Genomic DNA, 56,865 nt, shown 5'->3' with positions numbered 1-56,865 from the left:
CCGTCGTCGTCGACACGCGGGAGCAGGAGCCCTACACCTTCGAATCCGGTTGCACGGAGGTCGTCCGCCGCGCCCTCCCCGCCGGGGATTACTCCATCGAAGGGCATGAGGATTCCGTGGCGGTGGAGCGAAAGACTCTCGAGGATTTCGTCTCCACCGTCATCCGATCCCGCAAGCGGTTCACCAGGGAGCTGCGCCGTCTCTGCGAGTACGACGCCGCGTGCGTCGTGGTGGAAGCGGATCTCCGGGACATCCTCGGAGGCCGCTACCGCTCCGGAGCGCATCCCAACGCCGTCCTGGGAGCTCTGCTTTCCATCGTCGTCGACTTCGGCATCCCGGTGTTTTTCTGCTCCGACCGGCAGGCCGCCTGCCGGTTCGTGGAGGAATTTCTACACAGGTATCACCGGAAGGTATCGAGACGATGCGAACAAGATCAAACAACCAATCCGTAACCGTCCGCGGCCGCATCGAGACGGTCTTCTACGCCGGGCCGCGGTTCTCCGCAGGCCGTCTCACGACGGCAGACGGCGACGAGGTTCAGTTCGCCGGTCGGCTCTTCGCCCGTGAGAACGAACCGGTCGTGTTGAACGGCCGCTGGGTGACCCACCCGAAATACGGCCGACAATTCGAGGTCGAGGGCATGGAATACGACCTCGATCTGGACGCCGACGGTCTCGCCAACTACCTGGCCAACCACCCGGAGATGAAAGGCATCGGCCCGGCCAAGGCCCGCTTGATCGCCGAACGCTTCGGTCACGATTTCGACCGGATCATCACCGACGAACCCGGACAAATCGCCGAGGCGGCAAGGCTGCCGCTGGATGCCGTACAGAAGCTCCGCACGGAGTGGCTCAAGACGCGGGAGACCAACAAGGCGATCACCTGGCTGGCCGCTTTCGATCTCACCCATCACCAGGTGACGAGCCTGGTCAAAAAGTTCGGCAACGACGTGCTGGGACTGCTCAAGGCAGATCCGTACATCATCGTGCGCGAGGTCCGCGGCTTCGGCTTCAAGCGCGTGGACAAGATCGCGCGGAAGATGGGCACCGCCAAAGACGACCCCGCGCGCATCCGGGCCGGCGTCCTCCACTGCGTGAACGAATCACTGGACCAAGGCGACTGCTGGATCGAGTTCGAGGAGCTGGTCGATCAAGCCAACGTACTGCTGGTCATGGACGTTCTCGACAGCCGGGACCGCATCGAGCAGGCGCTCGACCGGCTCATCGACGAGAATCTCTTGGTCTGCGTCTCCCACGGCGGGAGGTTCCTCGTCGCCAAGCCCGAAATCCGCGCGATGGAGGAGTACCTGGCAAAGGTCTTCCGGAACGGCGGAGCGCCCAACCCGCACTTCCCCGACCGAGACCGCCTGCCCGACATGGTCGCAGAAACCGCGCCGCAGCTCAACGCGGGCCAGCGGCAGGCCGCCGTCACAGCACTTCGTCATTCGATTTCGCTCATCTCCGGCGGAGCGGGCAGCGGCAAGACCTTCACCGTATCCGCCATCACCGGTGTTTACGAGGAACAGGGACTGCGCGTCGTCCTGGCCGCGCCCACAGGCAAGGCCGCCAAGCGTCTCGAACAGGTCGTCGGCCATCCGGCGGGTACGATCCACCGGCTGCTCGGTTTCAACGGCAAAGACTATGCCCGGGGACCGGACGATCCCATCGACGCCGATGTGATCATCGTCGACGAGGTCTCGATGGTGGATGTGCCCCTGGCTTGGCACCTCTTTCAGAGCATCGATCTCGAGCGGTCCGCCGTGGTGCTGGTTGGAGACCACAACCAACTGCCTCCCGTCGGACCGGGCAATCTGTTGCGGGACCTGGTCCAGTCGCGGATGGTCCCCACGGTGCTCCTCGACCAGGTGGTTCGGCAGGCCGGTATCCTGAAGGAGAACAGCATCGCCGTCTTGAACGGCGAGGTCCGCAAGACGAGCGACGCCGAACCCTCCGGCCGCCGCGCCTGGTACGTCGTGGATCAGTTCACCGATCAATGGGACGCGCAGCGGTTCGTACTGGACCTCTTCGAAAATGTGCTCGTGGAACGCCTCGGGTTCGACCTGTTGACCGATGTCCAGCTTCTGACCCCGACCCACAAGGGCCCGCTGGGCACACGCGAACTCAACTGTGAGCTGCAGCGTCTGGTGCAGCGCAGACTCTGGAATGTCGAAGCGCCCCCGACGCCCCCCAGTCGCCGGCCCAAGTTTCTCGCGCATGACAAGGTCATCCAGACCCGGAACAACTACGAGATCGGCGTCATGAACGGCGCGATGGGCGTGGTTCTCCACGTCGGCCGCGACGGCTCTCTGAGCCTGGACTTCGACGGCATCCCGGTGGAGATCGAGGCCGGTTCGCCCAACCTGCAGGACATCCAACTCGCCTATGCCCTGACGATCCACAAGGCCCAGGGCTCCGAGTTTCCATGCGCCGTGGTGGTGGTCCACAAGGCCCACTCCTTCATGCACCACCGGAACCTTCTCTACACCGGCGTCACGCGGGCCAGACAGACGACGGTCCTCGTCGGGGACCGCTGGGGCATCTCGAACTGCGCCAGAAAGAGGAAACAGGACGACCGCCGAACGTTCCTCTCCATCTTGCTGGATGCAGGTCGCCTTGAGGAATCCCGTGTCCCCGCGACGACCGGTCAGTAGCGAATGGACATTCTTGGAGCGGAGCACGCATGGCATTCGAACGTCAGGACAACGTGAGGGAGTATTACCGGCGGATCACCGAGGTCGACATCGGTGCGGTCGCGCGGGAGTTGCTCGGCGCTCACGTCCTGCATGAATCCGACCGCCTGCTCCAATGCGACTGCCCGAACCACAGCAGCCAATCGCACCGTTCCCTCCATGTCATGCTCGACAAGCAGGGTTGGTATTGTTTCGGCTGCGGCGTGGGCGGCGACGTGCTCCAGCTCGTGGAGTTCATCCAGTCGGGCCGGGTGACGCGGGGCCGGTCCGGCCCCATGCCGGAGAGCCATCAGCATGCCCGCGATTTCCTCGCGGCCAAGGTGGGCCTGCCGTCTTTGGCCAAGCACGGACTCTCGCCGGAGGAACTTGCCGAAGCTGAGGCGGAGCGCCTGGTCGAACTGCGGGTCCACGATGTGCTGACAGCCCTGGCGGAACACTACCACGGGCGGCTCAAGGAAAACCCCGAGGTGCTCGAATGGCTTCGGTCCAAGTACGGCCTGTCCATGGAGACGGTCGACAGGCTCCTCATCGGCTATGCGGACAACGACGGCGACGAGGGAATCGTCCGAAAGTTGACCTGCAAGGAACGCGGTTTCTCCCCGCGGGATTTGGCGGCATCCGGCGCGTTCCGTCCCACCAACCAAGACGGACTCGATCCGTTCTTCGACCGGCGCGTCGTGTTTCCCTACTGGAGCCGCGGCCACGTTGTTTTCATGATCGGACGCAAGACACCCTGGACGCCTGACAAACCATGGGAACAAGGAAAATACAAGAAGCTCCCGGTCCACGACGAAAACACCCGCAAGCACATCGCCCCGTGCATCGACAACAGCCACCTTTACAACGAGGACTGCCTGCTCGCCGATCCGGAACGGTTGATCATCACCGAGGGCGTGACCGACTGCATCTCGCTCATGGAACATGGCTTCCCGGCCGTGTCGCCGGTGACCGTCCGTATCCGCGAAGCGGATTGGGACCGGCTGCTGCCGCGCCTTCGCAACGTGAAGACGGTCTACGTCTGCCAGGACAACGAGATCTCCCAGGCCGGGTTGAACGGCGCGCTCAAGACGGCAGCGGTCCTTTCCGAGCACCGCATACAGACCCGGCTCGCGGTTCTCCCCCTGGACGAAAGACGCGAGAACGCCCGCCGGGAATTGCGGGAGCGGTTCGGTCTCGACGCCGCGGTGGGAGCCCGCGAACTGACCAAGCGCCTCGACGGCCGGTCCAAGGAGGAAATCCGCGAGGCCGAGCGACTGCTCTCCGAAGCCAAGATCGATGTCAACGACTACTTCGTAGCCGGTCACTCCGCCCAAGACTTCGAAGAGTTGCTGGCAAAGGCCGAGACGCCCTTGGAGTTCGGCATCTCCCATCTGCCGACCGACGTCTCGGAGGAGGAGCGCAACCGGCTGCTCGAACCGATCCTGCGCGAAGCCGCACACCTCTCCCCGCTGGAGCAGAACCGCCATCTGAAACTCATTCAGGAGCGGTTCGGCAAGACGGGACTCTCGCTGGCCACGTTGCGCGAGCAAGTGCGGGCGGTGCAGAAAGAGCAGAGGTCTAAGGCCAGGCAGGAACGGAAGCGGGAAAAGCGATCATCGGATGCATCTCCCGGATCGTGCCGGGCGCGAATCGAGGAAGTCCTGCTTGCGACCGAAGAAGAACGCGGCTCGCCCGACTTCACCCTCGCAGCCGAAGCCGCCTACGAATGGTTCGCCGCCCACGGGGCCCGGTTCTTCCGCACGCCCCAGGGCGAGCCGTTCATGTTCTTCGAGGACACGATCCTGTGGATGGACACGCCCGACCGGGGCCGTAAGCGGCTCTACGCATCGCTCATGTACAAGCACACCGGGATGGTGCAGACCACCGGCGGCGGCCGCACGTTTTACGAGGTGCTGTCAAACCTGGCGGTGGAGCGCGGACAGGTGCGGGAGCATTTTTCCTGGCTTCACACGGACGTGGCCAGGGAAACGGTCTACTTCAACCTGAACAACACCGACCACGAGATCGCCAAGATCACTCCGGAGGGAGTCGAAATCCTCAAGAACGGCGGCAACGCGGACGGGGTCATCCTGGACGGTTCGCGGAAGATGGCACCGATCCGGTTCCTTCCCGAGGCCGAACCCGCGGAAGCCGACCGGCTCCTGGTGGAGCTGTTGCTCGACAATCTCACCTGCGCGCCGGGGGATCGGGTGCTGATCCTCTCGTGGCTTTCTTGCTTCCTCCTGATCGATTTCGCAGGCACGAGGCCCATGACCCGGTTCGAAGGGCCAGCGGGATCGGGCAAGACCACCGCGAGCAAGTTGATTTCGGCCCTGCTCTACGGCGAGCCCCAGCAGAAGAAGAGCACCGACGCGGCCAACTACACCGACGGCTCGCAGAACCCGCTCATCGTCCTCGACAACATCGAGGTCAAGCAGATGACCGAGGACCTGACGACCTTCATCCTGACCAGCATAACCGGTATCGCCAAGGAAAAGCGCAAGAGCGGCACGGACACCGAAACGGTCATCGAACGGACCAAGTGTCTGCTCAACACGACCGGCATCGAACCCCTGGGAGGGGAACTCGCGGAAATCCTGTCCCGCTCGTTCATCATCCGCTTCGACATGGACGAGCAGGCGAGCGATTGTTTCCTCGAAGCGAAAATTCTGGCTGCGCTCCGGGAGCACCGTGATCTGATCGTCTCTTCCCTGATGAAACGCACGAGCCACCTGCTGGCCATGCTCCGGGCCGGCGCTCAAGAGAAGGTGATGCGGCTCCTGCACCGGAGCCTCGGAAACCACAGCAAGCGGCGATGCAACGACTACCTGAGTCTCATGTACCTGATGATGCTCGCCGGGGAGCGGCAGGAAGTGATCGACCGGGCGCTGGAGGAACTCCATCCGCAGTTCGTGAGCCGGATCGCCACGCTCAACAGCGTCAGCCTCGAGACCGCCCGCGAGTCCAATCCCATCGCCACCTGCCTGGCGGCGCTCTTCAAGGCCTACCGGCACGCACTCGAGGCGGACCGGGAGAGCACCGCATTGAACGTCGCCAAGACCAACAAGGCGGCCTTCCTCGAACGCTACCAGCTCGATTTCCGGAGCGAGACGACCGTTGAGGGCGCTCTGGCCCGCGATCTGTTCGTGGCCGTCAAACGGCTGTCCAAGGATTTCGGTCTGTCCTTCAGCATGAACTCGGTGCAGCAGTTCGCCCAGCGGTTCTCGAACGACCTGGACACCATCCGCCAGGCCGGGTTCGAGATCGTCGTCAACCGATCGGAACATTCCATCCGGCGCACCGCCACCTACGACATCACCTACCTCGTCTGATCCTTTCCCCTGACGATGCTCTCCTGTGCGAAGGGTACCCTTCGCAAACCGCGAAGGACCTTCGCACCCGTAAACATCGTCATATCAAGCTGTTGCGGCGACACTGCGAAGGTGCGAAGGGTTTCAGGGGTTCACCCCCCTTACTCAGGAAAAAATATCGCGTGCCGTGACCCCGTGTCTCCCGACGGACCACCGGTTGTTTTTTCGGTCCGCGCGGGAGTGACACCCTCTACATCCTTCGCACCTTCGCATTCTTTATTCATATCTACCAGCAATATCAATCATCTACAGCACCGCGAAGGCTCCTGCGAAGGTTCGAACCGCATTCATCGACCTTCGCACCTTCGCATCCCGACGGCAGGGACCCCGCTCCGGTAGGTATCCCATGAAACGGAAACCACCCGATTGGAGCAGGGAACGTGAGCCTTCTCGAACTCATGATGCAACAGACCGCCGGAGGATCGGCCCCGGTCGATACGAGCAACCCGTCGGTCGATGTCTCCAAGCCGGAGACATCGGAACCGGCTGAGCGCAACGGTCCGCAGGAAACCGCCGATTCCGACGGCACCGCCCTCTATGCGGCCACGAATCTGGACTCCTGGGAAACCGACAAACCTCGATACTTCGCGCGGGACGTGGGCATGGACGGCATCTGCTATCGCCGTCTGGACCCGGAATACTACGCCTGGCTCCGGCACAAGATGGCGCTGGCCAAAAAGGCGCTGGAGGCAGGACGACTCGATTCCGCCGCCTTCGACGGATTGCGAACCCGCTTCAACGACATCCATGCATGGGCTGTCGCACGTTTCGGTGAGAACGAGCTTCTCGCCGCCGTTCGGAGTCTCGATCCCAAGGCATATCCTCCGCCGGCGATTGACCAGGCCGCCCAGAGCCGTCCCGCTTGTGCCGCACCCGTCTCTCCGGTTGCATGTCCCCCTGCGCCGGATATTGAGCAATACCTTTACCCCAAGGACGGGGAGTGGCGTTTTACGGAGAAGATCCCGCAATCGGCCATCGACAAGGTCGATGCCATCCGCGACCAGGCGCTCTCCCTCGGCTGGTCCGAGGCGCGGCTCTATCAGAACCGGGGACGGTTCCGCTTCCCCTGCGGCGAAGACTACGGTCTCGTCTGTTTCGTCGATGCCAACGAACGCATCGGCCAAGTGACCCGGCAGTACATCGAGATCGTCGGCCCGCCACCGCGGGAGAACCGTCTTCGTTTTCACAACCCCGACGTGGATCAACCATGGCTCAAGAGAACGAATCCGGAAACATGAAACGGCCCTACGCCAATGCCAGGGACGTTCTGCCGTCCGAGGTGCTCGACACCGTCCGGCGGCATTTCACCGGTCTCCTCTGGGTGCCGAGCGACGTGGGCTTTTACGAGGAACGCCGCAAGCTCGTGCTGGCGCTCAAGGGACAAGGCGTGCCTACCCGCGAAATCGCCCGGTTGTCCGGCGTCACGTCGCGCCGGGTGCGCCAGATCGTGGCTCAGAGCCGCGAGGAATCCATCCCGACGCATCGCGATCCGCTCCGGTAGGTATCGAGGGGGTTTCCCCTGAAGAAAGAGGGCGAAATCCGCCTTCCGCCCCGAACCCCGAGATGCCGAAACGAAAAACGCGGTGACCATGGCAGACGACAAGGCCCAAGACAGGATCGGAAAACACGACGCGGGTCAGCTCAAACGCTGGCACCGGAACGCCGCGCCCGAGCAGGAAGTCCGGAAGACCGCCAAGGCGCGGACCGGCAGCGGCGCAGTCCCTGGCAACCAGAACAGCCTGCGCCACGGCATCTACGCCGACCGCTTTCTCTCCCCGGAGGAGCGACCCCTCTTCGAGGCCATCATCGGCCAGCTCTACCAGGACTTCGTGTTCAACAAGAGCTCGGACTTCATGCAGGTCGAGCTGGTGGCGGTCTACTTCCTCAAGCTTGGCCGGGCGCAGGAGTCCGGCGACTGGGACGCAGCCGAGCGGCTGGACCGGATGATCCGCTGCCACCTCAAGGACCTCAAGGCCACCAAGATCGCCCGTGAGGGTGAGGCCTCCCAGGGACCGGAGACGACGCCGGCTGAGTGGGCCACGGCTCTGCTTGAGAAGCTGGCGGAGTCGCAGAAGAAACCGGCCCGGAAAACGACCGCAAGAGGGAAAACACGGAAATGAGGTCGGATAACACCACCGCCCGCCATGCAGCGACCCGCGAAACACGCGGACTTTCGGCCATGCCCGGACTGGGAATGTCGGATAAGACGTGTTCTCTGACCTTCCGAGAACCTCGGTCGGCGGAAGGTTCTCTCTATCAATGCTTCCGCCCGGCTCCCGAAGGCTCCGATGCTGCCCGCATCATTGCCTGCGGATGTGTTCGGGGACGCGACTGTAGGCTGACTGTCTCTTGCCTCTGTCATTGCCTGTCCGAAGGCGGGAACGGGAAAGCGGCCCGGGTGGACCGCTTGGCTTCCATGGGCGGCGGCGGATCAGAGGCGCTCGAGGGCGTCCTCCAGCGCGCCGTCCACGAGGTGGGTGTAGACCTGGGTGGTCGACAGGTCCCGGTGACCGAGGGCCCGCTGGACCACCAGGATGTCCCCGGTCCGGCTGTAGAGGTGGGTGGCGAAGGTGTGCCGGAGCGCATGCGGACCGAGCTTCTTGTCGATGCCCGCGGCCTTGAGCCAATACTCGAGCCGCCTGGCCACCTGCCGCTCGCAGAGCCGCTCCCCGCGGTTGGAGAGGAACAGAGCCCGGCATTCGCCGTCGCCCCGGCGTCGGCGCTCGACCAGGTAACTCCGCAGGAGGGAGCGCAGAGTGGACTTTAGAAACTTCACTTGCGGGACGGAGCCCTTGGCGAGCACGCGGAGATGCTTGGCGTCGAGGTCCACGTCCTCGATGTCAAGGTCGACGAGTTCCTGCAGCCGGATGCCGGTCCCGAGGAAGACCTCGATGATGACGCGGTCCCGGATCGCCAGGGAGGATGCCCTGCCGCGAAGTTCCTTGAACAGACGGCGCTTCTCGGCCTCGGCCAGAAACTTGGGGGGAGTCCGGGGAAGCCTGCGAAGGGTCAACGACCCGGCCGGATTCTCCCGGACGATCCCGTTCCGCTCGGCCCAGGTGAAGAACGACCGGACGGCCGCCTTTAACCGGTGCATGGACGCCGGCGAGCGGACGCCGCCTCCGGCCGAGATCGTCACCTCCGGTGAGGTCAGCGCCTCGTCGATCATAGGGCTGGTCACCTCCTCCGGGACGATCCCCGGATGCCTCCGGAGGATCGCGTCTGACAAGTATGAGAGGTCGCGCAGGTACGCGCTGATGGTGTTCTCCGAGCGCCCTTCAGCCGCGAGCCTTCTGCCGAAGGCTTCCAAGGCGTCAATGAAACCGGGCCGCGCGCTGGAAGGCTCAGGACTGCTCAGCAGCCGGAGCCTCGATGGCGTCGTGTTTGTCATCGCGCTCTCCTCCTTTCTTGGCGCTGCGGCCCATGGGCGTGTCCTTGGGCAGGGGCAGCTTGTCGATGCGGCCGGTCTCCTTGGCCCAGATCAGAAACATGCGGAGCACCCGCTTGGTCTTTTCGACCGTGGGCGCGGAGCGCTCCCGCCCGTTGGGCAGCTTGAGCAACGCATCGGACTTGAAGAATTTTCCCACGTGCGGAATGAGGACGCTGGACAGCTTGCGCTCCGCACCGAAGAAGGCCTCGATCTGCTCGAAGTCCTTGCCGTAGGTGTAGAGCGTCCGCTCCTTCTTCCCCTGGGTCCGCAGGTGTTCCAGATAGGCCTGGGCGGCCTGATGCAGGGTCTCGTTCATGACTCGTTCTCCTTTCGTTCGTTGAGTTCAGGTTTCCCGGACCGGACGGTCCCGACGTCTAAAACTCGCATTCGGCACCTCCTCTCAAACGGCTCAAGTCCTTGTAAATCAAGGCTCTACGCACATTCACATACAGGCTTCGCGTGCGCCGGAAGTCAAGGCGTTCCATGCACATTCCAGAGAAACAATCAGGCCCCGGGCGGGCCGGGAGGGGAATCATGAGAAGACAGATCGCAATGATCCTGAAGGCGCTGTTGGCGGCGAGTCTGGCGGCATCCCTGCTGGGTTGCGCCGCTGCCAGGCCGCCTCAGCGGATTCAGGACGCCATACACACGGCGAACCGCTACATGCCGGAGTACGTGGCCGAGGCCAACAAGGCCCTGGCCGACGCGGAGCACCCGGACCGGGAGCGCCTGGCCGGCATCGGTGACCGCCTGGCCGGGGTATTGGACGCCCTGGACCGTTGGGCATCGGGGCAGGAAAAAACACCGGAGGAGGACAAGCAATGAAAGAAATCCTAGAACGGAACAGCGAGGCCGTCCGCGAGGCTGGACGGCAACTGGTCGAAATCGGCGCGGAGCTGGCTGCCGGGAAGATCGACGATGCCCTGGCCCGGCTCGATACCGCACGGCAGGCTTACCCCGAGTGGGAGGAGCTCGATCAAGCCGCGGCTGATATCGAAGGGGTGATCCGCGACCGCGAAGGGATGCTCGCCGTCCAGCACATTCTGGCCGAAATCGTCGGCACGGTCCTCGGGTCGGTCTTGAGGTCGAGGCTGCCCTGATGGCCCGGATATCCGCCAAGGAGCGCAAACTGGCGGAGACCCTGGCGGACCCGGTCCTCTGGGGACAGGGATACCTGCGCAACCGCGACGGGGGACAACGGGTCTACTGGCCGCACCAGGCGGAAGACCTGCTCTGCCCGGACAAGAATATCATCCACCTCGACGGGCGCGATGTGGGCAAGAGCGTCTGCATCACCACCGACGCCCTGCATTTCGCCTTCACCAACCGCGGCTGCCAGGGACTCGTCGCCGCGCCCCACCAAGGGCATCTCGACACGCTGATCGAGGAGATCGAGTTCCAGCTCGACGCCAACCCGGACCTCATGGTCAGTGTGGCTCTCACCAAATACGGCAAGCCCAAGATTCACCGCAAACCATACTTCCGGCTCGAATTCACCAACGGCGCGATCCTCTACTTCCGTCCCGCCGGGGCTTACGGCGACGCTTTCCGCTCACTGCATGTGGACCGGGTTTGGGTTGACGAAGGGGCTTGGCTCACCGAGCGGGCCTGGAAAGCGCTTCGCCAGTGCCTGAAGTCGGGCGGCAGACTGCGCATCTATTCGACGCCCAACGGGCTGCGTGACACGACCTATTACCGCTTGACCGGCTCAACCCAGTTCCGGGTGTTCCGCTGGCCTTCCTGGCTGAACCCGGCGTGGACCCAGGAGCGCGAGGCCGAGTTGCTGGAGTTCTACGGCGGGCGGGACAGCGCGGGCTGGCAGCACGAGGTGGCCGGCGAACACGGCAAGCCTTCCTACGGCGCGTTCAACATCGAGCACCTCAATCTCTGCCGACAGGATGTGGTCGAGTACCAGAAGGTCGTCGTCACCGGCGAGGAACTGCGCGGCTGCGCCACCGAGGAGGAATCCCATGACCGCCTGGAGATGCTGCTCAATCTCATGCCGCGGACCGGCGTCTTCTGGATCGGCGGAGACCTGGGCTACACCAACGACCCGACGGAGATCGTCGTGTTCCAGGAGATCGAACTGCCCGAGCGGAGGATCGTCAAGCTGATCCTGCGGGTCCGCATGGAGCACGTGGCTTATCCCCACATCGCCCAGACCATCGCACTCCTGGACAGGTACTACACCGCCGCAGGCATCGGCGTGGACAACGGTGGCAACGGGATGGCCGTCGTGCAGGAACTGCTTACCCTGGACAAGTACAAAGACCTGGCTCTTCAGGGGCGGCTGCGCGGTTATGACTTCGGGGGCATGACCACCTTGGCCGTGCGCGACGGCCACGAGGTCAGGAAGCGGACCAAGGAATTCATGACCAGTCTTATCGCCGGGGCGCTCCAGCGACGTCAGCTTGTGTTCCCCATCGAGGACCTGGAGATCGAGGACCAGTTCATCACCCACACCTACACGCTGCACGACGGACGCATCGTCTACTCAAAGGGCAACGACCACGTCATCGACGCCGTGCGCTGCGCCATGCTGGCCCGGGAGCAGTCAACCCTCAACCAAGTGGGCGAGGAGACGGTCTCTCTGGTACCGCTTACGACCGAGCCGGTCTTTATCTGAGGAAGGTCTGGAGCTTCGAGCCGGTCTCGTCGATATCGAGGACGGCGTAGCCCACATGAGCGTCTGGCAGGTTGATATGCGTCATCCGCCGATACCAGCGGGGCGCTTTGACGCCCCTTCCAAGGTCGATGGTATCTTCCGGAACCCGGCCGATGAATTCGAGTGTCTCGGCAACCCATGAAGCATCCGTTTTGGCGGTGTCCAGACACGATTCTCTTACGGCGTCGAAACCATCCCGAAGCCGTTTTTCCGCTTCCTCGACGGTGCTTACCGCGAACGCATTCCAGACCATGCTGGCGGGCGCTCCCATGTGTCCACTGACGGTGAAATCCGCCCTCGTCCTGGCACCGATAAGTTCCACGAAAGGCTCCTTTCCCGGGCTGACATGGGAAACGAAGATGCGCACCATGGCCGGGGCCGCATCCCTTTCGACGGTTTGTATCAAATCGGAGAACTGGGAAAGCGCGCTCCATATCTTCCCTCCGCCGCCTGCGATGGGCCGTTGCATCATCTTCGAGCCGGGAAGCACATTTCCACCGAGCCCGGAGATAAACGCCGGTCCGACCCGGTACCCACGCCGGTGATGCAGGATGTGGAGGTTTGTTACAGCGACATCGCCGTGGAAGAGCCGCTCGACGACCTCCTTGTCCTCGTGGTTTCCCCAGACGGCGTAAACGGGAACATGGAACGATTCGATCCCTTCGAGGAAAAATTGAAACGCGCCAAGCAAACGGTGCTCCCTCGCCGTTCTGATCATGTCCTTTCGGGAAAGCGCCAGGATTCGGTCCCGTTCGGTTCGCGGCAGATCGGAATGCGCGACGTGAAGACGAAGCTCCCGGTCCGAGAGGCGCTCGAAACTCCCTTCGTCGAAAAACCCGAAGTCCCCGGCGTGGATCACGGCATCGGCCCGGACCCGGTCGGTCAGTTCGTCGATCACCCCGAGCCTTCCGTGTGTGTCGCTGATCAGCAAGAATCTCATGCAGCTATTCCGTAGATTCCGGCAGTTCGAGGAGGAACCGCCATGCCGGGACCACTTCGATGGTCCCGCCGCCGGCCTCGATCCGCTCGTCCTCGTTCCGGGTCACGATGGTTCCGGTGGAGAGACCCAGTTCTGCCATCGCCTCACTCAAGGCCGCAGTCTCCCGTTTCCGCGTTTGCGGCTCCGCCAGAGACTCGCACACCTGGACCAGCATCCGCGGCCGGCCTCGCATCGGGACGATGAAATCGACCTCCCGGCCGGCCTTGGTCTTGTAATAGTAGATTTCCGGATGAAGACGCCGGAGCGCGGTGAACACGAGGTTCTCAAGGAGATGGCCGGAGTTGACCAGAATTCCCGACGACACCGAAATGACCAGTGCGTGATCGATGCAGTAGACCTTTTTCGGATTGGTGTTGCTACGCGCGAGGGACGGGTCGAATATGCGCACGGTGAACAGGAAATATGCGTCCTCGAACCATTCCAGGTAGTCCGACACCGCAGACTTCGGAGCCTTATGGCCCAGCGACTTGAGATAGCCCGTGAGACTGTTGACCGAGTAAAGCGAAGCGGTGTTGTCCACCAGCCAGTGCGCCAGATCGGTCACCGCCTTCGGGTGTGAAACGTCGTGGCGCTCGACCAAATCCCGAAACAGGATGGTGTGAAAGTATTCCTGGTGGGTCTTGATCCGCAGGTTCCGGCCAAGGCCAGCGACCTCGGGGAAGCCGCCGGCCTCCCAGTATTCCTCGAAGGCCTTTTGAACGAGGAGCCGCTTTTTCGTCGACAGCGCGCCCTCGCTCGCGATTCCTTTGTAGTCCAGGAATTCCCTGAACGAAAACGGAAACATCTCCCACGAAAGCGCCCGCCCGCGCATCTGCGTGGCGATCTCCTTCGACAGCATTCTGGCTGACGAACCGGTCAGATACACCTCGCATTTTTCCGTGCGCATCAAACGGTCGACGAAGGGCTCCCAACCGGGGGCTGCCTGAATCTCGTCGAAAAAGCAGTAGATCGTCTCGGTGTTTTTCTTCTCCGGGTAGATGGAGTAATAGGCCTCGGCGATCAGGCCGAGATTGTCCTGCCGCAGGTTGTGGAGGCGGTCGTCGAAAAAGTTCAGATACAGAATGTTCTGCCGGGGAACCCCACCGTCCAACAGCCGCTGGATAACCTGGAACATGTATGTCGACTTGCCGCTCCGCCGCACCCCGATGCAGACGGCGGCCTTGCCGTGGACCGCCTCGATACGCAAACGCCGGGGCACCCCGGTCTCCAGTCGGGTTTCCTGGAAATCCAGGATGATGGATTTGATCGTCTCTATCATAGGGTCACTCCTGGCCATGGTTCTTTCCGGTTTCTGCCTTGTCCGGGAATAAATATAGCCGGTTTTGTCTCTAAGTGTCAAGGGATATTTCCGGATACGGTCTGACCTCCCCAGCCCGAACAACCCGCCCACCGACGTTCCTTCCCCGCCTCCGGTAGATAACCCCAGGGGCGGGCTTTCCCCGCCACACGGCGCGAATGTCGCGCCCACAAGGGCAAGAAACCGAGAGGACCCCGGTGGAAACACGAAGCAACTCGACACCCGACAGCCCGGCATCCGGATCGGGCGCTGAGCCGACGCCGCTTTCAGCGGACGGTCTGGTGCTCGTTCCTCTGGCAGCCGCCGCGGCCTTGGACCCGTCCGTGTTCAGCAAGGTCAACGCCTCCGAAGCGATCCCGGCTTCCTGGGAGGACCGGGCGCGCAAGGCCTGGGAGTACTACCTCGAAGAACCGCTGGTGAAGAACTGCGTCAACTCCTGGCGCACCTTCGCCGTGGGCGAAGAAATCAAGATCGCGGGCGATGACGAGAAGGTGAAATGGGAGGCCGTGGATGTCGCCGACCGCCTGAGCGTCTCCGAGTTCGTTAAGGACATGATTCTCCAGCTTCTGGTCAAGGGCGACGCCGTCGGATTCAAACGCTACACCAAGGACGGCAAGGACTTGGAGGAACTGGTCTGCGTCAACCCGGTGTCGGTCAGGGTCAAGTACGCCCAAGGGCGGCTCGTCGAAGCCCGGCAGACGCCGGAAGACAATCCCGCCGCGGACGAGGGACTGGACCTTCCCGTGGAGCAGGTGCTCCATCTCAAGTGGGACGCGCCGGCCTTCTCGCCACGGGGCAACTCGCTCGTCCTTCCCGCGTTCCAGTCCATCGAACTCCTCCGCGACTACCGCCGGGCCGAACAGGCCATCGCCAAGCGCTGGGCCACGCCATTCAGGCTTCTCAAAGTCGGTGGCGCGTTCGGCCAGAAGATGGTCATGCCCGACCAGAAGATGCTCGAACAGGTCCGGGACATGGTCAACAAGATGGACCTCAAGAGCGGCTTGGTCGTCCCTTTCTACGTCACGGTCGAGACCCACGGCACCGAGGGGCAGGTCCTCAACGTCGAGGACAAGGTCAAGGAGGTGAAGGAGGACATCGTCGTGGCGCTAGGCCTCTCGCGGTCGCTGGTGACCGGGGACGGCCCGAACTTCGCCACGGCCTCGGTGAGCCTCCAGAAGATGCTGGTGATGATCCGGGAGATCAAGCAGGCCGCCCGGAGCATCCTGAACTGGATATTCAACGACTGGCTGGAGCTCAAAGGCTGGGAAGACAAGACGCTCCAGTTCCTGTTCAACGACCTCGATCCCTCGGACGCGGTCGATTTCAAGCGCCTGCTCATCGAGCTCTACGACCGCAAGCTCATCAGCCGTTCGAGCCTGCAACTGAAGATGGACCTCGATCCCGACATCGAGGCGGCCAACCGGGAGACCGAGAAGCGCTCGGTGGACATGCTCGACGAAAAGCAGATCAAGCCCATCGTCGATATGGTGACCGCCGGAATCATGGGCGTCGAGACGGCCCAGGAGATGCTCGGCCTCGATCCGGCGAAGAACCCGACGGGAAGTCGCGCCGAGGCATCGTGGGCCGGGCCGTTCGCCCGCGCAAGCATCGCCGCCGTCTGTGATGACTGTGTGCATTTCGACGGTGATCTCAACCACTGCCGGGTCCAACGAAACGAAACCACCTTCGACACCCCGGTCTGCCGCTTCTTCGACCTGAAGACCGCCGCGATGGAACGCGGCTCCGACCGGGAGAAGGAACCGACGTCCCGGCAGGTAGCGTGCCGGGAGTGCGGGGGATGATCGGTGCGCTTGCGGCCAAGCTTCCGCTCTCTCAAGCCGAGGCTATCCGCCTGGCCACGGAGAAGAGCGTCCACGCTCGCAATCTCTATACGGAGCAAACGGTCGCCGATCTGACCGCGATGCTTGCCGGGGCCGAGGAGGAGGTCCGCCGCGCTATCCTCCGCTACAAGAGTCTCGGCTCCCTCCCCGACAACAAGCTGGCCGCTCTCGAAGGTCTCAAGAAACTCCAAGCCGACATCCAGGAGACCACGAGCCGCCTGCACCGGGAGCAGACGCTGCTTTTCCGGAAGACGGCCAAAACATCCTTCCGCCAGGGCATCTACCGAGGCATCGACGAGTTCGCCGCGGCCCAGCTTCCCTTTTACCGCGACTTGACCCCGGAGGGCATCGACAAGCTCGCCACCCGAGTGTTCACCCTGGTGGATACCGATGCCCTCGATTTCATGACCAACTACAACCTGGTCCTGGCCGGCGACGTCAACCGCGAGCTGGCCGACGGCATCAAGCGGGTCGTGATGGGCGGCATCGCCACCGGCAAGGGCGTGGAGGACATCGTCCGCGACCTCGGGCGCGTGGTGAAAGACCCGGAGTCCTTCCGCTACGCCGGTTCCAAGGTGTTCACCAAGGCCCAGTACCGCATGGAGGTGATTGCCCGCACTGAGGTCCTGCGCGCCCATAACCAGGGGCGACTCAAGTTCCACGACCGGGTCGGAGTTCGGAAGCTCGAATGGATGACCATGGAGGACGAGCGGGTTTGCCCCGTCTGCGGGCCGCTGGACGGCAAGGTGTTCGACACGAACCGCTTTCCCCAGCAACCGGCCCATCCCAACTGCCGCTGCACAAGCGTGGTCGCTTGGCCCCTGGTGATCTGCGGAGGAGAGCTGGGGGCGAAAGCCGCGGCTGAACCCGCCGCGTGCATCATCCCGCCCCAGGCCATCGAAGAGCAGGCGAAGGCCAAGGCGGCGGAAGACGCGAAGCTCAAGGCAGCCTTCGAAGGCGGACAGATCGCCGACCTGAACACTCTAAGCGTGAAGCAACTCCAGACCCTGGCCAAGCAGAACGGCGTCTCCATCGCCCGGACCAAAGCCGACTTCATCCATCTGCTCGACGCGGCGGAGCCGGGCGTGGACCACTCCACCCTCTCCGGAGCCGCCCTCGACGCCAAGCTCAAACAACACAAGATCGGCCTGCTCCGCACCAAGGACGACCTGATCCAACTCCTGGCGCAGAAACAGGCGTCCCTCAAGCAGGCGCAGCAACTGGCGGACCAGCTCAAGAAGATTCCGCCGAGCGGCGGGCTGCATGACCTCACCGTGGTCGAGCTGCAGGAGATGGCCAAAGCCAAGGGCGTCTCCCTCAACATGACCAAGCAGGACGTGATCGACCTGCTCGACGAGTTGGAACCCGGCGTCGATCACAAGGCGCTCCAAGGCGCGACCCTGATCGACGCCAAGAAGAAGCACCACATCGGCCCGCTCAAGAACAAGCAGCAGCTTGTCAAGGCGCTGGAAAAGGCGGTCGGTGAGGAACTGGCGGAAAAATGGCGGAAAACACGCGAATAATCTATTTTGTACGGAATTCTTTTAGCCGCGTGTTATCAACAAGCCGGTCAAGGGTCTTCATCGTGAAGACCTTTCCACGCGTTGCAAGGATCATTTTCTTCATGTCCTCGCGGCGAACCCCAAAACCACGGCCGCCGATACACGCGATGACTTCGTATTTTGGATTGTCTGACGGACGGCCAGCAAGGCTCAGCTCTCCAAGATGTTGTATCCGGGTCACTTTATCTCGAGCTGTTCCATCGTCCTCGGTGATTTTGGCTTCTATGATAATTTGCGGATTAAATTCGCTCGGTATAATGAAATCCGGAGTTTGATCGAACCCCTCGATACGTTCGGCGCGCTTGGTTTTGCGGAAACTGATTCCGGACTTGGATAAGACTTCTTCAATGGCCGATTCAAGACTATCACCGACCAATTCGCTCACCGAATCACGATGCCCGGCGAATGGCCTTCCGAGAAAGCGCTCATAAAGCAACATGGCGTATGGAACGCCCATGCCAGCGAGATTTGAGAGGCTTTCGATACCGCGTCTCGTGTCAGCCTTGTCGAGCCGGTGAAGCTGATCAACGTCTACTTCCGGAACACCCTCCGTGAGCAACATGCATGCCGTTTTGATCAGGGCTTCAAGCCGTTCCCTGGTGACACCGTTGAAGTTCAGCGGTGTTTCAGGAGACATGCGGATTTTACGGTCAAGAGAACGCACAAATCCCTGTGAAACATCAACACCGGTTCTTTGACTCGTCACATAGCCCCATTCGGGAGGGGTGAAGCCAAGCATGGTCCGCAGCACGACAATGGAAATCGGCTCCTGTATGGTTACAGAAAGAACAGACGTCGGCTCGAATTTAGTAAACCCCATTGTCCCTGATTTCAACGCTTCATAGCCGTGCTCGAAAACGGGGTATTCGACAAACCCAGCTCCTTTCGGCATGACCAGAAACTCGGATTCGAGACAGGAAAATACGGCATCGACGTAGCCTTCTGGATTTTTGAGAATGTCTTCGAAACTGACTTCAAAAGGAAACGTGGGCATATTCGACTCCGTAATCCATGGTATTTTCTCGGACAGTGAGCAGCGGTTCGTGAGAGCAAGTTCCATTTAATTCATTGAGGTGCCGTTCAACTTTAGGCCACCCGCCGAATGCTCGGAGCCAATCGGCCACCGCTGAAAGTTTCTTTGATGTATTGGTTGAATTGTCCCAAGTGCTCCGCAGATTCCATATCGCCAAGCGAATGAGATGGCCATAAGCAATGCAACGAGTGTCCCCAATCGACGGCTTAACATTTCCTTTCCGAAGCTCGGCTAAGTCTTGGCATACCAGACCGGCGACACCTGCGGCTAAACAAGGCAAACTTTGTTTTGAAACGAATCCGGTCTTTCGACATACAAAAACAGTGTCGATAATGGAAGAACCCGTGCCGTTGATATGGATGGAAGCTCCCATCTCCGCCGGACAAGGCAAGGAAGCGGAACAAACCAATCCGGCGTCAAGGATGGCCACGGCAATTGGAAAGTAGGCTTCGATGGTGTTGTGATGATAAGTGAAGGCTAACGGGGCCTTTGGCTTCAGGGCTTTTGCCATTCGCTGGAATACGGAAGAGATGCCCTCCGTAAAATATTCCAGATCTCTTCCCATGTCTACATTGCCGGTTAATTCATGCTGGCTCCGCGTCGATGGGTGCTGAAACGGTTTCTCCTTCTCGCCGATCAACTTTCGCAACCATACGTAACAGAAGTCCATCAATTCCGCATATTGGACATTTCCAAAGTAAGGAGGATCGGTAAGAACCGCATCGAGCGAGGATTCAGGCAAATCCACGGATGCCGAATTTTCGCAGTGAATTTCCACAATCCTGTGTCGCCCGACTTGTCCACCGTTAAGACGGTCGCCGATCCATTCGCCCCTGATCGGAATTATTTCTTTGTTTCGCCCTTTGTGGCGTACTTCGAATGGGTCATCACAGTAAGCTTTTGCTTTACGATATTTTTCTGTGATGTTTTTCCATCCCCCGCTACCAACGCATATATTTTTCCCTTTTTCCACGATCCCGAGAAAATTGGATTCGCATTGGATGAGCCCAACCGGGAACCCATGTACAGAAAATATATCCAGGGACTTCAGCGCCATTGTGTCGTAACGGCACAGCATATTCTGGTAGCGCAGGAGATCGGAGAAATTGGTTGCTAACGCGTTTCTGACACGTTCATCTGTGATCTTAGAAATGATCCGTGCGGAAAGTTCTAGGCCCAGGAGTTGGCGAGCGTTGAACATTTCCCGATACCGCCTATATCCCCAACGATGGAGACGATTTGTCTCGTCGCCAGAAGGAATCTCATCGTCGGGAACAAAACGAGGTCGTGTTGTCGACCATCGTTTCTCGGATTCCGTCACACGGGCGATGTCTTGATCGTCAGGCGCCTTGAAAAAACGTCCATCATGTCTGCTCTTACAGGTCGGGCAATGATACTCGATGGCGAAAAGACGATGCGTTGGAGGTCCAAGAGATGGGTTCGGGAATCTATTTTCTGCTCCACAGTGGGGGCACCGGCAACGGTTACGAGCCGCCGGTCCGTCCACTACAAGCGAATCTCCGCAGTAACCACATCGACCGGGATTCTTTCGATCGGCGGTTTCCGACAATTGCCCGCATGAGGGGCATACGAAGACGTTTTTCGGATGCCTTGCATCCGAAGAGAGAAGATAGCCCGGGAAAAGGTCTACAGTCTTTCGGCAACCCTGACAGACGATCTTTTTCACCCACAAGAAGTACTTTATGTGGGCGTCTTCGCTGCCACACAAACAGCATTTTGTTCGGTAAAGGTGGCCGATCTCTTTTTCAAGCTCGGCACGCAGTGAATCCGCAGCCTCGTCATAGGCTGCAAGACTGAGGTGCTCGATTCCCTGCTTCACGATCCAGTAGGACATCGGGTTGATATCGAAACCCACCACATCGCAACCAAGACGGTTCGCTTCCAATAGAGGCGTGCCTCCACCCATGAACGGGTCGGCGATTCTGCGCCCCGCAAACTCATTGGCATCGTAAAAGGCCTCGCGCATAGGTCGTTCTGAAAACTCGGCCAGCAAGAGACCCCGAAATAACGTTCCCGGTCTGCGAGCGAACCATTTATGCACCGCGATTATAGGCCGGTAGTTCTGTTGAATCTGTTTTTCTCGAAGGGCAAGGTCGGCAATGAACGGAATGTCGAAATTTCTCTCGATCATCTGGCAACACCTTCCTGCCTCTGACCGGCGCTGACAGGTCGTTGGTTTTTCATCCACTGATCGATTTCCTCCCGGTCGAAGCGCCATTGGTTGCCGACCTTGGATGCCGGGATTTCCCCCTCCTGCGCCATGCGGTAAAGCTTGGTCCGGCCCATCTTCAGGTATTCGGCCAGTTCCTCTATGGTCAACCACTTTGTTCGGTCCATCGGAATCCTCTGCACATGCTCGCGTCCTCGCCACGAAACGACAATGAATGATAACACCCGGCACATTTCGTGTCAAATCAAAAAGTCGGGCCGCATCTCCTGATTCCCCCTCCGACACTTTCCGACGGTCTCCGGTAGGTATCCAAGCGACAGGGCTCTCGGCCTGATATCGGGGTTCACCCCGGGCACGGGCCGACCGCTCACCGGCATCAACCGGATTTGTCGCGACATGACCGGAGAACCGAATGGAGCTTTTCGCAACCGACCGTGAACGGCTGGCGTTCCTCCTCGAAACGGACGCCGCCTTGGACCTGGACTTCGAGGCGCTCGAGGCCCAGGCCGAGGCGGCTGCCGAGGAGCCGTCGCCGGAAGAGCGGCCTAAATACATCACCAACTACATCGGCTCGAAGCAGAAGCTGGTCGACTGGATTTGGAAGCACACCCCGGACGGCGTGGAATCCGTCGTCGACGCGTTTTCCGGTTCGGCGGTCGTGGCCTACATGTACAAGACCAAGGGCCTGCGGGTCCTGGCCAACGACCGGCTGCGCTACTGCCACCACGCGGCCCGGGCGATCATCGAGAACGACAAGGTGCATCTCTCCGATGAGGACCTGGAGGCGCTGCTCGCGGACAACCCGAAGGCCGGAACCTTCGTCCGGGAGAACTTCAAGGGCATCTTCTTCGCCAAGGGCGTCCACGGCCTGATCGACACGATACGGTCGAACATCGACAAACTCTCGGGTTTCAAGAAAGACATCGCTCTCTTCGCCCTGGGCAAGACCTGCATGTCCGGCAAGGGCGGCTTCGGGCATTTCTCGTCGTCGACCCGCTACGGCAAGCGCGAGGACACCCCGGAGGAATTCAAGGAGCGGCTGCGCAAGAACGTGGCCCGCATCAACGCCCTCGTTTTCGACAACGGCAAGGAGTGCAAGGCATCCCGCAAGGACATCAACGACTTCCTGCCGGAGGCCAAGGCCGATCTGGCCTATTTCGATCCGCCCTACGCCACGGAGTTTTCGACCACCAACTACGAGAAATCCTACCACTTCGTGGAAGGGCTGATGACCTATTGGGAGGGGCTGACCCTTGTCGAGGACTCCAAGACCAAGCACTACGAGACCGACCACAAGACCGTGACCCGCGCCAACGCCGCGGAGTTCTTCGAGTCCTTCCTCGGCAACGCCAAGCATATCCCGCACTGGCTCATTTCCTACCGGGACCATGCCTATCCGAACGAATCGGAGATGCGGCGGATCATCGCCTCCCTGGGACGGGATTCGTCGATGCGCTCCCACGATCACCATTACGCCATCACATCCCGGCACGGTGAGGCGTCCCACGCCAAGGAGCGTCTGTTCATCTGCCGCAAGGCCGAGGGCGCGGAGCGGTCCGCCAAGGCGTCCGCAGAGGACAGCCTGCGGGCAGAAGCCGTCTGGGAGGAAACCGAGAACGAGGTACGTTTCCGCGTCCGGAACCCGGACGAGTTCGAACCCGACAGCTTCCGCCGCAAGCCCCTGGATGGCGTCGACGGCGTTGCGATCATCATCGGGCGATTGAAGAAAAAGTTCGTGCCCGAGGGCGGCAATCCGCGCTCCATGGTGCTGCAGGCCTACCGGTTCGTCCGCAAGACGGAGAAGAACCCGGACGGCTGGACCATGGAAAAAGCCAAGGAGTGGATCGACAAGCACGAAGCCGCACGGGCCGTCGATGCCGCCCTGCGCGTGGAGGAGAACCTGATCGCCCTGGCGGACGCGCCGCTGGGCGAATCGCTGGACCTCCTGAGCTGCCAGGCCGGGAAAGCGGAATCGGTCCGCGTCACCGGTTTCATGGGCAGCAAATACCTGATGCTCGGCTGGATCGAAAGCCATGTCCCCAAGGAAGCGGAGAGCATCCTCGATGCTTTTTCGGGTGGGGCCAACGTCGCCTATCACTTCAAACGCAAAGGGCTGAAAGTCATCGCCAACGATCTCCTGCGATATCCCCACCATCTGGCGCGGGCCGTGGTGGAGAACTCCAGCGAGACGCTGAGCGACGAGGACGTGGACCGAATCCTCGCACCCAATGCGGACGCGGGTACGTTTATCGTCGATCACTTCTACGGCTACTACTACACCAAGCCGGTGCTCCGGTGGCTCGACCAGGTCTGGGCGAACATCCAGAAGCTTCACGGCTACAAGAAAGATCTGGCGCTGGCCGCGCTCGGCACCACCGTCAAGGCGAAGAGCGCCTTCGGTCAGTTCTCGCGGTCCAAGATGCACCGCCGGGCCGATCTCGACACGGATGCCAGCCTGGAGCAATCCCAGCTCTCCAATCCGCCGCTGTCCAAGTTCATCGAGTCGTTCCGGCGCTCGGTGGGCCAGCTCAACCGGCTGGTCTTCGACAACGGCAAAGAGTGCAAGGCGTTCAACCTGGATGCGGCCGAAGCGGTCCGGCGGTTCGGCGCGGACGTTCTGTATCTGGACCCGCCCTACGTCACCGAGTTCGGCAGCAACGATTACGAGGACTCCCTGCATTTCATCGAGGGTCTCATGACCCGCTGGGCGGACAAGGAACTCCAGGACAATCCCCGCCGCAACTATCCGTCCCGGACGCGTTACACCAAGGAATCGATCCGTTCCCTGATGGAGACGATGGCAGCCGACGCCCGGGGCAAGTACGGTACGGTGCTCATGTCATACCGCGACCGGGCTTTCCCGCGGGAAGAGGAAATCAAGGAGATATTCGCCGAGCACTACGGTCTCGTCCGTGTCCGCGGCATGGAGGTGGACTACAACATCGCCAAGGACATCGGCCGGGAAGGTAAACACGCCCAGGAACTGCTCTTCGTCGCTTCCAAATCACGCGGTGCGGCGCGCTCTAAAGCGGATACGCGGGCACCGGCGGCATGTCACACCTCGTTCCCCGTGGAGCTGTCGTTCGATACGTTCGCTGGGCTCCAGACCGAAGCGGCGGCATTGGACCAGGCCGCGGGCGATCCGCAGTTCACCTTCATCCTCTGCCGGGCCGGCACGAACAAGAACGGCGACCACTTCACCCCAGACGAACTGGCCGCCCGCTACATGACTGCGATCAACAAGAAGATCGACCTGAAGCATTCCCAGGATTTCACCGACATCGTCGGCGGCATTGTGGGGGCGGATTACGTGGAGGACGAAAGCGGCGGCCGGATCGAGTGCGCGGGCGAACTCTATGTCTCCGACAGCCCGCACGCGCAGTTGGCCTACAAGCTCATCCGCAAAGGGATCATCTCCCAGGTCTCCATGGAATGCGACTACGAGGAAGGCGAGTGCTCGATCTGCGGCAAACGCGTCGTTTCGAAGAGCGATTACTGCGTCCACCTGCGCAAGAACAAAGGCGGCGAGCTCCAGGGGCAACCCGTCTACGAAATCCTCCACGGCGTCACTTTCACCGGGCTCGGACTCCTCGACCGCAAAGGCGCGGATGAAAACGCCCGCATCCTGAAGGTCGCCGCGGCGGAAAACGATGGTTCGACAACCCACTCTGAAGGAGGTCCGACAATGGACGAGAAACACAAGGAAACCGAGGACAGGGCGGCGGAAGCCGCCAAGAAGAAGGACGACGGCGGCGGGACCGCGCCCGATGACAAGACCCGGCTCAAGGAACTGGAGCGGGAGAACAAGGAACTCAAACAGCAGGTTCTCGGCCTGCAGAAGCAACTCGAGGAACTGGAGGCGGAGAAAAAGGCCGCCGCGAACAGGAGCCGAGCCCAGAAGCTTCTGCGCAAGATCGAAAAGAGCGGGCTGGCATTCGAGAGCGACGAGGATCGCGAACAGGAGCTGATCCGTCTGGCCGGTCTTTCCGACGACGCCTTCGCCGCCAGCGAAGCCGCTTTCGAGCGGATGATGAAGGCCGGGCCCCGCGCTCACGCCGACGACAAGGACGCCAAGGACCGAGGAGCCGGAGCGGAAACCGCGAAGGCTTCATCCGGCGGCGACGATCCGCCTCTTCGCAGCGACGCGGGCGTCCGTCCGAAGGACGTGGAAGACAAAAAGACGAGCCTCGAGGACCGGCTGAAGAGCGGCTTCATGGCCGCCTACCGGCAGCGAGTGGCGACGGCGACCGGAGAACCGGTTTCGACCAACTGACAAAGGAGGAATGACCATGGCTTTCATCAATCCCAATCATCGGGGCCTCGCATACGGCGACGGCTACCTGCAGGGCGACGGCCAACTCGGCCAGGTGGTGAGGATCGTCGGCAACGACCTCTTCGCCGTGAACACCACGCCGACGGCCAAGTCGTTCGGCATTCTGATCAAGGATTACAAGAACGGAGAGATGCCCGGCATCTACTGCATGGGCGGCGTCTACGAGACCGACGTCTTCGAGGGGACCGTGAATCCCGGCGACGACCTGAAGGTTTCGGCCAACGGGAAACTCACCGCGGGCGTGCAGGCGGGCGAGGAAGTCATCGCCCGGGCCGTCTCCGTCTCCGGCGGAACGATCAAGTTCCGGCTGCTCATCTGATTACAGGAGGAAAACGATATGGAGACGATCCGCATGAACGTGCACAGCCAGGAGTACATGGAGACGATGGCGCGCCTGATGTCCGAGGCGCTGGAGTCCCCGGAAGGGATGCGCGCGCTGGCCGCAGCCATCGCCGAGCCCATCGAACAGGAAATCAAGCGCAAGGAGATCTCTTCGCTCCTGCTCACGAAGCACACTCTGCCCAAGGGAGAGCGTCCTCTTTACCAGAAGAAGCCCAAAGTGAAGGCCTACTGGATTTCCACCGAAGGCGAGGCTCAGGAGCAGGAAGTCGGCAAGGACGAAGTGGAGTTCCCGACAAACCGCATCCACTCCGCTCCCATGGTCGACGTTTCGGTGCTCAAGAACGGCAACATCGGCACCCTGATGGACATCCAGACCGCGGCTGCGGACGAAATCCGCAAGGAGATCGACAAGCGGACCATTACGGTGCTTTCGGCGGCTGTGCCCGCGGCCAACACCGTGGAGGTGACCGGCGCGACCCTCACCGAGGAGGCGCTCAACGAGGCGATCTCCATCATCGAGGACCTCGAGTTGACGGTGAAGTACATCGTCATGAGGGGCCGGCGTTTCAATGACCTGCGGGGCTGGAACCTCGACCCGGAAACCAAAGCAGAACTGCGGGCCAAGGGCGTCATCAAGAACTATGGGACCGGCGGCATACTGCTGACCGCAGCGCAGGCCATCGACGAGGTGCTGCTCATCCCCGACGAAGAGGTCGGCAAGATGCCGGTGCGCGAGAGCCTCAAGACCGAAGCCATCGAGCAGAAGACCCGCTTCAAGACCGGCTGGCTCGTCTGGTCGGAACTGGGGCAAGGCATCACCCGCCCGGACATTCTCGCCAAGATCAAAATTCTCGGCTGACGGAGGTGAACCGTGACGGTGAAACTGAAAAACATCCGCCCGGGAGTCCTGATCATCGCCGATGTGAAGCTGCGCCTCGACCCGGGCCAGGCCTTCGAAACGGACTCGATCTCCCCTCAGATGGAGTCGGCATTGTCCGCGGGAAGGCTCGCCCGGATGGACGGCAAGGACGATCACCGGAAACAGGACGAAAGCCCCTTGACCAGTATTCAAGAGGAAGACCTCTCTGGGCTTACCGCAACCGAAGCCATCTCCCGGATCGGCACCGAGGGTGATCCCGACAAGCTCAAAGCCCACTTGGCGGGTGAGAAACGACGGACGGTGATCGACGCCCTCAAGAAGCGGCTGACGGAGGTGGAAGGTGGCGCTGGCTGATCTTGTCGCCGTTCTCCGGACCGACCTGTCCGACCCCCAAGGCGAGCTGTTCACCGACGACGTCCTTTCCCGATGCATCCTGAAGGGCGTGTATCGTTTGGCACGCGACCTGGAGCTTTCCCTGTCCGTCGTGAACGGAGAGGTGGTTCCGGAGCCTGAAGGCGAGCCGCGTGAGCTGTTGCTCCTACTGGGCCAGATTCATGCATGCCAGGTCATGCGGGCACAGACCGCCAACGCGTTCGCCTTTTCCAGCGGCGACAAAAGGGTGGACAAGACCAAACAGCCCGAGCATTGGGCCGGGCTCGAGGGAGACCTCAAGGCCGTGTACAAGCAGCGGCTGAGTGAAATCAAACCGGGAGCCGCCGCATCCCCCGAGGACTACATCATCACGCCCGGCGGACTCAGACCGGTCATCTACGACCAAGGAAGCGAGCTTGAGCTGTGAGCCTCTTGAGCGATCCCGAGAAAGATGCGGCCGCCGGAGACGTAAAAGAACTGATCCTGGCATGCGGGCAGGAAGCCGCGTTGATGCGCGCCGTGCCCGGCGAGCGGTTGTACGGATCGGACGACGCATCCTTCGCCGAGGTGGATATCTTTCCTCTCGAGTTCATCGAAACGCCTCCGGAAGATCTCGCCAACAAGATCGACGCCACGGCCTGCGTGCTCCCCGGTCTGGACGTGAGAGCGGAAGACCGGGTGAAAAGCGGCGCGGACGTTTTTCGGGTTCAGACCATAGTGGAAGAGCGTCTTTTCGGCGTCGTGACCCACAAGGTGCTGAAGCTGGTGCGCATCCATGGGAGTTAAGCGTTTCGGCGATTGGGAAAAGGCGAAAGCGAAGCTGGCCGGCAATCCCGGGGCCCGGCTCGCCCTGGCGATCCGGCAGGCGACCATCAAGAACGCCCTTCTCCTCGTCCGCGAGATCAAGCGCGGCATCCGGTCCCAAGCTCCCGGCGGAAAGGCGTTCGTCAAGTTGGCCGAGAGCACCATCGCACGCAAGGGTTCCAGCAAGGCCCTGATCGATACCGGCTTCCTCGTCAATTCGATCACTCAGCGCATCCTCTCGGACCGGGCTTTCGTGGGACTCCTGCGCGGCACTGTCAACAAGGACGGCGACGACCTGGTGAACATCGGCGCGGTGATGGAATACGGAGCCACCATCCAGCACCCCAACGGCGCGGTGATCGTCATCCCGCCCCGTCCATTCCTGCATCCCACCATGGAAAAGTACCGCGAGCAGATCATCGAGAACTACCGCCAGGCCATCCGCGCCGCGCTCTGATCCCCGCCGACACTTCCCATCAGGCTCCGGTAGGTATCCAGCGGAAACGTTCGCTTGAGCCGGAGGAACCGGAATTGGAAACCGTTCGCACAGTCGTTGAAAGCCTGATCCGCCTGATCAAGGCGGAGATCGACCCGGACGCGGTGCTCGTCGCCGCGGACGACGTCTTCGAGGTGCCCAACGTGCCGAGCCTGATCCTGCAGGGACCGACGCTGGCGGAAAACGGCGACCGCCGCACCATGGCCCACATAGTGGAGAAGGATGTCCCGAACCTCATTTATGAACAGTGCCGCCATCCCCGACTCTACCACCTCGACTTCGACGTCATCGTCACCGCCGGTCGCGAAGGAGCCCTGTTGGACCTCCAGGAACGGGTGGCCCGTTTCTATCAAATCCACCCGGTCCTGGTCGTGGAAGACCGCGGTTCCCTCAACCTGACGGAGATCGTCCCATTGGGCGGATTGCGACGGGTGAACCTGTCCAACCTGCGCCAGAGCAGCGGCCGCTGCCGGATCGAGGACTGCCCGGTTTACGACGGCCTCGTCGAAACGGGCCCGCTCATCAAAGACCGCCGGTTCGAGTTCCGGGACGGCGTCGAGGAGGATCGGCTCCATACCCCATGAAACAAGGAGGAACCACTGTGATCGAAATCAAGAATCTTCTGTTCCAACCGCTCACGTTCCACCTGGCGGGAGGCGGCCGGGGGCTTCATCTGAATCCCCGCGAGCGCAGAACGCTGGGTGAGGACGACATTTCCCCCGAGATCGATGCCGCGGCAAAGCGGGGCTTCGTGTCGCTGACGTCGTCGCCGCCGACCGTTCCCGAACCCGAGACGCCGCGGGAAGAGCCGGTCGAGACCGAGACGGAACACACCGGCGCAAACGGCGGCAAACGTCGGAAACGGAGGTAACCCATGGGCACGTATCTTTCACCGGGCATCTATACCCGTGAAGTCGACTTCAGTTTTTACGTCAAGCAGATATCCACCTCCTCCTGCGGCATGGTGGGTGTGGCCGAACGCGGCCCTATCAATAAGCCCGTTTTGGTCACGAGCTGGGAGCAGTTCATCAACAAGTTCGGCTCCTACCTGCAGGCCGGATACCTCGCCTACGCCGCAAGGGCGTTCTTCGACAACGGCGGCTCCGTCCTTTTCGTGAACCGCATCGCCCATCTGACCGATCCCACGGATCGGAACACCCTGACCGCCGTGAAGGCGCAAGCTATCCTCAAGGACCGGCGCGCGGCGACGGCGTCACTCGCAACCGGCACCGTCGGCACGGATCGAATCGCGTGGCGGGCGATTCAGCCGGGGGCCGCTGGAAATGCCGTCTCCGTCGAATTCGTCGTTTCGGGAAACGATACGCCTCTCTCCGTCGAGGTCTTGGGACAAGCAATCACCGTGAACCTGGCGACCGACGGCGCGGGTGATCCTGTATCCACAGCGGACCAGGTGGTCGCCGCGGTCGTCGGTTCTGCGGAGGCCTCCGCGCTGGTCACGGCGGACACGCAGGACGCGGGCATCGTCCAAGCCGCGGCCTCGGCAAACTTGTCCGGAGGCATGGACGCGATGGACACGCTCAAGGTGCGGGCGGCCGACGAAGGAACCTGGGGCGAGCGTCTCTCCGTCCAGGTCGAAGACGGTTCTCTCGATCCGAGCGGCGCTTTCAACCTGGTGGTCCGCCACAAAGGTGAGGTCGTGGAGGTCTTCAAGGACCTCTCGATGGACGAAGCGGCTTCGAACCATGTAGAGCTTGTCGTCAACGAACGGTCGGATTTCATCACCGTCGAGGACCTTGGAACCGCATCCGGCCTTCCGTTGGACCGGCCGGTGATCGGGGTGTTCGACCTTTCTGGAGGAGACGACGGTCTTACCGGGCTCGACGATGCCGACTACTCCGGCGATCCCTCCCAGCACACAGGCTTCTACGCCTTCGACGAGATCGACGCGCTGAATCTGGTCATGGTTCCGGGCGTCACGACCGCCGAGGTGATCCACGCCGGCATCACCTACGCGGAAAACCGCCAGGACCTCATGTTTCTCGCCGAAGCGCCCATTCACCTCGAACCCCTGGAAGCGGTGGATTTCCGCAAGGGCCAGGGAATGTATTCCCATGGGGCCTTCAACTCGTCTTATGCCGCGCTCTACTATCCCTGGATCGAGATCAACGACCCGGTGACCGGCAAGCGCAAGCTCGTTCCGCCCAGCGGAGCCGTGGCCGGGTGCTACGCCCGCAGCGACAAGAAGACCCACGTCTGGTACGCGCCCGCTGGCATCGACCGCGGCCGGGTCTTCAACGCCTTGTCCCTGGGCTACAAGACCAGCCGGGGCGAGCGGGACGTCCTCTATCCCGAAGGTGTCAATGTGATCGCTTCCTTCCCCGACAGCGGCATCAACATCTGGGGACAGAAGACCCTGCAAAGCCAGCCCTCGGCCCTCGACCGCGTCAACGTGCGGCGGCTGATGATGTTCATCGAGGAAGCCATCGCCGAATCCTCGCGCTTCGTGGTCTTCGAACCCAACAACCCGCAGACCTGGCGGGCGCTGATCCGGTTGATCAACCCCTTCATGCAGGACATCAAGGACAAGGGCGGTCTCTACGACTTCGCCGTCCAGTGCGACGAGGAGACCAACACCCCGGCCGTGATCGACCGCAACGAACTCGTGGCGCGCGTCTTCGTCAAGCCGACCAAAACGGCGGAATTCATCGAGCTCAACTTCGTGCTCACCGCCACGGGGGCAGATTTCAAAGAGATATTCAAGACCGGGTAAGGAGGTAAGTCATGCGCAGCGGCAACATGCCCAAGAGTCTGTATCAGAACTGGCAATTCGCCGTCGAGGTGAACGGTTTCGACGTGGCGCTCTTCAAGAAGGGCCAGGAACCCAAGACCGAGTTCGAGGAGGTGGCCTTCGCTCCCGCCGGTTCCATGTTCGACCAGAAGGTGGCCGGACGGGTCAAGTTCGAGGACATCACCCTGGAGAAAGGGATTCTCCAGGACGGTTCCGACGAGGCCGCCAGGGAGTGGATCAAGAAACAGGTGGACGTCAACGCCGTGGTCGGCGGCCTGCCCAACGACTACATGCGCGATATCGACCTCGTCCGCTACGACCGAACCGGCAACGAAACGCGACGATGGACTCTGCACGGCGCGTGGATCAAGGTCCTGGAGTATGACGAACTCGAGGGCGCGAACACGGACAACACCATCGAGAAGCTCAGCATTTGCTTCCAGTATTGGACCTGATCCGAGGAGGTAGATCATGCACACCTTTGAACTGCCGAGCGGCATCGAGATCGAGCTCCGGGAGATGACCGGGGCCGAGGAGGAACTGCTCACCAACCAGCGTCTCATCCGCACCGGCGACGCCGTGAATCAGGCGCTCAAGAACTGCATCGTGCGGCTGGGGGACAACGACGAGCCGACGGTCAAGGATGTGCTGGACCTCCTCTCCGGGGACCGGCTGTTCATTCTGGTGCGCCTTCGTCAGATCTCGCTCGGCGACGAGGTCGAGCTGGAACTGACCTGCCCGAACACCGCCTGCCGGGCGTCAAACGCCGTGACGGTCAACCTGGACGAACTGGAGGTCACGCCTTACGGAGAGGAACGGGAGTTCGCGTTCACGCTGCCCGGTTCCGGAGGCAAGGTCCGGTTCGGTTACTTGGACGGCCACAAGGAGAAACGGCTGGCCGCACTCAAAGAGCCTTCCATCTCCTCGGCCATGTTGATCCGAATCATCGACGTGGATGGCGCTCCGCCGACCAAAAAGATCATGAACGATATGTCGATGCGGGACCGCGGCGCCCTCCGGCAGGAGATGCTGAGGGTGGACGCGGGAATCGACACGACCGTGGAGACCGACTGCCAATCGTGCGGGACGCGCATCCGCACCCGGCTGGAGGCTGAACCGGGTTTTTTGTTTCCAGGAGTTCGCTTGTAAGGGACGCGTTTTTCCTCGCCTACGGCGGGCTCCACTGGAGTTTCTCGGAAACACGGGCGCTGCCGCTCTCGGTCCGCCGCGAATTCGTGGAGGCACTGGAGCGGCAGCTTGCTTTTGAGCGTGAAGAAATGGAGCGCAGGCGCACATGAATGGAGATCTCGGACTCGGCATCATCGTCTCGATGAAGGACGCGTTCTCGCAGAACGCGGCCCGGGTCCAGTCGTCCATGCAGTCCCTGGACGCGACGGTGGCCGCCTCCAGCGAGCGGATGACGCGCAACCTCGACCGCATCCAACAGGGCACCATGATGATCGGCGCGGGGCTGGCGCTCATGGCCGTGCCCGCGGGGCTCATCGCCTCCACCGCCGCGACCCAGAAAGCCCTGGGCGAAATGGCGTCACTCGGAATCAAGGACCTTCGGGCTCTCGAGGACGCCGCCGAGAGCTTCACCAATACCTGGGCCGGATACAGCAAGGCCGAATTCATCGGGGCGGCCTACGACGTAAAGTCGGCGCTCGCCGGCTTGAGCGACGAAGCCGTGGGAACCTTCTCCGCCATGGCCGCGCTCACCGCCAAGGCCACCAAGGCCAGCATCCAGGAGATGGTCGGCACCTTCACCACCGGGTACGGCATCTTCAAGCCGATCATGGCGGATATGACCGATATGGAATGGGCCAAGGCTTTCTCCGGGGCCATGGCTCAGACCGTAGCGTCCTTCAAGACCACCGGGGCGCAGATGGCGGAAGCGATCAAAAACATCGGCGCGGTCGCCGCCGCTTCCAACATCCCGCTGCAGGAACAGCTTGCCATTCTCGGGCAACTGCAGACGACAATGCCCGGTTCGGAAGCCGGAACGCTCTACAAGGCTTTCATCATGAAGGCTGCCGAGGCCGGAGAGCAGTTGGGGCTCTCGTTCATCGATTCGAGCGGGAGGCTCAAAGGGATTATCCCCATTCTTCAGGAGGTCAAATCGCAATTCCCGGACCTGTCCCAGGCCGCCGCGCAGGTGCAGATCAAGAAGGCTTTCGGCTCCGACGAGGCGGTGAAGTTCCTGCTCCAGATGTCCCAGGGAATGGAGTCCCTGGAGGGCAACATCCGCACCATCGAACAGGCGATGAAGAGCGGCACCGCCGTCACCGAGGAAATGGCGCGGGCCATGAACATGGACATCGGCAGTCAGTTCCAGCTTTTGCGCCAGCAGGTCGGAAACCTTGCTGAAATCCTCGGCCGCACGCTTCTGCCGGTGGTGACTCCGGTTATCCAGGGGATATCGAAAGCCGTCCTGTTTTTCCAGAAGCTCGCACGTTCGATGCCGGGGTTGACCAGAGTCCTCTTGACCTTGTCCATGGCCCTGGGTGCCGTGCTGGTCGTCGTCGGGGGAGTCATCGCCGCGGCCGGGACCATCGGCCTCATGCTCCCCGCCATCAAGGCGGGGCTTGCCGCCATGGGAGCGGCAATCGCCGGTGTGGGAAGCATGTTCGCGGCATATTTCCTTCCGGTGGTCGCGATCATCGGCGGTGTGGTGCTCGCCGTTTATCTCCTCAAACGGGCTTGGGAGACCAACTTCGCCGGCATCAGGGACACCATCCTCGGCGCATGGGAAAAGGTGCAACTCGTATTCCAGGGAATCCGGGCGCTCGTCACCTCGCTCTCCGGCGGAGCCGGAACCATGTCGGCCGACCTGGCCCAGAAGCTCGAACAGGCCGGACTGATGGGACTGGTGGTCACGGTCTTCCGCATCTACTACCGGGTGCGCCAGTTTCTGACCGGCATGTGGGAGGCATTCTCCGACGCGTTCGGAAAGATCAGGGCGATTCTCGAACCCGCGGTCCGGGCGCTCATGCAGGCTTACGGCATGCTGTACAAAGCGATTTTCTCGGTCCTTGAAATCTTCGGCTTGGCGGCCTCTTCCGCCGATGCCTCCTCCTACCGGAGTCTCGGCGAGACACTCGGCAAGGTGCTCGGTGTGATCGCCAAGGTCGGCGCTTATCTCCTCAAGTTCGTCATCTACAACCTGGCGGCCGTCATCACTGTGGTGGCTTGGGTGGTGCGCGCGGTCGTCTGGCTCGGCAAGACCATCGTCACCGCCTTCATCGAGGCGGGGAAGTTCGTCTACAAGTTCTTCCTGCCGGTCCGGCTTTTGGTCGAGGCGTTCCGCATGGCGGCCCGGGTCGTCTATGCAGTCTGGCAGGTCCTCACCGGCGACATCTCCGTGCTCGACGGGCTCAAGGCCGTCGGCGGCGCGGTCTTTGATTTCCTGGCCACGCCGTTCCGCTGGGTCCGGGACGTGATCGTCGGTGTCTGGGATTTCATCAAGGGACTCTTCTCCGCCGTCGGAAGTTTCTTCGCTTCCGCGGCATCGGCTTTGGCTGCAGCCTTCATGGACCTGCCTCTGGTCCGGACGCTGGCCGATGTCTTCGGCGCGGTGCGGGGATTCTTATCCGGCGACACGACTTTCTTCGAGGCGGGCAAGGCGATTCTCGTATCCGTCGGGAAAGGCATCTGGTCGGCGGTCACCTATCCGTTCGAGATGCTCAAGAAGGCTCTCGGGTGGCTCCGCAGACTGCTGCCTTTTTCAGATGCGGAGACCGGTCCGTTGTCGGACCTCACCGCTTCCGGCGCGGCCGTTCTCAAGACGCTGGCCAAGGGAATGCTCGGCGTCCTCTCCCTGCCGGGCAAGGTTCTGAGTCTGGCGCTGCAAGGAATGCTGAACGCGGTCCGCTGGGTGTGGGACGGTTTGAAAAATTTGGGAAACGGCATCCTTGCGGCGGTCACCTGGCCGTTCAGAAAAGGAGCGGAGGCCGCGTCCGCCGTCTGGCGTACTGTCTGCACTGCGGCATCGAGCGCTTGGAACGGGCTCACAGCACTCGGTCGTGGAGCTTCGGGTGTGTTGGCCGCGCCCTTCAGTTGGATGCAGTCCGCGGCCGGGACCGCCTGGAACGGCATCGAGCACGCAACGTCAAGACTCTGGACCGGCCTCGGCAACATCGGGCGGACGGCTTGGTCGGTGGTCAGTGCGCCCTTTTCGTGGATCGCCGGTTCCGCGGGAGAGGCCTGGGACCGGGTTCAAACCTCAGCCGGCGCAGCCTGGGATGGAATCGCCAATCTTCTGCAGGGTGGATGGAACCGAATCGCTTCGCTGTTCCAGTCGTCCTGGCCGCTTCTTTCCGCGCCCTTCGACTGGATCGCCGGAAGCGCCATCTCCGCCTGGAGCCGGATCACCGGCACGGCGTCGACGGCATGGGACACCATCAAGACCATGGCGCAGAGCGCCTGGGATTGGATCAAGGCCCCGTTCGAGGGTTTGGCATCGGCCGCATCGTCCGCATGGGAACAAGTCAAGACCGCCGCATCGAGCGCCTTCGGGTCTCTGGCGTCCAGCGTGTCCTCGTTGTCGGGCTCGGCGTTCGAAAGCGGCAGGGCGTTTATGACCGCGGTGGGTGACGGCATCAAGTCCGCCGTGAGCGCGCCGTACCAGGCGGCGAAGTCGGCCCTTTCGTTCGTGCGGAATCTGCTGCCTTTCTCCGATGCCAAGGAAGGCCCGCTCGCGGACTTGACCCGAAGCGGCGCTGCGCTGATTCAGACCCTGGCCGGAGGTATCACCAAGGCCGCCTCAGCACCCGCCGAGGCCATGACCCGCGCATTCGGGTTCATGACCGGGCTGACCGGCAAGATCGCCGCTCCCGCCATGCTGGCGGGAACCCTGGCGCTCACACCGGTCATGGCGGCGGAAGCACCGACGCTTGCCTCTTCCCTGGAAAGCACCGGAGCGGCGGTTCCAATGGAGCGACCGGCCGCTTCTCTCCCCACCGCTCAGGCCCGTCTTCTCGGCGAGACCAAAGGAGCGCTCGGTCCGGAGTCCGGCATGCCGTCCGCACCTCCGGGGGAGACGCTTCGCCCGGTGCTCGAATCCTTGCTGGCGAAGCTTGAGCAACTCGGCGAGCGGCCCATCGATGTGTCGGTGACCACGCTGCTCGACGGACGGCAGGTGGCCCGTTCCGTGTACCGGGACCTGCGCGAGCGCAAGATCAAAAACTACGAGACGCTGTGAGGAACGCATGAAACGGATATTCATTTGCAGCCGGTACGCCGGGGACGTTCCCCGGAACACGGCGACCGCCGAACGTCTCTGCCGGAAGGCGGTGGAACGCGGTTGCGCGCCCTTTGCGCCGCACCTTCTCTACACGCGCTTCCTCGATGACGGAAAGACCTCCGAACGCGAAGCGGGCATCGCCTGCGGCCTGACGTTCATGGAGAGCTGCGACGAGGTCTGGGTGTTCACCGGCGAAGGCCTTTCCGACGGCATGCGACGGGAAGTCGATCATGCCCGGCGTCTGGGCAAGCCCGTCATCGAGTTGGAGGTGATGTAGCCGTGGCTTGGGACCGGAAAGAGATCACCGCGTACTTGGTGGACGTGGACACGGGCGACTACCTCGATTTTCAGTACAACCCGAACGACATCGTCGACGAGAAAAGCACGGCCTACGCGGCCATCAAGATTCCGGGCATGAGCCATCCCCGCTACCAGTACGTGGCCGGCGAGCCGCGCAAGATCGGCTTCAAGCTGGTCTTCTTCAAGGGGTCCGTAAAGGAGTCGGTGGACTGGCTGCGCTCGCTGCTCTATCCCGAACACGCCGGAACCATGCTCAAGAACGCCCCGCACCGGGTGATCTTCATGTTCGGAGACCTCTATCCGGGCGTGCTCTGCGTCGTCCGCCAGGTGAAGGCCCGGTTCTTCCACATGTTCGACCGGGACAACCTGCTGCCCCAGCACGCCGAAGTGGACGTGATGCTCGAGGAGTACATCGACCAGTCCGTGGACTATTCGGAGGTGCGCGGATGATCGGACGTCGATCCAGATACGCGGCATCCATTCTCTACACGTCGGGAGAAGGGGATTTCCTGGGCACGCGTCCGGCCATCGAGAGCAAACCCAGGCCCGACGACCGGTTTCACACGGTGATCGAGGGGGACCGGGTCGATTTGCTGGCCCATCGCTATCTGGGACAGGCCGATCTCTGGTGGATCATCTGCGACTACAACGACATTTTCTTTCCCATGGAACTGACGCCGGGGACCATCCTGCGCATCCCCTCGGTCGAACACGTCAGCATGCGGCTTCTGGACTGAGTCTCCGGACGCATCCATCCCGACACCTCGCGCCGCGCGCCGGTAAGTATCCGGTGGAGTCCGTCCTTCAGGCGGGCCGACTGGAGACCGGCGCATGGACATCGACACATTCAAACCGACTTTTGTGATTCAGATCGAGGGGCAGACCCTTTCGGCGGATATCACGCAAGAGATCACCTCGTTCGTCTTCGAGGACAACGAGGAGGAACTCGACGTGTTGGAGCTTGCGGTCACCGACCGGAACCTCCAGTTCGTCGACGATCCACTGTTCCAGGAGGGCAACGAGATCGTCGCCCGTTTCGGATATGTCGGCAACCTCTCGCCGCGCAAGAAGGCGGTCATCAAGGATATCGACTACGACTTTCCGGAGGACGGTGACCCGACCATCCATATCAAGGCCTACGACAAAGGCTTCAAGCTGGCCGGAAAGGAGAACCAGAAGGTCTGGCAGAAGCCCGCTCCCGGCATCCTCTACTCCGAGATCGCCGAGGAGATCGCGGGGGCCAACGGCCTCACTCCGGTGGTCACGCCCACCAAGGGCCGCCATCTGCGCGTAACCCAGAGCAACGTCTCCGACGCGCAGTTCCTCAAGGAACTGGCCGGAAAGGCGCGCGACAAGGACGGCGACGGCGTCACCGGATACGTCTTCTACATCCAGGACGACGAGCTGCATTTCCATCCCCGCGATCTGGACAAGAAGCCCGCCGCGATCCTCGAGTACTTCACCGACCGCAAGGGCGTTCTGCGTTCCTTCCGCCCCTCGACGCAATCACAGGGGGCCAAGGGAGCGGGCGTCGAGACCAAGGCCGTGGGCGTGGACCCGCGCAAGAAGGAGCCGGTCGAGCACAAGGCCAACAACGAGACCACCCCGGAGCGGACTTCGTTGGGGAAGCGGACCTACCTGGTGGACGGGAACACCGGCGAGGGCGCTTACAAGGAGCAGGAGTCCGGGCAGGTGGTTCCCACCTTTGACCGTTCCGAGGGCTTCCACGAGGAGCCGCGACAGGAACCGGCCCAGGACCTCTCCGAGGGGAAGTTCCGCGAGGCCGAGCTCCGCCAGGTGGAAGCCGACGCGGTGACCATCGGCATCCCCGCGCTGCGCGCCAAGCAGAACGTGGAGGTCAAGGGTGTCGGCCGCAAATTCTCGGGCGTCTACTACTGCCATTCGGTCCGCCACGCTTTCGGCGAGGGCGGATATCACTGCGAACTGAAACTCAAGAAAAACGCCCTGGGCAAAGGGGCGGGCGACAAGTCGGACGAGGCCAAGGGCAAGCAGAACGACCAGGAAGCGCCGCCCACACCGAAGGAAGAGCCGCCGCCGATGGTGACCATCGACGCGGACAGCGGGCGGAGGCTGTAAGGAGGAAAAGCACATGGGAGATCTGAGCCGGAATTTCTCGAAGAGCGAGTTCGCCTGCCGGTGTTGCGGCAAGACCGATATCGATCCACGCCTGGTGGATGCGCTCCAGGAGTTGCGCGACCTCGCGGGCGCTCCCGTCCGCGTGACCAGCGGGTACCGCTGCCCCGATCACAACCGGGCGGTGGGCGGAGCGAAACAGAGCCGGCATCTGCTCGGACATGCCGCGGACATCGTGATCAAGGGCTTGTCCGTCGCCGGGATGTACGAACTCGCGGAGCGGGTGGCCGCCTTCCGTAACGGTGGAATCGGCGTCTACCCGGAGCGGGGATTCATTCACGTCGACATACGCGAGGGGCGGACCCGCTGGGGGCACCTCGACGGCAAATACGTTTCGCTCGAAGAAGCCATGACAACCAACGGAGGTGACCGCAATGCAGCAGTTTGAACAGATTCTGACCTTCATCCTGGACCACAAGGAACTCATCGCGACCTTGTTCGTTACGCTCCTCACCGTCATCAAGCTGACCGCCTGGGGCCGGGCCAAGGCTGCGGCTCTGGACGCAGTGATCGGCGTCATCGAGCGGCTCGGCGCGAAAGAGGTCAAGACCGGCGTCGCCGGTCAGGAACTCAAGCTCGAAGCCGCAGCCCAGGACGCCCTGCGTCATGCCGTGGCCAAGGCTGATCCGAAGAAGACGCCGGACGGAACCGTCACCCGCATCGTGCGCGAGGTGCTGCGGGGCTTCCTGCCGCTGAAGTGATCCGGAGGACGGACCGTGATCGAGACACAGGACCGGCAGCACGAGGAACGCTACAAGAACCGCTGGTATGGCAAATACCGTGCGTTCGTGCGGGACAACAACGATCCGGAACGGCTCGGCCGCTGCCGGCTCGAAATTCCTGCGGTGCTCGGAACCGGCAAGGAGAACTGGTCTGAATGGGCGTGGCCCTGCTTTGCCTACGGCGGAAACGAGGACATCGGCGTGTTTCTCATCCCCGAGGAAGGCGCGTCCGTCTGGGTCGAATTCGAAGGGGGCAACGTCCAGTACCCGATCTGGTCCGGCGTGTGGCTGGCCAAGACGAACCCCGGCGAACAACCGGAGGAATCCAAACGCCTTTGCTCCGACCCGACCTGCATCGACTGTGAGGACAAGCTCGAACACAAGCCCGACCGGCGGGACGACCTGGAGCACAAGAAACACCACGGCCACCCGCCGTACTACTGCCCGCGCCGCAAGGTTCTTCTCAAAACCGAGACCGGACACACTATCGTTCTCGATGACCGCGACGAGGAGGAGTTCCTCAAGGTCATCGACCGGGCCGGGCAGATTCTCCACATGGAATGCCGCGTGAAGCGCGACGTTCAGACCGGCAATGCGCGCCGCCGGGGAACCAAGGACGCCGAGCAGGGCGACCAGCTCGACATCGACTCGGACATCAAGGACCAGAAGGCCCGGATCGAGATCACCGATCTGTGCCGCCAGTTCGTGCGCTGGGAGGCGTGGAAGGACAAGGAGAAAATCCATATCCAGTCCTGCGACAAATCCCGCGCCCGGTGGCAGAAGATTCTCATCGACACCACCAAGGGCAAGGAGAAGGTCCACATCTGGGGCCTCTGCGGCACACAGGAAATCCTCGTCGATTCCACCGCCGGGACCGAGATGGTCCGTCTCACGGACAAGGCCGGCCAAGTCGTCGTGATGAACGCGGCCGCCGGACAGGAGCGCATCCAAGCCACGGACAAATCCGGAAGCGTGATCCTCATGGACGCCGTCATGGGGAACATCGTCATCCGCTCGACGAACAAGGTACTGATCAACCCATGACAAACAACGAGACGACAAGCCCCGCGGCATCCCTGGTCATGACCGTGTATAACGGCGAGCGTTATCTCGCCGAGGCGGTCGAAAGTGTTCTGGCCCAAACCCGGCGGGACTTTGAACTGGTCGTCTGGGATGATGGCTCCACTGACCGGACACTGGAGATCGCCCGTGACTACGCCAAGCTGGACGACCGCGTGCGCGTCGTCGCTGCGAAGCATCTGGGCCGGACCCCGGCGCTCAAGGCCGCGATTGCGGAGACGGCCGCGCCGTACCTCGGCTGGGTCGACGGCGACGACATCCTCGCCGTGACGGCGTTGGAAGAGACCGCAGCGGTTCTCGACCGGGAATCCTCTGTAGGTCTGGTCTACACCGACTACGTGACCATCGGGGAGGACGGCAAGGCACGCGGCTACGGCAACCGCTGCCGGATTCCCTTCTCCAAGGACCGGATGCTTCTCGACTTCATGACTTTCCATTTCCGCCTGATGCGGCGCTCGGCCTTCGACGCGGCGGGCGGCATCGACGAAAGCTTCCGTTGCGCGGAGGACTACGACCTCTGCCTGCGTATGGCGGAGCTGACCGAGGTCCGCCACATCCGCAGACCGCTCTATTACTACCGCATCCATGCGGACTCCATCTCCCAGCGCATGCGGATCGAACAGATTCACTGCGCACGCGACGCCATGGTCCATGCGCTGGAACGGCGAGGCCTGTCCGACCGGTTCGAGATCGATCTGCAGATACGCGGCCGCTATTCGCTGCGAAGGAGGAAAACGAATGGATGAAACCCGACATGACAGCGCCCCGTGCGACTGGAACCGGAGCGAGCGGATGCTGGCACGGACCTTCGAATCCTGGCGGGCCGAATTCCGGAGCATACTCGAAGACCACCGCCGGGAAATCCAGGCGCGGCTTGAAAAGATCGAACGGGAAATCGAGAAGAAGTCGGACAAGGAGAACGTGGACCTTCTGGTGCGCAGCATCCAGGACGATCTGCGCCGCCACGCCGACGACATCAAGAACCTGCAGTCGGGCATGAACGAGAAGATGGGCGTCGAGACCATGTGGAAGGTGGTCGGTCTTGTGCTCACTGTCGGCGGTGCCGTGGGCGGCGTGGTCGGCTTTCTGGTCCATGTCCTGACTGGAAAATAGCCATGGCAAGACCCCAGGCGAGACTCGGTGACATCTCCAGCCACGGCGGCGTGATCGTCACAGGAGCGCTTCGCACCGTAGTCAACGGAAGACCCGCGGCGCGGCTGGGCGATCTGCACGTCTGCCCGATACCGGGCCACGGCGTGACGCCCATCATCACGGGCAGCCTCGACACCGCGACGGAAGGGCTGCCCAACGCACGCATCGGCGACATCACGGCCTGCGGCGCGATCATCGTGACCGGCAGCCTGAACACCAACGACTGAGGACCGAGGATGGATTTCGAGGAACCGCAGTTTCACTACTGGGACGTCTTCCCCAAGACGGTGAAAGTGTCGCTCACCGGCTGGTCGGTGACGATACCGCTTTCCGTGCGCGGCGCTCCCACCGGACAGATCGAGTTCGAATCCGCCGACTCCAACATCGCCTGGGTGGACGAAGACGGAAGGCTGAACCTCGGTTGGCAGGCGGGCGCGACGGTCGTCATGGCTTACGACTCGGAGAATCGGGACAGCGTCCGCTACATCCAGGTGGAGGTCGTCGATTACGGTCAAAACGGAGGCGGAGGATACGACGGGTATGGCTATGACTATCCCACATAACCTTCCATTGTCCTTCTGGGAAGTCGCGCCCTCTCTGATCCGGGAACCGTATCGGGAGACGGAACAAGCGGTCCCGGTGGCCGTCATCGGATCGCCCGGCGGCGAGGTGCGGTTTGAGTCCGTCCATCCGGAAATCGCCAGGGTCGAGAACGGTGTGCTGCGCTTCGGCGCGACACCCGGCGCGACGGTCATCGTCGCCGAAGCGATCCGGGGCGAGGTGGCGTCATCCCGCAGATACATCCAGGTCGACGTGGAGAAGCCCAAAGCCGCGGCGGTGCTCGACTGGAGACCGTCCGGCTACGTGGAGCTTCTACCGGACGGAACCTGGCACTTTTACTATTTCTCCGGCTGGTACGACGCTTCCGGCAGCAATATCCGCGTGACCGGGGAGCTTGCATCGGAGGTGACCCTGGACCGGGACTACCTCCTCCGCTTCGACGTCTGGGGCGAGATCGAGAGCGTGGACGGACCCTATTTCGACCGGCTCGAGTTCTATGTCGACTGGTGGTTTATGCGGAGCTTCAATCCGACTTACGACATGAACGGCGCTCCGCTGCAGCCGTACCCCGTGCCGCGAAGGACCGAGACCATCGACCTGTCTCAATTCACGGGCGGCACGGTCACGCTGCGGTTTCTCTGGGACACGGGCGACGGCCTTTACCAGAAGTTCGACGGCTGGTTCGTGCAGAACATCGAACTCATACCTATCGGGAGTTGACGGAACATGGTTGTCGGAAACGGATACGGTTACGGCTACGGAGAGGAAGACGGCGGGCCGATCATCGAGCAGACGAGTTCGTCGGAATCCCACTATGAACTTATGGCGCTGGCCCGTCTGCTTGCGGCCGGTCTCGGCGTGACGGACGGCGAGGGTGAGGAGCCCTATCTCCGAAAGATTCGAGACGGCCTGGCCGAGATCAAAGGCATTCTGCAGCAGAGTCACGACGCCTCCGAAGCCCTTCGGGCGGAAGCTCAAACGGTACTGGAGGCGCACGCCGAGAGCGCGCAGCAATACATGCAGGTCGTGGATCAACCGATGCCGCCGGACTTAGACCCCTTCGTCGCCATGCCGACGGGCACCGCCGTGAGAGATCTTCCGGACGGAGGACGCATCTTCACCCTCGCCGACGGCGTCATGGTTCGGGTGGGACCGGATGGAAGACTGACGGCCATCGGTATGGATGGCTCTGTGACCCTTCTCGAACCCGCGCGCGGCGGCGTGGTGACGCTTCCCGACGGACGGGAGCTGATGCTCAAGCCCGAGGCGGTGCGTGTGACCCACGAAGCGGCCGGAATCGAAGGGCTTCCCCTGGACATCGATCCGATACAGACCGCGCAGGGGCGCTGCCGCGTGGAACTGCCGGACGGATACCGGTTGGATGTATTCCAGTCAGAGCGCGCGGCCATGATCGGCAACCCCGCGGGCACCTCGGTGGTGCTCGGCATTTCCCGGATCGAGGGCGTGGGTGAGGATGTCGAGGTTCGTCTGGTGCCCGGCGGGGCCAAGGGCTTTACGGCCGTGGAAAGCGGTCACAAGGGCGTCATCGAGGCCGACGGCACGATCCATGTCGCCATGGCGAACGGGTTGGACTTGGTCATTCATTTCCCGGACGACGATGGCTCCAATGGAAACCCAGGTTCGGATAGCGTGCCCGCCTGCATCTGCGAGGAGCGTGATTGATGGCCTTGGATTTCCTCGGACGCGGGCTTAAGTTCCCCTTCCGTTTTCATCGACGGTCCGGTGGCGCGCAGATCTCGTCGGCCACCTCCACCGAACACGAACACATCCACGAGAGCATCCTCCAGATTCTCGGCACCCGGCCGGGCGAACGGTTCATGCGCCCGGAATTCGGCTCGAAACTCAAGGACCTGGTGTTCGAGCCGAACGATGAGGTGCTGAAGGGCCTGATCCGCCATTACGTGATCGACGCCGTGAAGCGCTGGGAGAAACGGGTCGTCATCACCGGCGTCTCCTTCGACGATTCCCCCGCGAACAAGGATCGCAACCTTCTCCCGGTCCGCATCGCCTATCGCGTCATCCGGAGCCAGGTGGAAGGCAACCTGGTCTATCCCTTTTACCGCGAACCGCGCCAATCCGCTCCGCCCCGACAGTTCCGCTCCGTCGCCGGTAAGTAACAAGCGGGTCCTCGTCCGGCTCGTCCGGCGGGACCACTTGTGACCGAACCGCAACGGACGAACGGAAATGGGCAGAGCGAGCATCGCTTACACGAACAAGGACTACGACTCCCTGCGCCGGGAACTGCTGGCGCGGGTGCCGCAGCTCACCGACCGCTGGACGGATTTCAACGCGTCCGACCTCGGCGTGGTGTTGCTGGAACTCTTCTGCGGCATCGGCGACATGCTGGCCTACTATCTCGACGCCCAGGCGGCGGAGGCCTTCCTGCCCACCGCCCGCCAGCGGCAAAACGTCATCAACCTCTGCAAACTCATCAGCTACCGGCTCGACGGGCCGGTGGCCGCAACCACCGCTTTGCGTTTCTCCCTGGCCGCGCCGCTCGACGCGGACCTGGTGATCCCGGCGGGAACGACGTGCAGGGCCCGTCTGGAAGAAAACGACATCGTGTTCGAGACGGCCGAAGACGCGACGATCCCTCGGAGCCGGACGAGCGTCGATGCGGGCGCGCGCCAGGGGAAACGCAAGACCGAGAACTTCACTGCCCACGGGGAAACGGGCGATCCGATCATCCTGGCCGGAAAGGAAATCGCCCACGGGTCGATCCGTGTGTGGGTACAGGACCAGGAATGGACCGAGGTCTCCCACTTTCAGGAAAGCGGCTCGGACTCGCGCCACTTCATGGCCGAGACCGATGCGCTGGACATCACCCGGATCGTCTTCGGCGACGGATTGCGCGGAGCGGTTCCCGACTCCGGCGCGGAAATCCGCGTCGAGTACCTCGAAACTCTCGGGGCCGAAGGCAACCTGGGTCCCCATCTCGTCACCGAGCTTCTCACGGCCATCTACCTCGACGGCGGTCTGGTTCCTCTCGCGGTAACAAACCCGGTCCCAGCGACCGGCGGAGCGGACCGCGAGACGCTGGAACACGCCCGCCGACAGGCCCCGGCCGAGGTGCGCTCGCTCTGGAAGGCGGTCACCAAGGAGGATTACCTGGCACTGGCCGAAGGGTTCCCCGGCGTGGCCAAAGCCCAGGTACTCGACGTCAACGACTGCAAGAACATCCGCTACTACCAGGTCAACCTGGCTGTGGCCCCGGACGGCGGCGGTCCGCCGTCAACGCTTCTCAAGCAGGACCTCGCCGAATACCTGGAATCGCGCAAGGTCATCACCGTCGAGATCAACCTCTTCGATCCCGTCTATCGGCCGGTCTCCATTGACGCCGAGGTGTTCGCCTATGCCGGCGAGGACCTCGACCTGGTCCGAAGCCGCGTCGAACAGGCCTTGGCGGACTTTTTCGCCTTCGACCGCATGAGCTTCGGCGCTCCGGTTCATTTCTCGGATCTGGTAGCGCTTCTGGACGGCGTGCGGGGCGTAAGCCATGTGCGCATGTACACGCCGACCCAGGACATCGACATCCGCGCCGGTCAGATCGCGTCACTCGGTCAGGTCAACCTCGACGTGCGGAGGGCGTCCTGATGTCCTCCTACTTCGAAAAGAAACTCATCGACCTGCTTCCGCCGCTCTACCGCGAACGGGATGAGTCCGGCGATCTGGATGCCTTTCTCAAGGTCCCGGCCGCGAGCCTGGACGAACTCAAGGTACTGGCCGAGCGTTTCCCCGAGATTTTCGACGTCGGGCGTTGCGAGGAGATGTTCCTGCCGTTTCTCGGAGAGATCGTCGGCCACCGCTTCGATCCCACCGTAAACGCGGCGGCCCAGCGGCGTCTCATACGCGAGGCCGTGGAGATTTACCGGCGCAAGAGCACCATCCCCGCCATCGGCCGCTCGCTCGTTGACATCGGGTGGGAAGGGCGCATCGAGGAGACTTTCCATAAGGCGCTGCGCCTGAACCGCCGTTCGGTTGTCGGACGGGCCAAACTGCCGGGACTGATTTACAGCCTGGGCGTCTACCGCATCGACAGCGACAACCTCGTCCAGGGAGTCCGGGACGCGCTGCCCTTCCATCATCCCGCGGGGACGCGGGTCTTCTTCCTGCAGTGGCTCTACACGCTCCTGTCCATGGAGTCGGATTTCGAGGCGGTCATCAAGAAGGTCGTCGAGCGGGTGTGTCTCGGGCATCTGCATGAAACGTTCGTGGTCAACCACAACGCCCTGAACACGGATTTCCATCTCACCCGCAAGAACAAAACCTGGGGTTGGTGGCGGATCACCGACGGCACCACGCTCATGCAGGACATCGAGCGAGCCGCGGTGTGCGTCTCCCGCTGGCATGGCCGCTCGCCCCGGTTCCGTCTGAACACCGGCGACCTCAACGCCGAACGTCTGCCGAACCTGTGGATCAGCGAACGGCGTGCGGCGTTTTGCTGCGAGATCGAAACCAAGCCCGCGGTGGAACCGGGCGTCTCGTTCATCCGGCTGGCGGGCCAGGAACTGAATCGTTCGCGCCTGAACCGTTCCGCGCAGTCTTGCCGGGTCAAGTTCCGGCAGAAAGATCTGCTCTCGGAAGCCGTCCAGGATGCGCCCGACCTCGCGGGAGACCGCCGCACGCACCGGTACGGGAAGCGGTCACGGCTCTCCCATTGGTTCCGCGTCGGGCATTCGAGGCTCGGAAGGGACGACAAGGTCTCCGGCGCGGCCGTGGGCCGTCACCTTTTCATCACCGCCTATGCCGACGCTCAGTGGTCGGAGGTATCCGGCGCATGGGACGTCGTCGACCGCTGGCGCGCCCGCAGGCCCGGCTTTTCCCTGAACAACAAGGCGCTCAACCTCGCCGAACTAACCGACGCCTATGTGACCGAGGCCCGCGCATCCTTCGAGATGGACGTGGACACGGGCATTCCGCGCCGAAGACGCGTGGAGACGCTCCTGCTCAACCGCCGCAGGCTGAACCACACCGGCTTGCTTTTGTCGGTAGACCGGACCCGGCCCATGCGGCTCGGCTCGATGCCGCTCAACGGATCGGGCTTCCGCAGGTCGAAGCCTTGCCTTCGCTGGCGTTTCCGCCAGCGGGACGATCACGCCCAGGCGACCGCCGGTTTCGAGGCGGCGGCGAACCAATACACGGTCACGCAATGGCCGGCGGCATAGGAGAGATCGATGGCGATACATCTGTACGAAGACATCATATTGACCCAGAGGATATCCGAAGGGGACCTCACGAATCCCGATGGCGACACCTACAACGGAACGGACGGGGAAACAAAAGACAAGGAGCTGTTCGTGGCCAACGAACAGACGACCCTCGCCGCGGCCCTGGCATCGGGGGCGACCTCGCTCCAGCTCTCCGCGCCTCGCTTCAGCGACGGCGAAATCATCATCGTCGACGACGAACAGATGCGCATCCTGAGCGGCGGCGGGACGACCGTCCTCGCCGTGGAACGCGGCTACGGCGGCACAACCCCTGCCGCCCACAATGCGGGTGCCGCGGTCTACTCCGGGTACGACTATACCGGGCTGGTGATCGAACCGGTGGATGTCGCCGGGGGCGACGAGTCGGCTTGGTACGCGCTGGCCCTGACACAGGCCGGCCTCGATACCGCCGTCGGAGGCGCACCGCTCAACCTGGGAGACAAGGCCCACGACGTGACTCTTTCGTTTTGGCGTCGCTGCACGGTGCCGTCCGGAACGCCGGTGCAAAACAAGACCGACCTCAAACTCCGGCTCACCGGTACGGAAAACCCGATCCTGTAGGAGGAACGTATGGGCTATCACAGCACATCCGAGACCGCTTCAAACACCGCGGATTTCCTCGTCCGCCTGAAAGATTTCCTCGTGGGAACGGTCGGCTGGACGCTTCGAGACGACCGCTCCGGTGACGCGGAGCCCAGTTACGTCCTGGCATCCCCGGGAGAGAGCGGAGCCGAAGACATCTTCCTCCGGTTCGTAAACGACAGCGCGGTGGACCGAATCGCGGTCCGCGCCTACCTGTACTGGGACGCGGCCACACACACGGGCGTGAAAGAGGCGTTCCACACAAGCTACACCTACATCAAGACCGTGGATGCTTCCGCGTTCCTGTATTGGTTTTACGCGGACAGGGATCACGTCTTCATCGTGACCAAGATCGCAGCCGTCTACTACGGCCACTATTGCGGCCTTCTGAAGCGCTTTTGGTCCGGAGCCGTCGCCGTCACGCAGTCGGCCGCATCTCCGGGTTCAGGGGTCACGCTGCAGGTCAACGACGCCTCCATCTTCAGGGTCGGAGGCTATTACCTGATCAAGGACAACGCGGGAATCGAACGCGTCCAGGTGACGGCGCTGGATACGGTCGCGTCCCCCAATACCGTCACTCTGGCGAGCCTCGTCGCAGCCTATGCGTCGGGAGCGAAGATCGGCGAGGACCCGCAACCGGTCGTCGTCGGCCACTACCAGTCCCCGGGCAGCTTCTACGCCATCAACAAGTTCGACGGCTGGGCGAGCACGACCAGCCAGACCGGCACCTGCGGCGCGGCCCACGGCGGTTTCCAAACCGCCAGCAATCCCGATCAGCGCCAAGGGCTCATCACGTTGTTTCCGTGGCTCGCGGCCCATACGACGGCGGCCTACAAGGAACTGCGGGGCGAACTGATCGAGGTCTACGCCCACGGCGGCGGGATCACGGACTCCGAAGATGTCCTCGATCTCGGAGGAGTCACCTACAAGGTTTTCAACCTGTCCGGTCCGGGCTGGTGCGCGGTGAAGGAGTGATTCCATGGCGATGAGGCAAGGCAACAAAAAGGAGATCGAGGCGAACGCCGGACGCCTGACCCCGATGTTCCGGGTGGTCCGCAACGTCGGCAAGGCGAACAGAATCACCGGGAGGTTGAGACGTGGCAATCCGTAGCGGAAATCGACTCGCCGTAGCGCCCTTCGCGGGCCCCGTGATTCCAATGAACCGCGCCCGGATGCCGGCCTTCCCGGCGGTCGTTTTCGAGGCCGTCGGCGCGGCATCGGAAACGCGGACAATCCGACGCGACACGGATGCGGCCTTGAGGATCACGGCGGAGGTGGACGCCCCCGCCGACATCCAGACCGTGATCGTGCGGCCGGTCCTGCGGAGCTTCGACCTGCGGGGATGGGTGGTCCGTTTCCCGACAACCCTTTCCGACGCAGCCGTCCGGATTCACCGGCCGGTCGAACGGCGGAGCGACACCTGCTGCGCGGTGTTCGCCGAGGTCGAGCGGACGGCGGATTCGGAACAGCTTGTGGTGCGCGAAACAGCCCGTCAAGCGGAATCGCGCCAGACCGTCTTCGCCGTGCTGATCCGCGAAGGCCACACGATCCAGACCTGAAGGAGGAATAGCAATGTCACTTGGACTCATCGTCAAAACGGGCCGCATCCTCACCGCCCGGCTGCTCATGGGAGACCCCATCGAGGGCATCACCCACTGCGCCATCGGTGACGGGGACGCCACGTTCACCGATCCCGTCAATCCGCCCGCTCCGGACATCGACCAGACAGCGCTCAAGAACGAGCGGGCCCGCAAAAAGCAGTACAAGCGCACCTTTCTCAAGGAGGACCCGGAAGGGACGCTCATCGTCAACGGCATCCATTACATCGAAACCGGCGAGGAGACCCAGACCATCGGCGTCTTCTTCCGCTTCGAGGAAAACGAAGCCAACGGCATCACCATCCGGGAATACGGATTCTTCGGCGGAAACGTGGCCTACATCGCCGGACTCCAGTCCGATTATGCGGCGAACGGCGTTTACCACCCGGACACCAATCCGACCGGTGAGGTGCTCGATCCCGGCTATCTGTACGAAGTGAAGAACATCCCCGACTTCAACAAGACCTCGGACACGCGGGTGGAGCTGGTCGGGGTCATCAAGATTTAGGAGGAAAGACCATGTCCATCTCGCGCGATACGTTCGACCCGGCGAAAAACTACAAGCGGGTCCGCTACCACCAGGACCGGGACCTGCTCGACTCGGAACTGAACGAGCAGCAGGACATCATCAACAACGAGCGTAGGAAGCTCGCGGACATCCTCTTCAAGGAGGGGGCCATCGTCAGCGGCTTCGGCGTGACGGTCGCGGCCAACGTGCTCACCGTGGCCGAGGGGCTGGTCTACATCGACGGCTGCCTGGAGCGCGTGCCCGGCGCGGTGCTCACCTACGACCCGGCCAAGACGAGCGGCGCGGATTACGTCTATGTCGAACTGCTCAAGTACAACTACGGCTACAACCAGGACGCCGTGCTCATCAACCCCGCCACCGGCGAACCCACCGCCGAGCGTGAGAAGTGGGTCTTATCCCTCAAGAATCACGACACGAGCGGCGAGGCGTTACCGAACAACGTGACCCAGCGCAAGGTGGTCGCTGTCCACAAGTTCGACCGCGAAACCGGCGACGTGACGGCGACCGTCCGCGAAAAATCGAACCTCTACCTGCAGGACCTGCTCGGGACACTGCCCGGAAGCCGCATCACCGTGGCGTCGATCACCGAGGATCAACTCGCCTTCGCGGCCGCCGAGGGGCTGAACTCGCTGCTCCAGAACCTGGCCGAGCGGACCTACGACCAGGCCGGCAGTTATCTGGTCAAGGGACTCGACAGCTTCATCGGCGACAACGACGGCCAAAACGTCGAGGTGATCACCAACGCGGGCCGAGCTTATATCCAAGGGTTCCGCCTGCAGAAAGACCTGCCCACAACCACCTTGGTGCCCAAGTCCACGGCGGTCAAATCGGTCCGGGGTGAACAGAAGACCTACGTGGTCGGCACCCGGCGCTATGCCCTCAACAACACGCCTCTCAAGGAAACCACTCAGGTCGAGGCCATCGTGGAGATCGTCTCCAACATCACCCGCGGCTCCGTCGGGGGCGGCGAGGACCTGCTCGTCCCCAACCCGGTGGTGGATATCATCGAGGTGAGCCAGGGTGCGACGGTCTTTCAGGAAGGAGCGGACTGGCAGCAGTCCGGCAACTACGTGGACTGGCTGGGTTCGGGCAACGAGCCCGCCATCGGCACGACTTACACCGTCCGCTGGACCTACACCAAACAGATGATCGAGGGGACGGACTACGTGGACGGAGGCTGGTTCGGACGTTCGGGCCATCCCGCGGCTGACGAGTATTTCTATCTGGTCACCGCGCAGAGCGCCGCCGGCGAAACCCAGTACGATTCCGCCAAGGTCGTGTCCCGCGACACCCCGGCCGGTGAAATCAACCGCCTCTCCTGGCTTCCGGTCAGCGGCGCGACCGGTTACCGCATCTATCGCGGCACGCAAAACGCGGCCCGCGCGGACTTTCAGCGGCTCAAGGACGTGGCCGCCGGGGTCACGTCGTACACGGACGACGGCGTGGATGTGATCGTCGGCGGCAACCCGCCCGCCTCCAACACGAGCGGCCTGACCATGTCCCCGGTGCAGGTCGAGCCCGGCAACCTTTCCATCATCAATTTCGGCCGCGCCAATATCGGCGACGAGCCGGTGGCAGGCTCCAACTGCAGCATCGACTACGACTACTACGTCGGACGCAGGGACATCATCTACGCCACCACCCGCGAGATCAAGCGGCTGGAAGGCGCTCCGGCGGACTGGCCGAAGCTGCCCATCGTCCCGGAAGGCACGCTCGGACTCTGCAGCGTCGATTGTCCGCCGAATTCGGTGGACCTGACGGTCCAGAACTTCGGCCTGACCCGCGTCACCATGGACCAGATCCACGAGATCATCAAGGACGTCGAGGACCTCAAATACAACGACGCCCAGTTCCAGATGAACAACGAGCTGCAGAACCGGGACGCCCAGACCAAGAAGGGCGTCTACTCCGACGACTTTTCGAACGACGCCCAGTCCGACATCTATCACAGCGAGTGGAGCGCCCGCATCGACCGGGTCCGGCGTTTCGCCGCACCGGCCAGGACAGCCTCGGCCACCGTGCTCACGGTAAATCCCTCGGCGAGCAACGCCTTGTTCAAGGGCAGCCTCGCGTTGCTCCCGGCCACGGAACGTGTGCTCGTCGAGCAGACCGACTGGTCCGAGGTCAAGAACATCAACCCCTACGCCGTGTTCGAGAAACCCGATGCCTCAGTGGAGATCACGCCGAACATCGGCAGGCGCGGCCAGACCGGAATCGCCGTGGTCGGGTCCAACTTTCAGTCCAACGCGAACAACGTGACCATCCGCTGCGACGGCCAGGTGGTGGCGTCGGGTGTCCACGCGGACACCGCGGGCCGCGTGAGCGCGTCCTTCGTCATCCCCGAGAACGCGCGCAACGGCAACCGCATCGTGGAAATGACCGACGGGCTCTATTCCGCCCGAGCCGGCATTCAGATCAACGATCCGATGGTCATCACCCGCATCGAACGCATCGTCGAGGAGCGCATCATCCGCGTGCCCGTGGTTCAAGTGGTCTGGCGTACACAGATCGTCACCGTGCGCAACGATCCTCTGGCCCAGACCTTCAGCTTCACCGAGGACAAGGTGGTCTCCGGTGTGGGATTGTATTTCACCGCCAAAGACCCGTCCATCCCGGTCACGGTCCAAATCCGCGGCGTCACCACGGGTCTGCCCAACGGCGTGATTTTCGCTGAAAAGGTCCTGGCCCCTGGCGACGTAAGTCTGAACGTCGAGACCAAGGTCGTCTTCGCCAACCCGTTTTACGCGCAGGCGGGAACCAGCTATGCCGTCGTGTTGCTTACCAACAGCAGCAACTACCGCATGCGCGTCGCCACCCTGGGGCAACTGGGTCAAAACGGCGTGATCACCCGGCAGACCTATGCGGCCGGCGTGCTGCTGGAAAGCTCCAACGCCGAAACCTGGACCCCGCTCAACGGCTCCGATCTCACCATGAAAATCTATGGTTACGACTTTCAGCCCAGCGGAGAGGTGCGCTTCCAGCCCATCACCGGCGTACAGTTCAGCGATCTGAACCTGGACGAATACTCATCCGTCCCTCAAGGCACCGGCATCGCTTGGGAGTATTCCACCGACGGCGGCGTCCTCTGGGACGCCATCGTGCCCGCGGAGGAGGAGCGCCTCCCCAACTTGGCAAGTCAAGTGCTGGTCCGGGCGCTTTTTTCCAGCAACGCCGCCAACATCTCTCCGGCGTTGATCCACAAGGATGTGAACCTCATCGGGTATCTCAACAACCCGACGGGCACGTACCTTAATCGGGAAAACGAGCTCACCCAGGGCGTTTCATCCACCAAAATATACACCCAGATGAACATCCCGAGCGGGACGACCATCAACTGGTTCGCCTCCAATAACGGCGGCGCGACCTGGGAAGCCATGTCGATCCTGACGACGCGCAAAATAGACGAGGAGTGGACGGAGTACACGCTCACCAGGACCTTTTCCGACCCGAACGGAAACAGGGTCCGCTACAAGGCGGAGATGACCGGCAACAACCTGGTGTACCCGAGGATTCACACCCTCGGTGCGACGCTGAGCTGATCGGAGGAACGTCATGATCGTTCGCAGACAAGGCGGATTGACCGAGTTCATCCCCTCACCACAGGAAAAGCGTGACGGAATCCTCCGGGACCACACCCTCGATCTGCTCGCCAACCTGGACGCCCGCTTGCGGCGCATTGAGGAGCGGCAGGGCATTGAGCCGGACGCCGCCGAGGCGTTCGCCGGACTCATGGCCCGCATCAAGCGGGAGGAGATCGAGGCCGGGCGGATCAACCGGGAACTGATGGACGCCGGATACCTGCATGAAGACCTGTCCGCCGCGGCGCTTGCGGCGCAGGCCGGGAGGAACCAACCATGAGCATCACCATCAAGAGCAACACCGATACGATTCTGGAACTGCCAGGGCTTACGGGTACGCTCGGGCCCGGAAAGGCCGCCGTCGTTCAGGCGATGACCCCGGACCTGCTGCGCGCCGTTGACCTCGGCCTGCTGTTGGTCCCCTCGGGAGCTGAACCGCCCGAGGGGCTGCCGCCGGTGGTGTTCGACCACCGCTACCCGCACGTTCTGCCCCTGACGGCCGCTCGTGCCTACTATGTCCGCGTCCTCCGGTCCCCGGGCGCTTTCCACGACGGGACCCGACCCCGGAACTTCATCGCCTATTACGGCGACGGAGCGGGCATGAGCTGCGCCTTCTCCGACAACGGGCTCGCCTGGGACAAAGAGAAAAAGGTCACCGGCATCGCGGTCAACGGCTATCACGTGGTCTGCGCCCTGGAGACCGCTGACCGGCTGCGCATCCTCTACTGGAACCCGGATGTTCCCAATCAGCCCTATGCCATGGCCGGTCTGCGCACGGCTGTTTGTGATCCGTCGGTCGACCCCGCCGCGTTCACGGGCGACACCCCGTGTTCCGGCGACCTGGTGACCGAGGGAAGCGTCCAGGTCTGGAACCGCGGCCATTACGGGCCGTCGTTCCTCTGGCACAACCCGCTGCCCACCTCGGTCGAAGGAAGACCTTTCACCTGGCGCTACACCATGTATTTCATCGCCTCCACCGGCGGCAACGACAGCCTCGGTCTGGCCTGCTCCAATGACGCGGTCGTATGGAAGTTGTTCGGAAACGGCCCGATCCTCTCCGGCCTGATCGACCCACAGCTATGGGAAGGCGCGAACGGATACGTCTCCTCCGCCCATGTGGAACGGCTTCCGGACGGGAGATGGTGGATGCTCTACTCCGGGGGCTCCGCGGGAAACGCCGGAATCGGCTACGCATGGTCCTGGGACCGTGTCCACTGGCGCAAGGCGGAGATCAACCCCGTGTTCAAGAACGGCAGCGGGCCATTCCTCGAGCGCTGCTACACGCCGAGCCTGGTCCGGGACGCCGACGGCTCGCTGCTCCTTTACCGCGCGGCCAAGGATGCGACCGCCTACCGGACCTTCGTTTCCCGTCTGCGGGCACCGGCCCTCGGATGGCGTGACCTGCTCGGCCCGGACCGGCTCGGTCAGGGTCTCACTGCGCGTGAATCTGTCCGGCGTGGCGTCGGCACCCAAGCCGAGCGCGACGCAGCCATCCCCGCCCCGTCCATGGGCGACGAGTGGTTCAACACCGACCTCGCGGGCGGCGGAAAGTGGGAAAAACACACCGGGACGATCTGGAAGCAGACCTGATTCCCGGAACACCTCACTTTTCTTCGGACGCCGGGCAATCCCGTAACCCCGCGTGTTTCCGCAGGTTGCGGCCGCATGTACATAACCCATTGGAATCAAATGGTTTATGTGTCGAATTCGCCTTGCTTTCTGTTCGGAAAGAAGCCTGTATGTGTGTGAACACAAGAGCCAATCCCTTGCCGGGAACGGGCTTACAGAACGCAAGGAGAGACCATGGACTTACGCTGGATCAACTTCGGAATCGAGATCGAGACAGTCAAGCGGACGCGCGAGCGGGTCGCCCAGGCGATCCAGTCGGTGGTGGGCGGCCAAGTCCGCCACATCGGCAGCCCAGGGAGTTTCGACCCCTGGGAGGTCACCGACGAGCATGGACGGGTTTGGAAAGTAGTATCCGACGGCTCGCTCATCAATGTGCCGGTCCACCTGCGGGCCGAGGTGGTGAGCCCCGTCCTGTCTTACGAGGACATCCCCGTCCTCCAGGAGGTCGTCCGGGCGCTGCGGGCCTGCGGAGCCAAGGTGGACGACCGTTGCGGCATCCACGTCCACGTCGACGCCACGGCCTTTGACGGCCGGACCCTCGGCAACCTCGCCAAGATCGTCTACAAACAGGAAGCGCTCATTCTCACCGCCCTGGGCGTGAACGAGACACGCCGCCGCAACTACAGCAAACCGGTGAGCGACGATCTCATCGCACAGATCGAGCGCCGCCGTCCCAGGACCAGGGACCAGCTCAACCACATTTGGTACGGCTACCACAACCGGCAGCCCCAGCACTACGACAGCACCCGCTACCACGGGGTGAACCTGCACAACGTCTGGTACCGCGGCACGGTCGAGTTCCGCTGGTTCGAGGGGACGCTCCACGCGGGCAAGGTGAAAGCCTACGTCCAACTGGTCCTCGCCGTGGCGGCCAAGGCGCTCAACGGCCGTGCCGCATCGAGCCGCAAGAGGTCCTTCGATCCGCAGAGCGCCCGGTACGACTTCCGGGTCTTCCTGCTCCACCTGGGGCTCATCGGCGACGAGTTCAAGACAGCGCGCAAGCATCTGATCGCCGCCCTGCCGGGCGACTCGGCCTTCAAGCGCGGCAGGGCAAAGCCGGACAACACCTTATCCGCAATCCAAAATCCGCAATCCGCAATCGAAACCCGGCCTCCGGCGTTTTCGGGGGACGAGACCATCGGGACGCAAGGAGGCGCGTCATGAGAGTGCTGATTCGAAACACCGCCCTCAATGGTCAGCCGCTGGAAGGCGACGGCGAAATCTTCACCGGGGCGACGGTGACCGACGTGGTCCTGGCCATGAAAGGAGCCTCGCTCTTTTCCGACCAGCGGGACCTCGAGGATTACATCGACATGGTCTTGCGCAACGCCAAGATGCTGTCCGGCGTCGAGCTGGCGGTCCGGGGCGACACGCCGGAGGAAAAGGCCGCATCCTTCCTGGATGCCCTGATCAAACACGGCCTTGCCGAGGTGCAGGACGACAAACCCGCGCGGATACCGATTCCCGCCCTGGTCT

General features: G+C 62.4%; 57 protein-coding genes (2 of these 57 cut by a window edge). 50 read left to right on the top strand and 7 right to left on the bottom strand.

Annotated features, from left to right (window positions below; genetic code table 11):
- The 6 genes from QMG16_RS13665 to QMG16_RS13640 all read left to right on the top strand — a co-directional run.
- Positions 1-452 carry the 3' portion of an ERCC4 domain-containing protein gene (locus QMG16_RS13665; RefSeq protein ID WP_281795020.1) on the top strand. The gene continues 13 nt to the left of window position 1, outside the view, so 452 of the gene's 465 nt are visible here — the last part of the coding sequence; its start codon lies beyond the left edge, outside the window; it ends in the stop codon at positions 450-452.
- On the top strand, positions 422-2,650 hold the full coding sequence (recD2, locus tag QMG16_RS13660) for an SF1B family DNA helicase RecD2 (RefSeq protein WP_281795017.1): 2,229 nt from the start codon (positions 422-424) through the stop codon (positions 2,648-2,650). Before QMG16_RS13665 ends, recD2 begins: the two co-directional genes overlap by 31 nt.
- Before the next feature lie 29 nt (positions 2,651-2,679).
- Positions 2,680-6,000: a CHC2 zinc finger domain-containing protein gene (locus QMG16_RS13655; RefSeq protein ID WP_281795014.1), complete on the top strand. Its 3,321-nt coding sequence runs from the start codon at positions 2,680-2,682 to the stop codon at positions 5,998-6,000.
- A 419-nt stretch (positions 6,001-6,419) separates the two neighbouring features.
- Positions 6,420-7,277 carry a hypothetical protein gene (locus QMG16_RS13650; protein ID WP_281795012.1) on the top strand — a complete coding sequence of 286 codons (858 nt, stop codon included), beginning with the start codon at positions 6,420-6,422 and terminating at the stop codon, positions 7,275-7,277.
- Complete coding sequence (locus tag QMG16_RS13645) at positions 7,247-7,540, top strand: helix-turn-helix domain-containing protein (protein WP_281795010.1); 294 nt, start codon at positions 7,247-7,249, stop codon at positions 7,538-7,540. Before QMG16_RS13650 ends, QMG16_RS13645 begins: the two co-directional genes overlap by 31 nt.
- 88 nt (positions 7,541-7,628) lie before the next feature.
- A complete protein-coding gene (locus QMG16_RS13640) occupies positions 7,629-8,159 on the top strand; it encodes a hypothetical protein (protein WP_281795007.1) in 531 nt (176 codons plus the stop codon).
- A 311-nt stretch (positions 8,160-8,470) separates the two neighbouring features.
- Here the strand turns inward: QMG16_RS13640 and QMG16_RS13635 are convergent, their stop codons facing one another.
- Positions 8,471-9,430: a tyrosine-type recombinase/integrase gene (locus tag QMG16_RS13635; RefSeq protein ID WP_020046762.1), complete on the bottom strand. Its 960-nt coding sequence runs from the start codon at positions 9,428-9,430 to the stop codon at positions 8,471-8,473.
- Positions 9,384-9,785, bottom strand: a complete 402-nt coding sequence (locus tag QMG16_RS13630; RefSeq protein WP_020046763.1) for a hypothetical protein — start codon at positions 9,783-9,785, stop codon at positions 9,384-9,386. The genes QMG16_RS13635 and QMG16_RS13630 overlap by 47 nt, the downstream gene beginning before the upstream one ends.
- A gap of 218 nt (positions 9,786-10,003) precedes the next feature.
- Between QMG16_RS13630 and QMG16_RS13625 the strand changes: the two genes are divergently transcribed.
- From QMG16_RS13625 to QMG16_RS13615, 3 genes are read left to right on the top strand one after another with little or no spacing between them, the layout of a single operon-like run.
- Positions 10,004-10,294, top strand: coding sequence for a hypothetical protein (locus tag QMG16_RS13625; protein ID WP_281795003.1), 291 nt, complete (start codon positions 10,004-10,006; stop codon positions 10,292-10,294).
- Positions 10,291-10,569: a hypothetical protein gene (locus QMG16_RS13620; RefSeq protein WP_020046765.1), complete on the top strand. Its 279-nt coding sequence runs from the start codon at positions 10,291-10,293 to the stop codon at positions 10,567-10,569. Before QMG16_RS13625 ends, QMG16_RS13620 begins: the two co-directional genes overlap by 4 nt.
- Positions 10,569-12,095, top strand: a complete 1,527-nt coding sequence (locus tag QMG16_RS13615) for a terminase large subunit domain-containing protein (protein ID WP_020046766.1) — start codon at positions 10,569-10,571, stop codon at positions 12,093-12,095. Before QMG16_RS13620 ends, QMG16_RS13615 begins: the two co-directional genes overlap by 1 nt.
- On the opposite strand, the gene QMG16_RS13610 is transcribed toward QMG16_RS13615, so the two are convergent.
- Both QMG16_RS13610 and QMG16_RS13605 read right to left on the bottom strand, forming a co-directional pair.
- On the bottom strand, positions 12,088-13,074 hold the full coding sequence (locus QMG16_RS13610) for a metallophosphoesterase family protein (protein WP_281794996.1): 987 nt from the start codon (positions 13,072-13,074) through the stop codon (positions 12,088-12,090). The two genes, QMG16_RS13615 and QMG16_RS13610, sit on opposite strands and share 8 nt — an antisense overlap.
- A gap of 4 nt (positions 13,075-13,078) precedes the next feature.
- Positions 13,079-14,392, bottom strand: a complete 1,314-nt coding sequence (locus QMG16_RS13605) for an ATP-binding protein (protein ID WP_281794995.1) — start codon at positions 14,390-14,392, stop codon at positions 13,079-13,081.
- A 320-nt stretch (positions 14,393-14,712) separates the two neighbouring features.
- On the opposite strand from QMG16_RS13605, the gene QMG16_RS13600 reads away from it, so the two are divergent.
- Both QMG16_RS13600 and QMG16_RS13595 read left to right on the top strand, forming a co-directional pair.
- A complete protein-coding gene (locus QMG16_RS13600; RefSeq protein ID WP_373878746.1) occupies positions 14,713-16,233 on the top strand; it encodes a phage portal protein family protein in 1,521 nt (506 codons plus the stop codon).
- Positions 16,230-17,795 carry a minor capsid protein gene (locus QMG16_RS13595; RefSeq protein WP_281794991.1) on the top strand — a complete coding sequence of 522 codons (1,566 nt, stop codon included), beginning with the start codon at positions 16,230-16,232 and terminating at the stop codon, positions 17,793-17,795. The genes QMG16_RS13600 and QMG16_RS13595 overlap by 4 nt, the downstream gene beginning before the upstream one ends.
- Before the next feature lies 1 nt (position 17,796).
- Here QMG16_RS13595 and QMG16_RS13590 read toward each other — a convergent pair whose 3' ends face one another.
- The 3 genes from QMG16_RS13590 to QMG16_RS13580 are packed head-to-tail and all read right to left on the bottom strand — an operon-like array spanning position 17,797 to position 21,225.
- Positions 17,797-18,828: a hypothetical protein gene (locus QMG16_RS13590; RefSeq protein ID WP_281794989.1), complete on the bottom strand. Its 1,032-nt coding sequence runs from the start codon at positions 18,826-18,828 to the stop codon at positions 17,797-17,799.
- Positions 18,809-21,019 (bottom strand): DUF1156 domain-containing protein, encoded by a 2,211-nt coding sequence (locus tag QMG16_RS13585; RefSeq protein WP_281794987.1) that lies wholly within the window; start codon positions 21,017-21,019, stop codon positions 18,809-18,811. The genes QMG16_RS13590 and QMG16_RS13585 overlap by 20 nt, the downstream gene beginning before the upstream one ends.
- Positions 21,016-21,225: a helix-turn-helix domain-containing protein gene (locus QMG16_RS13580; RefSeq protein ID WP_281794984.1), complete on the bottom strand. Its 210-nt coding sequence runs from the start codon at positions 21,223-21,225 to the stop codon at positions 21,016-21,018. Before QMG16_RS13580 ends, QMG16_RS13585 begins: the two co-directional genes overlap by 4 nt.
- Before the next feature lie 245 nt (positions 21,226-21,470).
- Between QMG16_RS13580 and QMG16_RS13575 the strand changes: the two genes are divergently transcribed.
- The 39 genes from QMG16_RS13575 to QMG16_RS13385 all read left to right on the top strand — a co-directional run.
- A complete protein-coding gene (locus tag QMG16_RS13575) occupies positions 21,471-25,331 on the top strand; it encodes a DNA adenine methylase (protein WP_281794982.1) in 3,861 nt (1,286 codons plus the stop codon).
- Positions 25,332-25,347: 16 nt separating this feature from the next.
- Positions 25,348-25,710 (top strand): hypothetical protein, encoded by a 363-nt coding sequence (locus tag QMG16_RS13570; protein ID WP_028588260.1) that lies wholly within the window; start codon positions 25,348-25,350, stop codon positions 25,708-25,710.
- A gap of 18 nt (positions 25,711-25,728) precedes the next feature.
- Positions 25,729-26,592 (top strand): HK97-fold major capsid protein, encoded by an 864-nt coding sequence (locus tag QMG16_RS13565; protein ID WP_281794981.1) that lies wholly within the window; start codon positions 25,729-25,731, stop codon positions 26,590-26,592.
- Positions 26,593-26,604: 12 nt separating this feature from the next.
- Complete coding sequence (locus tag QMG16_RS13560) at positions 26,605-26,967, top strand: hypothetical protein (protein WP_281794979.1); 363 nt, start codon at positions 26,605-26,607, stop codon at positions 26,965-26,967.
- Complete coding sequence (locus QMG16_RS13555) at positions 26,954-27,412, top strand: hypothetical protein (protein WP_281794977.1); 459 nt, start codon at positions 26,954-26,956, stop codon at positions 27,410-27,412. Before QMG16_RS13560 ends, QMG16_RS13555 begins: the two co-directional genes overlap by 14 nt.
- Positions 27,409-27,771 (top strand): hypothetical protein, encoded by a 363-nt coding sequence (locus QMG16_RS13550; RefSeq protein ID WP_281794975.1) that lies wholly within the window; start codon positions 27,409-27,411, stop codon positions 27,769-27,771. The genes QMG16_RS13555 and QMG16_RS13550 overlap by 4 nt, the downstream gene beginning before the upstream one ends.
- A complete protein-coding gene (locus tag QMG16_RS13545; protein WP_281794974.1) occupies positions 27,761-28,246 on the top strand; it encodes a phage virion morphogenesis protein in 486 nt (161 codons plus the stop codon). Before QMG16_RS13550 ends, QMG16_RS13545 begins: the two co-directional genes overlap by 11 nt.
- Before the next feature lie 74 nt (positions 28,247-28,320).
- On the top strand, positions 28,321-28,869 hold the full coding sequence (locus tag QMG16_RS13540; RefSeq protein WP_281794972.1) for a hypothetical protein: 549 nt from the start codon (positions 28,321-28,323) through the stop codon (positions 28,867-28,869).
- 17 nt (positions 28,870-28,886) lie between these two features.
- On the top strand, positions 28,887-29,156 hold the full coding sequence (locus QMG16_RS13535; RefSeq protein ID WP_281794970.1) for a hypothetical protein: 270 nt from the start codon (positions 28,887-28,889) through the stop codon (positions 29,154-29,156).
- A 3-nt stretch (positions 29,157-29,159) separates the two neighbouring features.
- Positions 29,160-31,016, top strand: coding sequence for a phage tail sheath C-terminal domain-containing protein (locus QMG16_RS13530; protein ID WP_281794968.1), 1,857 nt, complete (start codon positions 29,160-29,162; stop codon positions 31,014-31,016).
- An 11-nt stretch (positions 31,017-31,027) separates the two neighbouring features.
- The gene (locus tag QMG16_RS13525) at positions 31,028-31,489 is read left to right on the top strand and encodes a phage tail protein (RefSeq protein ID WP_028588339.1); all 462 of its coding nucleotides are present in this window, start codon (positions 31,028-31,030) and stop codon (positions 31,487-31,489) included.
- Positions 31,490-31,505: 16 nt separating this feature from the next.
- On the top strand, positions 31,506-32,183 hold the full coding sequence (locus QMG16_RS13520) for a T4 family baseplate hub assembly chaperone (RefSeq protein WP_281794965.1): 678 nt from the start codon (positions 31,506-31,508) through the stop codon (positions 32,181-32,183).
- A 145-nt stretch (positions 32,184-32,328) separates the two neighbouring features.
- Positions 32,329-36,234: a phage tail tape measure protein gene (locus QMG16_RS13515; RefSeq protein WP_281794963.1), complete on the top strand. Its 3,906-nt coding sequence runs from the start codon at positions 32,329-32,331 to the stop codon at positions 36,232-36,234.
- Positions 36,235-36,241: 7 nt separating this feature from the next.
- The gene (locus tag QMG16_RS13510; protein ID WP_281794961.1) at positions 36,242-36,553 is read left to right on the top strand and encodes a DUF7768 domain-containing protein; all 312 of its coding nucleotides are present in this window, start codon (positions 36,242-36,244) and stop codon (positions 36,551-36,553) included.
- Between the two features lie 2 nt (positions 36,554-36,555).
- Complete coding sequence (locus QMG16_RS13505; protein WP_108100899.1) at positions 36,556-37,026, top strand: CIS tube protein; 471 nt, start codon at positions 36,556-36,558, stop codon at positions 37,024-37,026.
- The gene (locus QMG16_RS13500; RefSeq protein ID WP_281794958.1) at positions 37,023-37,313 is read left to right on the top strand and encodes a LysM peptidoglycan-binding domain-containing protein; all 291 of its coding nucleotides are present in this window, start codon (positions 37,023-37,025) and stop codon (positions 37,311-37,313) included. The genes QMG16_RS13505 and QMG16_RS13500 overlap by 4 nt, the downstream gene beginning before the upstream one ends.
- Positions 37,314-37,407: 94 nt before the next feature.
- On the top strand, positions 37,408-38,673 hold the full coding sequence (locus QMG16_RS13495) for a phage late control D family protein (protein WP_281794956.1): 1,266 nt from the start codon (positions 37,408-37,410) through the stop codon (positions 38,671-38,673).
- Between the two features lie 13 nt (positions 38,674-38,686).
- Positions 38,687-39,118 carry a YcbK family protein gene (locus QMG16_RS13490; RefSeq protein WP_281794954.1) on the top strand — a complete coding sequence of 144 codons (432 nt, stop codon included), beginning with the start codon at positions 38,687-38,689 and terminating at the stop codon, positions 39,116-39,118.
- The gene (locus QMG16_RS13485) at positions 39,105-39,431 is read left to right on the top strand and encodes a hypothetical protein (RefSeq protein ID WP_281794951.1); all 327 of its coding nucleotides are present in this window, start codon (positions 39,105-39,107) and stop codon (positions 39,429-39,431) included. Before QMG16_RS13490 ends, QMG16_RS13485 begins: the two co-directional genes overlap by 14 nt.
- Positions 39,432-39,446: 15 nt before the next feature.
- Positions 39,447-40,496 (top strand): phage baseplate assembly protein V, encoded by a 1,050-nt coding sequence (locus QMG16_RS13480; RefSeq protein ID WP_281794950.1) that lies wholly within the window; start codon positions 39,447-39,449, stop codon positions 40,494-40,496.
- A complete protein-coding gene (locus tag QMG16_RS13475) occupies positions 40,493-41,278 on the top strand; it encodes a glycosyltransferase family 2 protein (RefSeq protein WP_281794949.1) in 786 nt (261 codons plus the stop codon). The genes QMG16_RS13480 and QMG16_RS13475 overlap by 4 nt, the downstream gene beginning before the upstream one ends.
- A 46-nt stretch (positions 41,279-41,324) precedes the next feature.
- Complete coding sequence (locus tag QMG16_RS13470; protein ID WP_281794947.1) at positions 41,325-41,645, top strand: hypothetical protein; 321 nt, start codon at positions 41,325-41,327, stop codon at positions 41,643-41,645.
- A gap of 2 nt (positions 41,646-41,647) precedes the next feature.
- Complete coding sequence (locus QMG16_RS13465) at positions 41,648-41,911, top strand: PAAR domain-containing protein (protein ID WP_281794946.1); 264 nt, start codon at positions 41,648-41,650, stop codon at positions 41,909-41,911.
- Between the two features lie 66 nt (positions 41,912-41,977).
- A complete protein-coding gene (locus QMG16_RS13460) occupies positions 41,978-42,247 on the top strand; it encodes an Ig-like domain-containing protein (protein WP_281794945.1) in 270 nt (89 codons plus the stop codon).
- Entirely contained in the window at positions 42,225-42,965 is a 741-nt protein-coding gene (locus QMG16_RS13455) for a hypothetical protein (protein ID WP_281794943.1), read from the top strand. The genes QMG16_RS13460 and QMG16_RS13455 overlap by 23 nt, the downstream gene beginning before the upstream one ends.
- A 6-nt stretch (positions 42,966-42,971) precedes the next feature.
- On the top strand, positions 42,972-43,928 hold the full coding sequence (locus QMG16_RS13450) for a hypothetical protein (protein ID WP_281794941.1): 957 nt from the start codon (positions 42,972-42,974) through the stop codon (positions 43,926-43,928).
- Complete coding sequence (locus QMG16_RS13445) at positions 43,928-44,383, top strand: GPW/gp25 family protein (RefSeq protein WP_281794940.1); 456 nt, start codon at positions 43,928-43,930, stop codon at positions 44,381-44,383. Before QMG16_RS13450 ends, QMG16_RS13445 begins: the two co-directional genes overlap by 1 nt.
- 67 nt (positions 44,384-44,450) lie before the next feature.
- Positions 44,451-45,860, top strand: a complete 1,410-nt coding sequence (locus QMG16_RS13440) for a baseplate J/gp47 family protein (RefSeq protein ID WP_281794938.1) — start codon at positions 44,451-44,453, stop codon at positions 45,858-45,860.
- On the top strand, positions 45,860-47,431 hold the full coding sequence (locus QMG16_RS13435) for a phage tail protein (RefSeq protein WP_281794937.1): 1,572 nt from the start codon (positions 45,860-45,862) through the stop codon (positions 47,429-47,431). Before QMG16_RS13440 ends, QMG16_RS13435 begins: the two co-directional genes overlap by 1 nt.
- 9 nt (positions 47,432-47,440) lie before the next feature.
- Positions 47,441-48,034 carry a hypothetical protein gene (locus tag QMG16_RS13430; protein WP_281794936.1) on the top strand — a complete coding sequence of 198 codons (594 nt, stop codon included), beginning with the start codon at positions 47,441-47,443 and terminating at the stop codon, positions 48,032-48,034.
- Between the two features lie 9 nt (positions 48,035-48,043).
- A complete protein-coding gene (locus QMG16_RS13425) occupies positions 48,044-49,030 on the top strand; it encodes a hypothetical protein (RefSeq protein ID WP_281794935.1) in 987 nt (328 codons plus the stop codon).
- A 4-nt stretch (positions 49,031-49,034) separates the two neighbouring features.
- Entirely contained in the window at positions 49,035-49,166 is a 132-nt protein-coding gene (locus QMG16_RS13420; protein ID WP_281794934.1) for a hypothetical protein, read from the top strand.
- Positions 49,153-49,614 (top strand): hypothetical protein, encoded by a 462-nt coding sequence (locus tag QMG16_RS13415; RefSeq protein ID WP_281794933.1) that lies wholly within the window; start codon positions 49,153-49,155, stop codon positions 49,612-49,614. The genes QMG16_RS13420 and QMG16_RS13415 overlap by 14 nt, the downstream gene beginning before the upstream one ends.
- 13 nt (positions 49,615-49,627) lie before the next feature.
- Positions 49,628-50,161: a BW3TFN family phage tail fiber component gene (locus QMG16_RS13410; RefSeq protein WP_281794932.1), complete on the top strand. Its 534-nt coding sequence runs from the start codon at positions 49,628-49,630 to the stop codon at positions 50,159-50,161.
- 11 nt (positions 50,162-50,172) lie between these two features.
- A complete protein-coding gene (locus QMG16_RS13405; protein ID WP_281794930.1) occupies positions 50,173-53,721 on the top strand; it encodes a DUF4815 domain-containing protein in 3,549 nt (1,182 codons plus the stop codon).
- 13 nt (positions 53,722-53,734) lie between these two features.
- Entirely contained in the window at positions 53,735-54,040 is a 306-nt protein-coding gene (locus QMG16_RS13400) for a hypothetical protein (RefSeq protein ID WP_281794928.1), read from the top strand.
- Complete coding sequence (locus QMG16_RS13395; protein WP_281794925.1) at positions 54,037-55,350, top strand: glycoside hydrolase family protein; 1,314 nt, start codon at positions 54,037-54,039, stop codon at positions 55,348-55,350. Before QMG16_RS13400 ends, QMG16_RS13395 begins: the two co-directional genes overlap by 4 nt.
- A 213-nt stretch (positions 55,351-55,563) precedes the next feature.
- Positions 55,564-56,553: an amidoligase family protein gene (locus QMG16_RS13390; protein WP_281794923.1), complete on the top strand. Its 990-nt coding sequence runs from the start codon at positions 55,564-55,566 to the stop codon at positions 56,551-56,553.
- A protein-coding gene (locus tag QMG16_RS13385) for a DUF5049 domain-containing protein (protein WP_281794921.1) crosses the window boundary here: on the top strand, positions 56,550-56,865 show its 5' portion. The gene runs 185 nt beyond the window's last position; 316 of the gene's 501 nt are visible here — the first part of the coding sequence; its start codon is at positions 56,550-56,552; the stop codon falls past the right edge of the window. Before QMG16_RS13390 ends, QMG16_RS13385 begins: the two co-directional genes overlap by 4 nt.

The organism is Desulforhabdus amnigena (genome assembly GCF_027925305.1).
Taxonomy (GTDB): Bacteria; Desulfobacterota; Syntrophobacteria; order Syntrophobacterales; family Syntrophobacteraceae; genus Desulforhabdus; species Desulforhabdus amnigena.
The sequence above is the reverse complement of the archived record's forward strand: the minus strand, read 5'-3'. Positions and strand labels throughout refer to the sequence as shown.

What these genes read in the sequence shown, in the direction of transcription:
- QMG16_RS13595 (WP_281794991.1), top strand. Translation starts at nt 16,230, where the DNA reads ATGATCGGTGCGCTTGCGGCCAAGCTTCCGCTCTCTCAAGCCGAGGCT.
- QMG16_RS13500 (WP_281794958.1), top strand. Translation starts at nt 37,023, where the DNA reads ATGATCGGACGTCGATCCAGATACGCGGCATCCATTCTCTACACGTCG.
- QMG16_RS13410 (WP_281794932.1), top strand. Translation starts at nt 49,628, where the DNA reads ATGTCACTTGGACTCATCGTCAAAACGGGCCGCATCCTCACCGCCCGG.
- QMG16_RS13435 (WP_281794937.1), top strand. Translation starts at nt 45,860, where the DNA reads ATGTCCTCCTACTTCGAAAAGAAACTCATCGACCTGCTTCCGCCGCTC.
- QMG16_RS13640 (WP_281795007.1), top strand. Translation starts at nt 7,629, where the DNA reads ATGGCAGACGACAAGGCCCAAGACAGGATCGGAAAACACGACGCGGGT.
- QMG16_RS13405 (WP_281794930.1), top strand. Translation starts at nt 50,173, where the DNA reads ATGTCCATCTCGCGCGATACGTTCGACCCGGCGAAAAACTACAAGCGG.
- QMG16_RS13620 (WP_020046765.1), top strand. Translation starts at nt 10,291, where the DNA reads ATGAAAGAAATCCTAGAACGGAACAGCGAGGCCGTCCGCGAGGCTGGA.
- QMG16_RS13580 (WP_281794984.1), bottom strand. Translation starts at nt 21,225, where the DNA reads ATGGACCGAACAAAGTGGTTGACCATAGAGGAACTGGCCGAATACCTG.
- QMG16_RS13655 (WP_281795014.1), top strand. Translation starts at nt 2,680, where the DNA reads ATGGCATTCGAACGTCAGGACAACGTGAGGGAGTATTACCGGCGGATC.
- QMG16_RS13400 (WP_281794928.1), top strand. Translation starts at nt 53,735, where the DNA reads ATGATCGTTCGCAGACAAGGCGGATTGACCGAGTTCATCCCCTCACCA.
- QMG16_RS13470 (WP_281794947.1), top strand. Translation starts at nt 41,325, where the DNA reads ATGCTGGCACGGACCTTCGAATCCTGGCGGGCCGAATTCCGGAGCATA.
- QMG16_RS13425 (WP_281794935.1), top strand. Translation starts at nt 48,044, where the DNA reads ATGGGCTATCACAGCACATCCGAGACCGCTTCAAACACCGCGGATTTC.
- QMG16_RS13495 (WP_281794956.1), top strand. Translation starts at nt 37,408, where the DNA reads ATGGACATCGACACATTCAAACCGACTTTTGTGATTCAGATCGAGGGG.
- QMG16_RS13430 (WP_281794936.1), top strand. Translation starts at nt 47,441, where the DNA reads ATGGCGATACATCTGTACGAAGACATCATATTGACCCAGAGGATATCC.
- QMG16_RS13635 (WP_020046762.1), bottom strand. Translation starts at nt 9,430, where the DNA reads ATGACAAACACGACGCCATCGAGGCTCCGGCTGCTGAGCAGTCCTGAG.
- QMG16_RS13490 (WP_281794954.1), top strand. Translation starts at nt 38,687, where the DNA reads ATGGGAGATCTGAGCCGGAATTTCTCGAAGAGCGAGTTCGCCTGCCGG.
- QMG16_RS13390 (WP_281794923.1), top strand. Translation starts at nt 55,564, where the DNA reads ATGGACTTACGCTGGATCAACTTCGGAATCGAGATCGAGACAGTCAAG.
- QMG16_RS13525 (WP_028588339.1), top strand. Translation starts at nt 31,028, where the DNA reads ATGCGCAGCGGCAACATGCCCAAGAGTCTGTATCAGAACTGGCAATTC.
- QMG16_RS13530 (WP_281794968.1), top strand. Translation starts at nt 29,160, where the DNA reads ATGGGCACGTATCTTTCACCGGGCATCTATACCCGTGAAGTCGACTTC.
- QMG16_RS13395 (WP_281794925.1), top strand. Translation starts at nt 54,037, where the DNA reads ATGAGCATCACCATCAAGAGCAACACCGATACGATTCTGGAACTGCCA.
- QMG16_RS13455 (WP_281794943.1), top strand. Translation starts at nt 42,225, where the DNA reads ATGGCTATGACTATCCCACATAACCTTCCATTGTCCTTCTGGGAAGTC.
- QMG16_RS13520 (WP_281794965.1), top strand. Translation starts at nt 31,506, where the DNA reads ATGCACACCTTTGAACTGCCGAGCGGCATCGAGATCGAGCTCCGGGAG.
- QMG16_RS13565 (WP_281794981.1), top strand. Translation starts at nt 25,729, where the DNA reads ATGGAGACGATCCGCATGAACGTGCACAGCCAGGAGTACATGGAGACG.
- QMG16_RS13420 (WP_281794934.1), top strand. Translation starts at nt 49,035, where the DNA reads ATGGCGATGAGGCAAGGCAACAAAAAGGAGATCGAGGCGAACGCCGGA.
- QMG16_RS13625 (WP_281795003.1), top strand. Translation starts at nt 10,004, where the DNA reads ATGAGAAGACAGATCGCAATGATCCTGAAGGCGCTGTTGGCGGCGAGT.
- QMG16_RS13545 (WP_281794974.1), top strand. Translation starts at nt 27,761, where the DNA reads ATGGGAGTTAAGCGTTTCGGCGATTGGGAAAAGGCGAAAGCGAAGCTG.
- QMG16_RS13440 (WP_281794938.1), top strand. Translation starts at nt 44,451, where the DNA reads ATGGGCAGAGCGAGCATCGCTTACACGAACAAGGACTACGACTCCCTG.
- QMG16_RS13510 (WP_281794961.1), top strand. Translation starts at nt 36,242, where the DNA reads ATGAAACGGATATTCATTTGCAGCCGGTACGCCGGGGACGTTCCCCGG.
- QMG16_RS13475 (WP_281794949.1), top strand. Translation starts at nt 40,493, where the DNA reads ATGACAAACAACGAGACGACAAGCCCCGCGGCATCCCTGGTCATGACC.
- QMG16_RS13610 (WP_281794996.1), bottom strand. Translation starts at nt 13,074, where the DNA reads ATGAGATTCTTGCTGATCAGCGACACACACGGAAGGCTCGGGGTGATC.
- QMG16_RS13590 (WP_281794989.1), bottom strand. Translation starts at nt 18,828, where the DNA reads ATGCCCACGTTTCCTTTTGAAGTCAGTTTCGAAGACATTCTCAAAAAT.
- QMG16_RS13465 (WP_281794946.1), top strand. Translation starts at nt 41,648, where the DNA reads ATGGCAAGACCCCAGGCGAGACTCGGTGACATCTCCAGCCACGGCGGC.
- QMG16_RS13450 (WP_281794941.1), top strand. Translation starts at nt 42,972, where the DNA reads ATGGTTGTCGGAAACGGATACGGTTACGGCTACGGAGAGGAAGACGGC.
- QMG16_RS13605 (WP_281794995.1), bottom strand. Translation starts at nt 14,392, where the DNA reads ATGATAGAGACGATCAAATCCATCATCCTGGATTTCCAGGAAACCCGA.
- QMG16_RS13570 (WP_028588260.1), top strand. Translation starts at nt 25,348, where the DNA reads ATGGCTTTCATCAATCCCAATCATCGGGGCCTCGCATACGGCGACGGC.
- QMG16_RS13630 (WP_020046763.1), bottom strand. Translation starts at nt 9,785, where the DNA reads ATGAACGAGACCCTGCATCAGGCCGCCCAGGCCTATCTGGAACACCTG.
- QMG16_RS13485 (WP_281794951.1), top strand. Translation starts at nt 39,105, where the DNA reads ATGCAGCAGTTTGAACAGATTCTGACCTTCATCCTGGACCACAAGGAA.
- QMG16_RS13575 (WP_281794982.1), top strand. Translation starts at nt 21,471, where the DNA reads ATGGAGCTTTTCGCAACCGACCGTGAACGGCTGGCGTTCCTCCTCGAA.
- recD2 (WP_281795017.1), top strand. Translation starts at nt 422, where the DNA reads ATGCGAACAAGATCAAACAACCAATCCGTAACCGTCCGCGGCCGCATC.
- QMG16_RS13645 (WP_281795010.1), top strand. Translation starts at nt 7,247, where the DNA reads ATGGCTCAAGAGAACGAATCCGGAAACATGAAACGGCCCTACGCCAAT.
- QMG16_RS13615 (WP_020046766.1), top strand. Translation starts at nt 10,569, where the DNA reads ATGGCCCGGATATCCGCCAAGGAGCGCAAACTGGCGGAGACCCTGGCG.
- QMG16_RS13585 (WP_281794987.1), bottom strand. Translation starts at nt 21,019, where the DNA reads ATGATCGAGAGAAATTTCGACATTCCGTTCATTGCCGACCTTGCCCTT.
- QMG16_RS13515 (WP_281794963.1), top strand. Translation starts at nt 32,329, where the DNA reads ATGAATGGAGATCTCGGACTCGGCATCATCGTCTCGATGAAGGACGCG.
- QMG16_RS13445 (WP_281794940.1), top strand. Translation starts at nt 43,928, where the DNA reads ATGGCCTTGGATTTCCTCGGACGCGGGCTTAAGTTCCCCTTCCGTTTT.